30 protein-coding genes (2 of these 30 only partly in view) are annotated in these 57,671 nt (G+C 55.1%); 16 read left to right on the top strand and 14 right to left on the bottom strand.

The window, feature by feature from the left end:
* Window positions 1-10,002, bottom strand: partial view of a hypothetical protein gene (locus tag SH573x_RS23705; RefSeq protein ID WP_479350381.1) — the 5' portion only. The gene continues 2,838 nt to the left of window position 1, outside the view; 10,002 of the gene's 12,840 nt are visible here — the first part of the coding sequence; the start codon lies at window positions 10,000-10,002; its stop codon lies off the left edge, out of view.
* A gap of 245 nt (window positions 10,003-10,247) precedes the next feature.
* On the opposite strand from SH573x_RS23705, the gene SH573x_RS23700 reads away from it, so the two are divergent.
* From SH573x_RS23700 to SH573x_RS23690, 3 genes are all read left to right on the top strand, one after another.
* On the top strand, window positions 10,248-11,471 hold the full coding sequence (locus tag SH573x_RS23700) for a hypothetical protein (RefSeq protein WP_479350379.1): 1,224 nt from the start codon (window positions 10,248-10,250) through the stop codon (window positions 11,469-11,471).
* 17 nt (window positions 11,472-11,488) lie between these two features.
* The gene (locus tag SH573x_RS23695; RefSeq protein WP_479350378.1) at window positions 11,489-12,202 is read left to right on the top strand and encodes a hypothetical protein; all 714 of its coding nucleotides are present in this window, start codon (window positions 11,489-11,491) and stop codon (window positions 12,200-12,202) included.
* Between the two features lie 173 nt (window positions 12,203-12,375).
* Window positions 12,376-13,938, top strand: coding sequence for a transposase (locus SH573x_RS23690; protein ID WP_479349076.1), 1,563 nt, complete (start codon window positions 12,376-12,378; stop codon window positions 13,936-13,938).
* A gap of 301 nt (window positions 13,939-14,239) precedes the next feature.
* On the opposite strand, the gene SH573x_RS23685 is transcribed toward SH573x_RS23690, so the two are convergent.
* From SH573x_RS23685 to SH573x_RS23665, 5 genes are all read right to left on the bottom strand, one after another.
* Window positions 14,240-15,352, bottom strand: coding sequence for a Gfo/Idh/MocA family oxidoreductase (locus SH573x_RS23685; RefSeq protein WP_479350377.1), 1,113 nt, complete (start codon window positions 15,350-15,352; stop codon window positions 14,240-14,242).
* Window positions 15,349-16,155 (bottom strand): acyl-ACP--UDP-N-acetylglucosamine O-acyltransferase, encoded by an 807-nt coding sequence (lpxA, locus tag SH573x_RS23680; RefSeq protein WP_479350376.1) that lies wholly within the window; start codon window positions 16,153-16,155, stop codon window positions 15,349-15,351. Before lpxA ends, SH573x_RS23685 begins: the two co-directional genes overlap by 4 nt.
* A gap of 34 nt (window positions 16,156-16,189) precedes the next feature.
* Window positions 16,190-17,092 (bottom strand): UDP-3-O-acyl-N-acetylglucosamine deacetylase, encoded by a 903-nt coding sequence (gene lpxC, locus SH573x_RS23675; RefSeq protein WP_479350374.1) that lies wholly within the window; start codon window positions 17,090-17,092, stop codon window positions 16,190-16,192.
* A 171-nt stretch (window positions 17,093-17,263) separates the two neighbouring features.
* Complete coding sequence (locus tag SH573x_RS23670; protein WP_479350372.1) at window positions 17,264-17,953, bottom strand: OmpH/Skp family outer membrane protein; 690 nt, start codon at window positions 17,951-17,953, stop codon at window positions 17,264-17,266.
* Window positions 17,954-18,660: 707 nt separating this feature from the next.
* Window positions 18,661-19,968 carry an ammonium transporter gene (locus SH573x_RS23665; protein ID WP_479350371.1) on the bottom strand — a complete coding sequence of 436 codons (1,308 nt, stop codon included), beginning with the start codon at window positions 19,966-19,968 and terminating at the stop codon, window positions 18,661-18,663.
* Between the two features lie 464 nt (window positions 19,969-20,432).
* On the opposite strand from SH573x_RS23665, the gene SH573x_RS23660 reads away from it, so the two are divergent.
* Window positions 20,433-23,093 carry a secretin N-terminal domain-containing protein gene (locus SH573x_RS23660; RefSeq protein WP_479350370.1) on the top strand — a complete coding sequence of 887 codons (2,661 nt, stop codon included), beginning with the start codon at window positions 20,433-20,435 and terminating at the stop codon, window positions 23,091-23,093.
* A 1-nt stretch (window position 23,094) separates the two neighbouring features.
* Here the strand turns inward: SH573x_RS23660 and SH573x_RS23655 are convergent, their stop codons facing one another.
* Together SH573x_RS23655 and SH573x_RS23650 are read right to left on the bottom strand one after the other, a co-directional pair.
* Entirely contained in the window at window positions 23,095-23,943 is an 849-nt protein-coding gene (locus SH573x_RS23655; protein ID WP_479350369.1) for an excisionase family DNA-binding protein, read from the bottom strand.
* A gap of 445 nt (window positions 23,944-24,388) precedes the next feature.
* The gene (locus tag SH573x_RS23650; protein ID WP_479350368.1) at window positions 24,389-25,789 is read right to left on the bottom strand and encodes an arylsulfatase; all 1,401 of its coding nucleotides are present in this window, start codon (window positions 25,787-25,789) and stop codon (window positions 24,389-24,391) included.
* 393 nt (window positions 25,790-26,182) lie between these two features.
* Here SH573x_RS23650 and SH573x_RS23645 point away from each other — a divergent pair, with 393 nt between their 5' ends.
* On the top strand, window positions 26,183-28,696 hold the full coding sequence (locus SH573x_RS23645) for a DNA gyrase subunit B (RefSeq protein ID WP_479356797.1): 2,514 nt from the start codon (window positions 26,183-26,185) through the stop codon (window positions 28,694-28,696).
* Window positions 28,697-29,218: 522 nt separating this feature from the next.
* Here SH573x_RS23645 and SH573x_RS23640 read toward each other — a convergent pair.
* The 3 genes from SH573x_RS23640 to SH573x_RS23630 form a co-directional block, all read right to left on the bottom strand.
* Window positions 29,219-30,190: a tetratricopeptide repeat protein gene (locus tag SH573x_RS23640; protein ID WP_479350367.1), complete on the bottom strand. Its 972-nt coding sequence runs from the start codon at window positions 30,188-30,190 to the stop codon at window positions 29,219-29,221.
* A gap of 216 nt (window positions 30,191-30,406) precedes the next feature.
* Entirely contained in the window at window positions 30,407-30,946 is a 540-nt protein-coding gene (locus SH573x_RS23635) for a hypothetical protein (RefSeq protein WP_479350366.1), read from the bottom strand.
* A 588-nt stretch (window positions 30,947-31,534) separates the two neighbouring features.
* A complete protein-coding gene (locus tag SH573x_RS23630) occupies window positions 31,535-32,719 on the bottom strand; it encodes a hypothetical protein (RefSeq protein WP_479350365.1) in 1,185 nt (394 codons plus the stop codon).
* A gap of 1,036 nt (window positions 32,720-33,755) precedes the next feature.
* Here SH573x_RS23630 and SH573x_RS23625 point away from each other — a divergent pair.
* Window positions 33,756-37,061, top strand: coding sequence for an LPS-assembly protein LptD (locus SH573x_RS23625; RefSeq protein ID WP_479350364.1), 3,306 nt, complete (start codon window positions 33,756-33,758; stop codon window positions 37,059-37,061).
* A 36-nt stretch (window positions 37,062-37,097) separates the two neighbouring features.
* Here SH573x_RS23625 and SH573x_RS23620 read toward each other — a convergent pair whose 3' ends face one another.
* Both SH573x_RS23620 and SH573x_RS23615 read right to left on the bottom strand, forming a co-directional pair.
* Window positions 37,098-38,174, bottom strand: coding sequence for a class I SAM-dependent methyltransferase (locus SH573x_RS23620; protein WP_479350363.1), 1,077 nt, complete (start codon window positions 38,172-38,174; stop codon window positions 37,098-37,100).
* A gap of 13 nt (window positions 38,175-38,187) precedes the next feature.
* Window positions 38,188-38,844 (bottom strand): TlpA family protein disulfide reductase, encoded by a 657-nt coding sequence (locus SH573x_RS23615; protein WP_479350362.1) that lies wholly within the window; start codon window positions 38,842-38,844, stop codon window positions 38,188-38,190.
* Window positions 38,845-38,952: 108 nt separating this feature from the next.
* On the opposite strand from SH573x_RS23615, the gene SH573x_RS23610 reads away from it, so the two are divergent.
* The 6 genes from SH573x_RS23610 (at window position 38,953) to SH573x_RS23585 (ending at window position 49,533) form a co-directional block, all read left to right on the top strand.
* The gene (locus SH573x_RS23610) at window positions 38,953-40,866 is read left to right on the top strand and encodes a prenyltransferase/squalene oxidase repeat-containing protein (protein ID WP_479350361.1); all 1,914 of its coding nucleotides are present in this window, start codon (window positions 38,953-38,955) and stop codon (window positions 40,864-40,866) included.
* A gap of 36 nt (window positions 40,867-40,902) precedes the next feature.
* Window positions 40,903-42,792 (top strand): DUF116 domain-containing protein, encoded by a 1,890-nt coding sequence (locus SH573x_RS23605; protein ID WP_479350360.1) that lies wholly within the window; start codon window positions 40,903-40,905, stop codon window positions 42,790-42,792.
* A gap of 69 nt (window positions 42,793-42,861) precedes the next feature.
* On the top strand, window positions 42,862-43,425 hold the full coding sequence (locus SH573x_RS23600; RefSeq protein WP_479350358.1) for a hypothetical protein: 564 nt from the start codon (window positions 42,862-42,864) through the stop codon (window positions 43,423-43,425).
* Window positions 43,426-43,434: 9 nt separating this feature from the next.
* On the top strand, window positions 43,435-44,406 hold the full coding sequence (locus SH573x_RS23595; protein WP_479350357.1) for a 2-hydroxyacid dehydrogenase: 972 nt from the start codon (window positions 43,435-43,437) through the stop codon (window positions 44,404-44,406).
* Window positions 44,407-44,437: 31 nt separating this feature from the next.
* A complete protein-coding gene (locus tag SH573x_RS23590) occupies window positions 44,438-47,437 on the top strand; it encodes a PVC-type heme-binding CxxCH protein (protein WP_479350355.1) in 3,000 nt (999 codons plus the stop codon).
* A gap of 533 nt (window positions 47,438-47,970) precedes the next feature.
* Entirely contained in the window at window positions 47,971-49,533 is a 1,563-nt protein-coding gene (locus SH573x_RS23585) for a transposase (RefSeq protein ID WP_479348734.1), read from the top strand.
* Between the two features lie 219 nt (window positions 49,534-49,752).
* Here the strand turns inward: SH573x_RS23585 and SH573x_RS23580 are convergent, their stop codons facing one another.
* The gene (locus tag SH573x_RS23580; RefSeq protein WP_479350353.1) at window positions 49,753-50,880 is read right to left on the bottom strand and encodes a 3-keto-disaccharide hydrolase; all 1,128 of its coding nucleotides are present in this window, start codon (window positions 50,878-50,880) and stop codon (window positions 49,753-49,755) included.
* A 159-nt stretch (window positions 50,881-51,039) separates the two neighbouring features.
* Here SH573x_RS23580 and SH573x_RS23575 point away from each other — a divergent pair, with 159 nt between their 5' ends.
* From SH573x_RS23575 to SH573x_RS23560, 4 genes are all read left to right on the top strand, one after another.
* Window positions 51,040-54,057: a PSD1 and planctomycete cytochrome C domain-containing protein gene (locus SH573x_RS23575; protein WP_479350352.1), complete on the top strand. Its 3,018-nt coding sequence runs from the start codon at window positions 51,040-51,042 to the stop codon at window positions 54,055-54,057.
* Window positions 54,058-54,727: 670 nt separating this feature from the next.
* Window positions 54,728-55,606, top strand: a complete 879-nt coding sequence (locus SH573x_RS23570; RefSeq protein ID WP_479350350.1) for a UDP-N-acetylmuramate dehydrogenase — start codon at window positions 54,728-54,730, stop codon at window positions 55,604-55,606.
* A 122-nt stretch (window positions 55,607-55,728) separates the two neighbouring features.
* Entirely contained in the window at window positions 55,729-56,901 is a 1,173-nt protein-coding gene (locus SH573x_RS23565) for a cell division protein FtsQ/DivIB (protein WP_479350349.1), read from the top strand.
* A protein-coding gene (locus tag SH573x_RS23560) for an NAD(P)-dependent oxidoreductase (protein WP_479350348.1) crosses the window boundary here: on the top strand, window positions 56,898-57,671 show its 5' portion. 81 nt of this gene lie beyond the right edge of the window; the window shows 774 of its 855 coding nt (coding positions 1-774); its start codon is at window positions 56,898-56,900; the stop codon falls past the right edge of the window. Before SH573x_RS23565 ends, SH573x_RS23560 begins: the two co-directional genes overlap by 4 nt.

The following is a 57,671-nucleotide window of genomic DNA, read 5'->3' as shown; positions in this document are numbered from 1 at the left end:
TAGTTCCCAACGCGACTGCGTAGCGTTAAACGTCAGGGATTGGCTATTGCTGGCCCACTGCCCGACGCGATTGAAACCTTCGCCCCCGTCTAAAATGTCGTTATCACTCGTCGAGACCAGAGTATCGGGCCCTCCCCACAAGATATCTTCTTTGTCCTGACCATTGATGGTGTCATTGCCCGTGCCACCAATGAGCGTGTCATCATCTCCAATTAGAATCGTGCGTGGCACACTGAGTGTATTGTCGCCTGAGAGTGTGTCGGTGCCAGCATGACCATTGATCTCGTCGCGGCCATCCCAAATGATTTGAACGGGAATATTTCCAAAATGCTTGCCTGATACGTTCTGCACCTGGCCACCAGTACCCGCGGTCAATGTGGCGATGTGACCCATCTTCGGCACCAACGTCATGCCACTGATGCTCTCAATGATGCCAGTCCCAAGCGACTGGACGCTACCATTAAGTGCAATGCGATACACGGCTGGGCTGGGATCGCCTGTGGTCGGACTACCAGCGCCGAGCAGGAAACTATTGCCGTCATAATACATCCCAGCTACGCGCCCAAACTCTGACTGAGATTGAAGCACAATTTCGCCGATCGACGCACCCGTGGTAGTATTGAGCAATTCCAGTAACGTGCGGTCACCTTCGATAAATGCGTAGACTCCGCCTGGTCCAAAGGCCAATGCAGAAGCATCGGGTGCACCGAACTCAGTCTGCGACTCGAAGGATCCACCCAGATCGGTGACCACGCCGCTGCGCGCATCGATATGTACCAGGTACGAACCAATCAAGCTGCTGGCACTCAGCGTACGGTTGGTGACTCCCAACAGTCGACCCGTTGTCGGTTCGACCGCAATATCTCCTTCGCTCAGCCGTTCGTCCAATCGCACACGGTAAGTTGCCTGCGCGGTGATCGGATCTATTTCAAACAGGTGACTATTACCGCTGGAAGAATTTCCAACTGCTAACAGAACGGCTTCTTGCGGATGATAGGCCAGGCCAATCCACTGCGTGATAGCTGTCTGGCCCGTAGGCAAAACTATCTTGCGCGAGTGTACGGTCTTTCCCGCCAGTGGATCTACTTCGGTAAGAAAGCCGTTTTGGGTGATGGCCAGCGGTCGCGACGCGGGTGCGGTCTCATCCCAACCGGCTGGCAATTCTTCACGAATTGTGTAGGTTCCAGGGTCTAGGCGAAATGCGTATTCGCCAGCCACATTGGTAACTGTCCATGGTTCGTCACTCTCACGTTGGGCGTTACCGTTCAAGTCCACGTATACGATCTGGTCTCGTATGCGAGGCTCGCCAGTGTTGAGCACTCCATTTTGATTGGTATCGTTGAATCGAATGCCAGAGATGACACCGGTGCCATTGGTGTCGGCCAAATCGAAACCAGAATAGATAATCGGCTGAGGCAGTTCAGGCTGGTCGGCTCGCGGCAACTTATCTTTGGTACCTGCCTTATTGCCGCTCTGATTCTCGATGCGGAAGTCGAGTCCGTTGTAAGTTGTCTCACTCGGGACTGAAATTAGATGCCCACTCCGTTTGGATGTAATGCGAACGTTGTCGATGCCCCAGGTCTTGCCGGCTTCTAGTTCCATGCCAGCAAAAGCAATCGTCAGGTTCGGCCCAAAGTGCTCAAAGCTCCACTGAATGTCATACGTGCTTCCCGGGTTGTAGCCTGAGTTGCCTATGGAGCCAGTCAGTCCCGGCGAGTTGGGCACGGGATAGCTTTGCCTGAAGAATGAGGAACCATTGCTTGCAAAATTTGAGAAGGTGTAATTGAGGCTTGACCCTCCCGTGACCGTAGCTGTGAATCGATCGTATTCGGGAATGTCACCTGCACCATTGCCCGTCCAATTGCCAATCACCAGCAAACGAAACCCAACCAACAATTCTTCATGGTCAGGCAGATCATCCAAGACCAGCCTGGTAGTCTCATTGCCAAACTGACCGTGGAAAGTGTTTCCCAGCGGAGATAAGGTCGTGCGCCCGGGCGATGGTTGCCACTCGGGGCCGATATTTCCGCCTGCGAAGTTGACAGGCCCATAAGCCACCTCCGGCGCCGGCAGGAGCTGAGTGGTCGAGGTTGCCAGTCGCACATAATAATCTCCATTGGGTCCAGAGGCCAATATAGTGTATGAGCCATCAGGCCGCGTCAGCACACTATCTTCGAAAGTGCCGTCGTAGTTGCCATTGGGCGAACCGCTGGGTGACAACGGGTATTGGTCCAAATAAACTCGGCGATCGCCAACGCCTTCGCCTGCGTCGCGCTGGTTGTTGCCATTCAAATCGGCCCAAACTGTGCCTTGGATAACGGTCTGGCGAAAGACACCAAACATTCCACCGTCAACCGCTTGTTCGTTGGACACAGTTACATACAGAATTGGATCCAGGCTGGGGCCGACCTGTGGAGTGGTCACGCGATATGCTTCGAGCACCGTGGGGTCGAAGCTGGGCAGGATCAATTCTGCTCGATAAGTGCCGGGTTGAAGATTTGTTAGTTGGACAACGCCGCGCTCGGTCGCCGGATCGATCTGGCCATCACCACTTAAATCGACATCGGTCGTTTCATATTCACCGAGGACAACTCCGCGATCATCCGTGATGCGCAGCGGCCAACCATTTACAAAGGCTTCGGAGGAACTCTTGAGCGCGTTTTGGTTGCGATCTAAGAAGACCCGGAAGACGGCTGAGCCAGCTAGAGGCGGTGGAGGCTCGTCAGGTTCGGGACTCGTACAACTCTCCAGGCTGTATCCACCGTCCATGACTGGATACTTGGTATCGAAATTGACAGCCAGAATTCCGGCGACGCCGTTATAGCCCTGGTTGCTCGTGCCGCCATGGATCGTATCGTTGGCTGCCGAGCCGCAGATGAAGTCGTTGTCGGGGCCACCTTCGATGTAATCAGCGACTGTGCCTTCCACCGTTGGTGTCAGTAAATGAGCGATGATGACATCGTTTCCCCACCCGCCCAACAACAAATCGGCGCCATCACCTCCCATCACAAAGTCGTTACCCAATCCCCCTTGGATATCGTCGTCGCCAGCTCCACCATCGATGTAATCATGACCATCTCCACCGTTGATGGTGTCCGACAGGTCGTTGCCTTCGATGCGGTCATTACCACTTTCACCCAGTAGGTAGTCATTGCCTGGCCCACCCCACAGTTTGTCTTCATGGTTACCACCATAGATATCATCACCACCATCGACTGCCCAGCCAGTTGGCGGAGCAACATTCAGTTCGTATCCGCCCCAAAGTTGGTCATTACCATCATGACCATAGAGTTGATCGAAACCGCCTTCACCGAACAGTCGATCATCACCATCTTGACCAAACATCTGGTCATCGCCATCGTCGCCGTACAAGAAGTCGTCACCCGAACCTCCTTCGATATAATCACCACCCTTGCCAGCTCGAATGGTATCTCCGCCCGGGCCGCCAAAGATGTTATCGGAACGCTGGCCTCCGTGCAGGATGTCAACTCCTTCGCCACCAAAGGCAACTACGGGGATAGGAAAGTCGCGATAACTTGTTTCGACGCCGTTGTCACCAACTTTCAACTTCAGCGTATCATTGCCCTTGCCCCCATCAAAGAGAATGGTTTTGACACCTCCATAGGTGGCCGACATGCCCATGCCTTCGACCTTGACCACTTCGTTGGCCAGCCATGTTAGTGTAAAACTCTCCGACGTATCGCTACTGCTACCGCGCGTGCGAAACTCAGCGTACGCACCTGCATGTACAATCAGTGTGCCTGCCGGCGCGATGCCGGTCGGCGCGCCAGCTCCATAGAATTGGGCTATGTGATTGGGTAAGACGTTCGATTGCTCTCGTTCATCAAGCTGACTAACGCCGTCGGAAACGTGGGCGGGGACTTGAGCCGGACAAGAATACCGATTGTCGGTCTTGAACAAAACTTCATCCACGATATCTACACTGCCTTCGAAGAAGAGCAGTTCGTAGACCAATGATAACTTGGCACTCAACTCTCCAGAAAGGTCAAAGACACAATCGATACCCTGCGAGAACAACTGAGCTAGTTCATCGACGTACAATTTGCCGTTGGCATCGGGATCGCGCCAATTGGCCAGGATACTACCAATCAGCTCGCCTTTAATGCCTGCCGAAGCTATACCGATATCCAGCAGAGCGGCTACAGAAACACCCAATGAGAATTTCAGCTCATCGATATCCACATCTTCGCTCAAATCATGGATGTAGAAACCATCCAGCAGATTGCCGGTCTGCAGACCGCGTGAGTCAAAGCCTACTGCCAATTCAACGCTAAACGCCGCATTCAAACCAAGTTCGACGCTGATCGGTGGAGTGGGCACGATTGGAAAGGACTGCGACCATGGAAACTCCAAGTTCAGTTTAGGAACTTCCCAAGTCACCAGTTCGACTGTCTGACCAAACAACGCCTTCAGTAAACTGGCGGGATCATCGATGAAATGCAATGTCAGCCCTACCCCGTCGGTGGCACCGCGAGAGACTTCGTCTGCCGGCCGCCGCAGTTGGGCCAGTACGCTTGTGAGCGGTCCTGCGTCTACCGCCGGCAGTGTCTCGTTCCAGATTGAGTTCCAGCCGGGAGCGGCATCCAATACCGTGATGTTACCCAATTCAATGGTGCCGTCGCCACTAATGACACTCGACAAGCGACCGCTCAAGGATCGCGCCGCCTTCAAGAAGGTCAAGAACCGGTTGGTGTCAGTGGCTACTGACCGTGGAACCTCCGCCAAGGCCAAGTCGAGTAGTGTGATAGGCGGCTGCCCAGCCATAACCGCCAGGTCTGAGACGGCTGGCACTTCGCTATAGAGTAAGTCGAGCACGGGATCGATAGGTCGCAGCACACTGTCGATCTTGTTGGCTGCCTGACCAATGAACGAAGTCAAGAAGTGACCAAGCTCGAGTTGAATATTGTTTAACTCTAGCCGAGGATCGCTCGCCTGCAGTTCGTCGTTGGTAAAACTGAATCCCCAGTTGGCAACCAGATCAGCAGTGACTTGTGGCAAGCTTAATGCAGAAGCCGCTAAGTCAAGATTCAGATTTACGTTGCCACCTCCTTGAAACTCAGGCTCGAGCTGATCGAGCGCCAAGAAGCTGCCGCTGCCGAGGTCCAGTGAAAAGCTGGCATCCATGCCAGTCAGCTGATCTGGATTGTCACGATCATCGGTCGCGGTTACGGACAAGGCAAACAGGTCCAACTCCAAATGCGACGGTTCTCCACCTGGCGTGTCCAGGCCTGCAGTAAATGAGAATGCTAATTCATCGCCAGGATGGGAGGCGCCAGGCAGAGCTGGTATGGTTTCGGGTTTGGGGATTACATAGAAGCCGCGCGTATGATTGACTCCTACACCCAAGAAAGCTTCGACGCTCACCTCCAACTTTACGCCGCCTTGGCCATCGGCCGACAGGGGCAGTCCGAGCGACTTGGTATCGAAATCAAAGGTCTCTTCGACGATCTTGTCGAACCCGATATAAGCTTGAATCTCAAATCGATCGGCCTCCAGCGTAACTTGAATATCATCAATGGTCGGAGTACCTGTAGAACCAGGGGCTCTCCGCAACTGGATCAAACTAGTCGTATTGATCACGCTGAAGATTGCCTGGCGAATCGCTAGTCGAGCCTCTTCGCGACTTTGTAACGATATCTCGCTAAGCGTATCTTTGATGGTTTGAAGTACGCCCGTGCGCAACTGTTCGATCAGGCCTCCCAAATCTTCGAGACCTTCGCCCACGAATGGTACGCTATCCAGTTCGTCTTGGAGAACCGACTGTAGCTGGCCCAGGAAGAGGTCGATACCCGCGACGATGGTGCTGAGATCAAAATCGATATCGCCGAACAGGTTGAGCAGCTTTTCAGTTTGAACTTCGATACTCGGAGGCGTCGACGAGAACAGGTTGGCTATCGAGTGATTAAACGCAACGGCCTTATCGACCAGTTCACCCAGCAGCGAGACGTCGATCGACGCATCCAGATTGCCGACAGCGCCGGTCACTTCGATGCCGCTGGCCAGCAACTCTGCCAGGCTGACGCTTCCGAATGCACCTGGTGTGGCCGAAAAATTCAGTCCGATCTGAGCACGATCATCGGTGGTGTTACCGTGCAAGGCGACATTCAGTTCGCCAGCAGCCAAGGGGGCACTGCCCAAACCAAGCTCGGCAGGGATCGAACCTGTGGCTTTGGCACTGAGGTTCAGCCCGGTAGCCAGCAGATTGTCGTTGCCCTCTGTCGCCTGGACGATCACACGCGTTTCTGGTGCGCCGGTCAAGTCGGTCGGGAAAACAACAGCTACGCCAAATTGCGCGATAGCATCAGCCTCAAAAGCGATATGGCCATCCAGTTGGAATCGTACCGGGCCAAACACCTCTAAATCAACGGCCGGATCGAGATTGAAACTTACACCGTCAGTTAGTTTTATACCTAGGACCACCGCCAATTGATCACCAGTTGTGCTGGCATCAAAGTCCTCAATGACATCCAGCTTGAATTCAACGCCGTCAATCGTCGGCAATTGCTCGCGCAGTAAATCTGCCAACTGGCTCGCCAACTGATTGATGCTGGGCAGCGCTTGGGTGAGAGAGTCCAGTGCATCTTGGAGTTCTTGCGAGAGGTCATCGAGGCCTTCGCCAGATCCACCACTACTACCATCGGGCAGTCCGGCGGCTTTGATCGCTTCGCGCTCGATCATAGCCACGCTGGCAATGAGCTTGCTTTTTTGTGTAGCTAACTCGGATGCAGCGATGGTCTTTAGTTTGGCCAGCTGGATATTGGTTTCGCCCACCGCGGCTTGTAACTGGCCCTTAGCTTCATTGGGTAGCGGCAGATTGGCAACGGCCGTGCGCACTGCTTGCAGCGATTCTTCTAGGCGGGAAACGTTGACACTCTCTAGCAGAGGTTCCAGTTTAGCGCCGAGGGATTGCACGAAATCGATGGCTTCACCGAAGCTAGTTCCAAGTAGTGGCAGTTCTTGATTGAGGACAGTGGACGCCAGGGAAGTTGGATTGATCCACGCCGCAGCCACATCGCTAATAGCCTTAACGACGGCATGCGAAGTCAGCTGACGCAACTTGGCTAACGCCTGCCGACTAGTTGAAGTGTCTGCATCGGTGGTTTGAACATCCAACTTGAGCGCAGGCAGCGTCGAACTGGTGTCCAGCTTCAAATCGACTTTGGCCAACTTGCCCGTAAACTGGCCACTGGCTCCGCCTTCGTCCAGCAGTTGACCTTTGACGGCGAGCGTTCCTGAGGTGGTGTGTGAGGCTCCAGAAGGTTTGAGCAAATCAATCGTGATGGGCTCGAACAAATCTGCCGACTCGTTCTCCATAAACTCCTTTAGCGAGATGCGATTGTCATTGCTTGAACCTACACCCGGATCGACAAGTTTGATTGGCAGGGTGTATCCCCACTGAATAGGCAGAGGTTCGTTATTCGCCCCAACGTCAGTTTCCGCATGCAGCCCCACATCGCCGCTGGCCATACCGATGGCCAGCGGATCGACAGGATCCGAGGAGCGTGCGCCAGCTTTCAGATCCAGACTCACATCAAACTGCGATTCGTTATTCTTAGTTGAGATATAGAGTCGATCGCGCAAGTCGAGCCGATCCAGACTTTGGCCGGTCAGTACGTAGTTGGAGGATGAAACTGCGTGTGCTTGCCCTTCGATGCCCAAGACGGTTGCCGCTGCGCTGAGCACTCCGCCGAAGGGTGTGCCTTTATCGCTGTACGATTCGCCAACTCGCGCCGCAGATACACTGAACGGCGCTCCAGCACGCAGAATGATCTGACCATTGCTCAGCGATGCGAAACTGCCGCCGGGAACTTGGCTGTTGATCAAATTAATAACATCGCTTACCTTCATGTCGCGAGTTAGATTGCTATCGAGATTGACGTAAAACCGCGTAGGATTCTCGGTGGGACCGAAGGCTACGATTAGGTCCGGATAAGCGGAACGGTTGACTGCTGTTGGCAAACCTAACGCGGGTTGATCGGTGCTGCGCATGGTGAAGTTGCGTTGATTTATCGCCTTCAGTCCCAGCACGGAGTTGGCTCGCGAATCTGCGCGCAATTCAAGATAGCTGATTGCGCGATCGACCGACCGCACATGCAACTTGCCGTCGATGAGAACTGCTTCGACTAAGGCATCTTTGCCTTGTGCCTCCAAGTTGGCATTGATATCCAGGACCAGGTCCTCAGCAAAGATATTATCGCCAGTCGCAGCTGCATTGAGAGAGATCGGAATGGATACCAGGTTGGCGGGATTGTCCGAATGCCGATAGGCGACGATAAAGCTGATGCTCGTTGTCGGCTTGGGATTGGCGATTGGGTTTTGTGCAGCCACACCGACTAACCTGCGCAGACCACGACCATTGTCGAGCAGATGGACAGGCGATTCGAGAGTCGTGGGGCTGGAATCATGGTCGCTGAGATTGATGCCGACCGTTAACTTACCGAATAGTTCGGCGCTGGATTGCACTTCGGACTGTGTGGCAAACTCGACAATACCCAAGTTGCCTAGATCCAAGCTGCGACTGAGGTTCAAGGGCACTATCGCAGACTGCACCACCGGATTTAGGTTGCCATTGGAAAACTTGATGGGAAATGAAATCGATTTAGGAATGGTCGATCCAGGTAACGGAGCTTCCATGAGAATGTCGGCAGGCAAAACATCGATCTTGGCCAAGACTGCCTTGATGGCGTCCTGAATGGGTAGTGTTGTTAGCGACGTATCCGCAGATCGCAGTGAAGATCGACCTGACAGACCGAGCACGGAGTAAGCTGGTAATCCTGTGTCGTTCACACCAAAACTACTTGAGTATCCCAGTTGGGCTAAATGGCTTCCAGACATTGCAAACTGTAGCACCGAGCTATCGGCTGCCATGATGGCTACGCGCTGGCTGCCCGATAGGTTGGAGACGGTGGCCTGAAGATAGTTGGCCAAGGTGCGCTGAGCACGCTCTTCAGGCGAGTTTTGATTTTCAAATGGCGGAGGCAGATCAACTCTCACCTGGCTCAGCGAGCGATTCAAGTCGTCCACTAGATCTTGGATGGTAGCGTTGTCATTGGTCTTGAGCTGCTGAGTGAGCGGAGCTTCACGCGGTAGGTTCAGCGTATACTCGGGGAGTGTCACGGTAATGGGATTGCCGGCGGCGTCCAGCAATCGCAGTCGCATGGCATTGATCGTGAAGGTTAAATCGGTTGTCGGTTGACCAAAGGGTACGCTGGGATTGGCCGCAACGACGCGGGCAGTGGTTAGTATCAGTCGAGAGATTTTGGCTTCGGGTTTGGCGCGCAGTTGTAGAGCTGGCCCCGATTCGCCCGCGACTCCAGATTCCAGCTGCCACTCGAGTTGATTCTGCAAACCTGCGACAACCAGTGAGGATTGCAAGCCGGCCTGCCAGCGCTCGGCATTTGTACCCGTACTACCCTTGGTGGCTCGCAGTTCGATCGGCAATCGGTCATCCAGTTGCACTACGTAATCGATCGGCGCAGGCGTGTCAGCAAACGTCGGCGTGGTGGCAGGCAGTCCATCGGCCCAGAGAATGACAGGTGATTCAAAAGCGCCCTGACTCAGTTGGCGCAGGGCGTCTCCCAAATCGATTGACGAACTCACATCCCCTTTGACCAGCGACTGATCCGCCAACTTTGGCTCTGGGGCGACCTTGGCCAGGTGCTCTTCAATCTTGGTACCGAGCGTAGAGATTTGGGACAAGCCTTCATATAGCCGGCTCAGGGCAGCCGTCGTATCCGTGCCTTCGCCTTCGGCCATCAATCGAATTTGCTCAACGTCTTTCCCCAGGTTCTGCGGTTGGGCGTCGCTGGTTAGCATCTGCATGCCCATATCCCCAGCGAGTAGATGTCGAGCTTCTAAAGTCTCTAAAAAGAAACGCCGCCAACTGGCGCGAGCTCGGCGTTCGCTGCGACGTTGACCAGTGCGTTGACCAGTGCGGCATCTAATCGAAACTCTCGAGGCAGAAGAGTGTTTGCTGACCATGGGATCGACCCTCGCGCAAATTTGGCTTGGCTGACTAGAAACGCAGAATGCCCTTCAGTAGTCCTGCGCCCTGGGACGCTTCAGGACTCGGTGTAAGTGGTTCCAGGCGGAAAGGCGTTCGCAGTTATTGACGCAGCTGCAAAAACTTCTTGTCACTGGTGTCCTGGCACGCAAACCATTGCAGGATTAGGCAGTAGGAAGTTGCAGCAATGGATTGCCCAGTCTGAAACGTCGAGCCACACATCATGCGCCCAACTTCGCCACATCGCGTTCTATTTTTCGCGATCCTATTTGGCTGGACGTTATGGATGGGTCGAGTCGAAGCCCAACCGATTAGTCCGATGCTGTTGCCGACAAATTTCACTTATCAGTTTTCTTCGCTGGACAGTGATGGCTTCTTTGATGATCCCGCCAAGGTTGACTACTGGACGATAACGGCGAGTCCTGGCCAACGATTGTTTCTGGAAGTTGACCGCCAGGAGGCGCATTTTGATCCTTACGTATGGATATTCGCCGGTACCATCTCGGATCAATCGCATTTCGTTGGAGGCGATACGCCGGGTATTGATGCACTCGATCCAGGCTTCGTCACAATTCAAGACGATGGAGTTGGACCATTTGGCTTCTACCAGACACAAGATCCGCGTTTGGATATCGTGCTGACCGGTTCCGCTACGACCTACACGATAATTGTTGCCAGCTTTATCAGTGGCATTGAAGTAGGTGGCCAATACGAACCGGGAGATGGCGGTGATGGACAATACGGGTACCGACTGCGGGCAAGTGTGACGACGCCCACGCCCACCGCCATTGTGGGTCGACATGTTTTCTATAACAACAGTGCGTTTGACGGCAACAACGTGGCCACAAGTACCGCAGACGATGCGGCCGTTGCGCCAGACAAGGCAGCCTACAGACCTGGAGCTGGAGCGGCCAGGCTCGAGAACTACACAAGTTACGCGCGTGGCCTCAACGGAGTCATGATTGATATTGTCAATCTGCCAGGTACACCGACCGCTGCGGACTTCGAATTTCGCGTCGGCAACTCGAACTTGCTCGCCAACTGGAACGCGGTACCCGAGTTCCTGGTGGCCTCGGTCAGCGTACGACGTGGAGCTGGGCCAGCGGGATCCGATCGCGTTACGATCATCTTTGCCGATAATGCGATTCGCAATCAATGGTTGCAGGTGCATATCTTAGCCACTGAGGAAACCGGCTTGGCAGTCGATGATTTTCACTATTGGGGCAACGCAGTGGGCGAAACTGGCAACCTGGCTGGCGATACTCGCGTCAATGGTTCGGATGTGTCCGGTGTTCAAGCCAACTTCACGACCTTCACCAATTTGGCCAATATCCTCTCGCGTCACGACATCAATCGAGATACGCGCGTCAACGGCTCTGACATTGGTATCGTTCAAGTCAGCTTTACCAATTTCAGTACAGCTCTGGTCAGTTTAAATCTTCCCTGAATCACAAGGTGCGCATCGTGCTGAAGTATTGCCTGACCTGTTTGATGTTATGCGGCTACGGCAATGCGCTCCGCGCCGACATGATTCTGGAAGTGGAGAGCCGCGCGCTACAGCCCGATACTGCCTTTCAATCGGTCGAAGTTTATCTCCGCGCGACAAGCGATACACCTTTGATCAACGGTATGAACTTGCGAGTCATTCTGGGGGATGGCAGCGGTACGCAAGGCGTCTTTTCAGGCAACCTTGGTTCGCTGGACGGGGTGCGGTTGAACGGGGCAGATTACTTTTGGGACTCTGGATCCACCGGCAGTTCCATAGGAGGTCAGGCACCTATCGATGGTTTTCCAGCCTTTGCCGAAGTATCGATCAACTTCAATAACAGCGGTGTCAATCAAGTCACACGGCAAATTCTGGCAGGCAATCGAGCCCGCATCGCCAGCTTGCTGATCGACACATCCGGAGTAGCCCCAGGAACTTACACGATCGACTTTACCGATCTGCCTGGTACAGGGCTGGGAGTGACAGAGCTGATCGGGCCCGGCGGATCTCAGATCGTCTTCAATTCGATTCTGAATGGTTCGTACATCGTGGGCGTACCAGAACCCAGCAGCATCGGGCTTGTCTCGGTGTTGAGTTTAGCAGCGTTGGGGCGATGGCGGCGTCACCTCTCCAAGCGCAGCTTGGGGAGGTCGAATCGAGCGCAGCAAGATTCGGGAGGGGCGAGTGCATAGGGTCATTAGTACCGCCGAAGTCTTGCCTAGCGCGGAGCCCCCTCCCGCAGACATCGGCTGAACGCCTCGTCTGCGACCTCCCCCAGCGAAGGAGAGTGCTGATTTAATTCCAATTTGCTCTGGCATGGGTATTATGGTTGAAGAGGCCGACGTTCCAACTCGGTGCAATCATTATGCTAACGAACCATCGCGATTTTTTGTTTGAGATTCGTGCGTCGGATCTGGCGATCTATAAGCGTGTGCTGCCGCTCAAGTCGCCCCTTTTAGATGCGTTGGAGATAGTCCCCTGGGAAAGTTTCCGGCCTGAGCTGGAGAAGTATTATTGTCGTGAGGGAGGTAGGCCCACCCTGCCAGTAATCCTCCTCCTGAAGGTGTTGTACCTGCAATATCTCTATCATCTATCAGACAGCAAAGTCCTAGAAAGAGCCAGTTCGGATTTATTGTTCCGCTGGTTTCTGCAAGTGCCGATTACTTGTAAGTTGCCGGACGGAAGTACTTTGAGTCGCTTTCGGGGTCGCATCGGAGAAGAGGGGATGCAGAAAGTTTTCGACCGACTGATCAGCTTCGCGCGCAGCAAGGGCCTTGTCAGCGATCGGTTGCGACTTAAAGATGCCACACACGTCTATGCCAATATTGCTGTGCCCACCACGTTGAAACTGCTGGCGCAGCTGCGAGAAAAGATGCTCGCTGCTATCGAGCCCATTGATGCTGAGGTCGCTCAAGGATTCCGTATCCGAACCGATCGAAGCCGCGTCGAAACCGAGAAAGAATCCGAGGAGATTCGCCTTGATGCTCGTCTGGATTTAGTCGGCGACATCCTGACGTGGATGCTCGAGCAGCCCGATCCATCCCAAGAGAGTGATTGCCAAGAGTCTTGGAAACGATTCATCGAAGTACGTGCGCTCGCTCAAAAGATCGTGAGCGATTGCTTGAACCCAGGTCAGGGTGATCGCACGCTGAGCGTGGTTGATAGCGATGCCCGCCGCGGAATGCATGGCGAGTTTTACGACGGCTATTTGGTCGATGTGTTGATGGACGCCGATAGCCAGCTGATCACTCAACTTGAGGTGCTTCCGGCAAACGGTGCTGAGGCCCAAGACGCGGTTCATCTGATTGAACGCGAACAGCAAGCTCATGGCAACAAGATCGAACAGCTATCCCTTGACGGCGCGGGATTTAACGGGCCAATGCTGCGCGCGTTGGAAGGCCCTGGCGGGATGGAAGTTGATGTGATCACACCGCCGCGTGACTTCGGCAACGATGAAGGCTTTGCTTCGACGGCGTTTGCATTGACCTCAGACGGCGAGCATGTGACATGTCCAGCTGGCCACACATCCAATAAAGGATTTCAAGATGCCACGAAGCCTAACCGCACGACGTTCGACTTTCCGGCTAAGAAATGTTGGGGCTGTCCGTTGCTCGCGCAGTGCAACCCCAAGATGAAAGAGACCAGCCGTCGAGGTCGACGAGTGAATAAGAATGAGTATGAAGAAGAATACAAACGTGCTCGTCAGAAGTCCAAGACAGAGCAATACCAACAAGTCCGGCGTGAGCATCCGGCCATCGAACGGAAGTTAGGGGAAGTGGCTCGGCACGGGCGCGGTCGTTGTGCAAGATACTGCGGTCTGGCAAAAGTGAAGATCCAACAACTGATGACATGCTTCACAGTGAACGTCAAACGACTGGCAAAACTGCTTGCCGTGGAGCGCTGCGCACCGACTGTCGCAATCGGGTGAAAAAAGCCGTTCAAATCGCCGCTTTGGGCAGTCTGGGCTAAATTTCGCCTCGAGACGAACCAGGATTCGTAAATAACAACCTCCCCAGCGCGTTGAGTCAGCAAAAAAACAACCGCCCCACATCAATAAGAGACTACGCTTTGCTATTATCGCATCGCTCTCCGAAGCTGGTGGAGGTGACGGTCACCTCTCCAAGCTTTGGCTTGGAGAGGTCGAATCGAGCGCTAGCGAGATTCGGGAGGGATGCATGACTACAATTTTTCCAATCTCTGGCGAGATCGGCTACGGAATACCGCTGGTGTTAACCGGCTTTGCGCGTGGTACCCGGTAGAGGTTTGCCGTGATGCATTGGCAAAATCTTTGGCTGGGGTGAAGCCAATGGGCCGATCTGCCAGGGGCGGCTGTTTTGGCCGTCCCATTTATGACCAGCAATCGAGTCGAGAATTTGTGAAGCCAATTTGAGAGCCGCGGTGCCGTCTTCGCCGCTGACGATAGGCGAAGCGTGTGTGCGAATGCTCAAGAGGAAATCGTTGTGTTCATCCAAGATGGCATTGCGAGGTTCAGCCGGCAAGGTCTCAACTTGAAAGAGCGAACCAAAGATGGTTGACTTGGCGGCTGTGCGTTCTTCGGCTGAGAGTTGATCGAGTTGCACTTCGCGATCGAGCACTTCTTCGGAGGCTTTAACTACTCGAACTTCGTTCTTGGAAAAGTCTAGCTCAGCCATCGACGAAGTTGTATAGATCGACATGCGGCGGGCCATGTCTAAACTAACGCGCGAAGCTTTGAAGTTGGCGATACATCCATTCTCGAAGGTCACGCGGGCTTCAGCCAAATCTTCGTGACTACCGAGCACGGCCAGGCCACAGGCGGAGACCGAGTGCACAGGTGAACGTACCAAGCTGAGCACCAGGTCGATATCGTGGATCATCAAATCATGCACGACGCCGATATCGGTGCTGCGGCCACTATAGGCCCCAGCTCGCACACAGTCGATGTATTTGGGAGCTCCCAAATGCGATTGAACGGTAGTCCAGCAAGGATTGAAACGCTCAACATGTCCCACTTGCAACACGCGATCGTGGCGTTGGGCGATGTGAACCAGGCGATCGGCTTGCTCCGCGGTGGAAGCTAGCGGTTTTTCGACCAGCACATGTACGCCGGCTCGCAGAAGTGTGCTGGCGACATCGTAGTGATAAACCGTGGGCGTCGCGATAATGGCGGCATCCATCTGACCGATGAGCGTTTGATGGTCTTCGAAGGTGGGCAGTTCAAGTTCGCTGGCCACATGGGCTCGCGCAGTAGCGACTGGTTCGACGACACCTACAACTTCCAGTTGTTCGTTGCTCTTGGCCAGTCGTGCATGGATTTTGCCCAAGTGGCCTGCCCCGATGATCGCTACTTTTAGCTTGGTCACGCTGCTTTTCTCCTATCGCGTCCCCGACCATGGCGACCGAGTTGCGAATTTTCAATGAATTCGAAGAGCACTTGCAGTTCGGGCATGAGCGTACCACCGGCGGCCAGGATCTCGCGGGCGTGCTCCATGCCGACGCGCGAGCGATAGAGCAAACGATAAGCTTCCATCAAGGCCTTGATGGCTTCGGGCGAAAAATTCTTGCGTTTGAGTGCGACGACGTTAACTGTGCGTGGTCGAGCGGGAAAGCCTTCCACCAACATGTACGGTGGCACATCGTGCAGCACGCGGCTGAGTCCGCTAACAAAGCTGTAGCAACCGATCGAGGCAAAGTGGTGCACGGCGGCACCACCGCTGAGCGTGGCATCGTGTTCGACATGTACGTGGCCACCCAACATGACATTGTTGGCCATGATCACGCGGTCGCCAACTTTGCAGTCGTGAGCCACGTGCGAGCAGGTCATAAAGTAACAATCGTTACCAACGGCGGTGATGCCATCTTCCTTTTCGGTAGCGCGATTGATGGTCACCGATTCGCGGAGCACGTTGTTGTCGCCGATGATGACTTGGGTGGGCGTGCCCTTGTAAGACAGATCTTGAGGCTCGGCACCAATGACGACGTTGGGGAACAGGTGGTTGTTACGACCGATTCGCGTATTGCCATTGATGGTAACGTTGTTTTCCAGGCGTGTACCGCGCCCAATCTGCACGCCAGCTCCAATCACACAATGGTGACCGATGCGGACTTCGTCATCCAGTTCAGCTCTGGGATCAACGACGGCCGTATGTGCTATGATCGTGGACATCGATGCAACTTTCCAACTCTAGTACAAAAGGGCGTTAAGCGATTCGTCGCTTAAGTTCAGTTGAATAATCGGTATGTGGTTGTGCGCGCTGGAGAAACATGTGCCTGAGCGTTGAAGCCAGGCGGCCATTGAGTTGATGGCCGCTGCGATGGGCCACGACGTGACCTTCCAGATCGACGCCGGCTAGCGCCAAGTCTCCGAGCAAATCGAGAGCTTTGTGTCGAGGACACTCATCTTCAAATCGCAATTGGTTATCGATAGGTCCCTGGTCACCAAAGACCAGCAGGTCGCGAGTAGTGACGTGCTGTGCCAGGCCTTTGCTTTGCAATTGCTGGGCTTCAGCCGCAGTCAAAAACGTGCGAGCTTCAGCCAGTTGGCTGACGAAAGTGAATTCGCTGACCGGGCAACTAAAGGTGCCGGAGCCAATCGAACTGTTGGGACCATAGTCCAGTTGGTATTCGATGCTCAGTCCATCTATATCCGATGGATAAGCCGCAACCCACTGGCTGTCGGTGCCGATGCGAATGGGTTCGGTGATGCGCAAAGTTTCGCGCGGCATGTTTTGTAGGGTGCGACCAGCTGCTTCTAGAGCCAGCGAATAACCGTGACTGCTACCATCCAGGCCGGGCATTTCACAGCTAGTGCAGTGGATTTCGACGTTGTCGATCTTCAATCCCGACAAGGCGGCCAACACATGTTCGACCATGTCGACCACGGCGGAACCGTTAGCCAGTCGCGTACGCAAGGCCATGTCGACGCGATGATCTGCGATCGCTTGGACCTTGGGACACTGGGGCAAGTCGGTGCGAACGAATTGAACGCCTGAGCCCACTGGCGCAGGGAAGAAGGTCAGCGTAATAGGCTGGCTCGACCAATAACCTCGACCAGTTACCTGGCAAGGTCGGCTGAGCGTATGCTGAAATCGGGTTGCCCGCATGACCATTCTGCTGCTTCGATTCGTCGAGTGTTGGATTTTTTGCCGATGAGGGGCCAAAGCGGCAAAGGCTTTGTTGTTGTTCGGACGAAGTTGGCTTGTGAACGCCAAGAGTCAACTTGCGGCCCTCGAGTATTCGTGGGCCACAAATTAAGTGAATGCTACAACGGCAGACTATTTCAGTCGTGGTTGATTGCCGTTTGGAACAGCGGCAGCTCTGGTCGGTGCAGCAGCTCCCGTCGCAGCCTGGCCGGATTGGGCCTTAAGGCGATCTAGCACCCAGTTGGTAATGTCTACGCTGGGGTGTTCAACGTGATAGAACACTTCCTGCATCATAGCCGTTTCGATCGACTGCGGCTTCTTGGGATCAGGTTTCTCGCGATTGACCTTCAAGACCACCAGTGTTCCAGCCCATTGGCAATAGACTTGCAGTTCAGCGGTCACTTGACGGTGAACTTCAAAGAAGATCTGGGCTCGCTTGTCGTCGAACTCTTTGTTCTTACGAACGACGCGCAGGCGGAAGTCGGTATCGCGTGAAGCGATTTCAGCTTCCTTCTTGGCATAGTCGGCCGTGCCTTCGGTGAAGTTCTCGCGCAGCTCTTCCATCATCTTGAGAATGTCTTGACGCTCTTTCTCAAACGCCTGGCCCACCGTTTCCGACTCCGACTTGATCGCTTCGATCTGCGTCTTCATCGTGGGGTGGTTGTTGAGAATGTGTCCCAAGTCGATCACGGCAACCGGGACGGTTGCACGTTGTTGGGCAGCAGGTGCTGCTGCGCCGCCGGCTGCTTGTTGAGCTTGAGCAGCGGACGCCACCAGCGACAAACCGGCTACCAGGGCGAAACAGAATGTTCCAATGCGCACGTTCAGCACTCCTTGCTTACGTATAGCGTTAGCGACAAATGGGAAATGACCTTCGATCCTTCGGAACATTCCCCAAACTATTCAAATTGTGGCTATCTCCGGCCAGGCAACTCGTGCCACCCAGCCCAGTCCAATAGCCGGGGCATTGTGACGGGATTAGCCGTGTACGTAAATAGAGAATTCCTAGGCAAATACGCCTGTTTTTAGTTTTTTTTCCAATCGTTTAACCCGTAGCCGCAGGCGAGGAGAACCCTCTAACCAAGCCATGCGTTTACCTGAACGACTGTCTGCTCAACGGAGTAACTTACGGCTGCCATCTTCACTCCTTCGGTTGCCTCGCCTAGAAATCGTTTAACCCGTAGCCGCAGGCGAGGAGAACCCTCTAATCAAACCTTGCGTTTACCTGAACGACTGTTTGTTTAACGGAGTGACTTACGGCTGCCATCTCAACCTCTTCGGTCCCCTAGCCTACAAATCGTTTAACCCGTAGCCGCAGGCGAGGAGAACCCTCTAACCAAGCCATGCGTTTACCTGAACGACTGTTTGTTTAACGGAGTGACTTACGGCTGCCATCTCAACCTCTTCGGTTGCCTAGCCTTCGGCTACGGGTTAAACGATGTAGCCTCCAACTACTCCTACTCCTACTCCTACTCCTACTCCTACTCCTACTCCTACTCCTACTCCTACTCCTACTCCTACTCCTACTCCTACAAAAAAATGTAGCCTTCTTCACCATACAGCGTTACGTCGAGGCCTTGTCGTTCCATGGTCGAGTTGACGCGCAGGCCGATGAGCATATCGATGACTTTGAAGATGATGATGCTCATCACGATGACATAGGTCGAAGCAATCAGTAAGGCAACTAGCTGGGCCACAATCAACATCCAATTACCATCGATGGCTCCGACAGCGGCGCCGGCAGACAAGTTGTTTACCGAGCGAGTGGCGAAGATCCCGGTCAGCAGCGCGCCGGTAATGCCTCCGATACCATGCACGCCGAAGGCATCCAAGGCATCGTCGTAATTCAAGAGCCACTTCAAGCGATAACATGCCAGAAAGCAACAAAACCCTGCGATGGCTCCCATGGCAATCGCGGACATCGGGCCAACATAGCCTGCCGCTGGCGTAATGCATACCAGTCCCGATACTGCTCCACTACATACGCCTAGAACCGAGGGCTTAGTTCTCTGCCACCATTCACAAACTGCCCACACAATTGCGCCGGCAGCGGCGCTGAAGTGCGTGGTCATGATGGCCGAAGTTGCAATGCCATTGATCTCTAAAGCGCTGCCTGCATTGAAGCCACACCAACCTATCCACATGAGCGATGTGCCCAGGGCCGTATAGGTTAGATTGTGTGGCGGCATCGGTTCTTGACGATAGCCCAAACGCGGCCCAATCATAATGGCGGCGACTAGTGCGGTCAGGCCACCACTGACATGGACCACCATGCCGCCAGCGAAATCCAAACTGCCTCCCAACAGACCGCTTTGCCAAGTCAAGAAGCCACCGCCCCAAACCCAATGGGCTAGTGGACAATACACCAGCAGCCCCCACAGGAGCGCAAACCACAGGAGCGAACTGAACTTCATTCTCTCGGCAAAAGCACCGCAGACGATGATCGGCGCAATGATGAAGAACATGCTCTGATAGAGCATGTGAGTCATCCGAGGGAGGTGTTCGTTAAACATCGGCGTCAGGGCCGTGGCCTGCTGCGCGTCCCAACTGCGGGCAACACCACGCATCATCACAAACTCGAAATTCCCCACCAAGCTTCCACCCTTGCCGAAGCTCAGCGAGTAACCCACCACCGCCCAAACCAGGCTCATGAAGGCAATCAGAAAAATACACTGCATCATCATGCTCAGCACATTTTTCTTGCGAACCAGCCCCCCATAATAAAGGGCCAAGCCAGGTGAAGCCATTAGCAGCATTAGCAAACTGGCCAATAACACCCAAGCGTTATGTGGCGCCACCGATGCAGTAGCCAAGTAATCATCGGAAGCCGGGGGCATAGAGTGTCGCGCCTTACATTCTAAGCGGTGAGATTTTAGCGTTGTGGTTTTTAAAATCTCATGTCGAACTCAAGCATACCGGCAACCCCCACATCAAGCAACGTAGGCCCCTGATTCCTTGACGCTGGTGGGCGCTGCTAGTACACTTCGGGTTGTGTGGTTGGTCCTGCCTGCGTTTACTTTGCCAACCATAGAGACTTGAACTGATTCGCCGCGGCCGATGGGTGGCGGCGCGAATCACCACGCAAACCCGCCTTTCCTACCTACAAAGCCTTGGTCATTGGAGTGACCTGATTCGCCCGATAGCTTCTCGATCGTTGATTCCAGTAAAAACTATTGATCATCGGCGGTCGACTGCAACCAGTTATCACTGGACCCAACTCATTTTGTGCGTCGACGCCAGCGGTGTATTCACAGCTGACGGTCGAGGGCGAAATCGTTGAGTCTCCTCTGAGGAACCTGCCATGTCGTTGATACGTCGAACCGTTTGTCTGAGCCTCATCGTTGCTTGCACCAGTTTCCCCTCCAGCCCTCGGGCTCAAGAGCCACCAGTTCAGCAACCCGCGATCACGCCAGCCAACACCGTCGCTGAGCCAAGTGCCGCTGAGCCAAGTGCCGCTGAACCAAGTGCCGCTGAGCCAAGTGCCGCTGAGCCAAGTGCCGCTGAGCCAAGTGCCGCTGAACCAAGTGCAGCTGAACCCCAAGCCGTAGAAGCAAGCGCCGCTGACGCGGTCATGGTGGCTGCCGATAATCAAAAACGGGTGACGCTAAACTTTCGCGATGAAGATTGGTTACCAGCTCTGCATTGGTTGGCCAAGGAATTGAAGCTGAACCTGGACTATCAACAGCTGCCCGAAGGCAAATTGAGTTTGTTCAGTTCCAATGACTACGAATTGGCCGAAGCGGAAGATCTGATCAACATGCAGTTGCTCGGTCGCGGCTTTACGTTGCTCAAACGCGGTGAAGTTTTGCGCCTGGTGCCGATGAAAGAGATCGACATCACGCTGGTACCTCGAGTCAACACCGAAGATTTAGAAGGTCTCTCCAAACACCAAGTAGTCCGCTTGTCTATTCCTCTGGAATGGATGCTGGCTGATAAAGCGGCAACTGAATTCAAACCGCTACTTAGTCCTTATGGACAAATGTTTCCGCTGGCTAGTAGCAATCGCTTGGAAGTGATCGATGCGGTCGTCAATCTGCGCGAGTTAACTCGATTGATAACGCGAGCCGAATCGGAAGATGGTCGTCGCGTACGCGTGCTCGAGTTCCGCTTGAAGTATCGTAAAGCGGCCGAGATCGCGATTCAAGTTCGACAACTGATCGGCTTGCCTCCTGATGGCACGCCTGCCGCATCGACTCAAACGCAACTCGAGATCGAACAGGCTCGCTTCAAAGCCGAAGCGGTCAAGCAACTGGGCACCAATGCCCGCGACTTGTTGGGTGAAAAGAAACAAGACACGTTTATCGTCGTCAATGAGAAAGAAAACAGCATCGTCGTCAATGCGCCGCCCGACAAGTTGGAGATGGTCAAGCAAACGGTTGAGACGCTGGACAAGCCGCTACCGGAAACCGATTCATCTTGGCAAACGGTCAGTCGCGTCAAGGTTCATCCGGTCAACGGTTTTGATCCCGATGCGATCAGCAAGCTATTGTTGGCTCTGCAAGAGCGCGGCAACCTGGCCAAAGAAACTCGCATTCAACACGAGTCGGCCTATAACCGCATCATCGCCTTCGCAACTCCGGAAGATCAGCTCACCATTGCGCAATTGATCGAGAGCTATCGCGCCGAGAAACGCTCGGCTTCGGTGATTCCGCTCAGCAGTGTTTCGCCGCAATACGCGGTAAAAGCCATTCAGTTGATCTTGAAGAACCCTGAACGACCCAGCACCGCGCCTGGCGTGGCCAGCGACGGCAAGTTTCAAATCGAAGCGGATGCCGAGAACAATCGGCTGCTGCTGTGGGCTACTTCCGAAGAGTTGAAAGAAGTCCGCGAGTTTCTGATCAGCTTGGGCGAGACCTTTGAGAATAGTCCGACGGCGACCTCGCAAATGCACGTCGTCAATGTCAGTCCCGGTGATGTGGCTGAAGTTACCCAGCGCATGCGCGACCTGTGGCGTGAAGTCAGCGATTCACCACTAGTGATCGAACGCAAACCTGCACTCTTGCCGGCCGCGCCTACCGAGTCGTCGGCACCGGTCCCTTTACCGGTCCCAGCACCGGTTGTTCCGCCCGCGCCTGCCGTTAGTCAAGCCAACAGCAACTCAGCCATTCGCCTGGTCTCGAGCACCGGTGGTCAAGCCGATGCACCGAGTCGACTGGGTGAAGTCGTAGCTGCTTCTGAAGCTACACCCGCCCACGAGGAAGGCAGCAATCTGCCGCCGGTTCGCATTATCGAAGGCAAGAAGGGCGACCTGGTCATCGTGTCGCGCGATCCAGATGCTGCCGTCGCCGCCAAGAAGTTGCTCGAGCAATTAGTGCCTGACCCAGGTGATGTGCGCGTGATTCAATTGAAGCACGCGCAAGCCATGTCCGTGCGCCGGCAATTGGAGTCGATGCTCAGTACAACGGCCGCGGCCACGCCAGTTTCCAAATTGGCTTCCCCACCACCCTCGGTGGTTATTGACGTCGATTCGCGAACCAATCGACTGATTATCCAGCACTGCACGTCTCATCAATTGGAGCTGATCAACAAGTATGTGCCCGTGCTCGATCAACCAACCGACGAAGACAATCGCATGACGCGGCAACAAAAGGTATATCGCGTCAAGCATCGTCGCGCCACCGAAATTGTCGAAGTGGTCAAGGAAGTTTACCGCGACCTGTTGAGCATCAATGATCGCGTGTTCTCGGGCAGCAGTTCCTACCGACCCAGTGGCTACAACCAGAACCTGGCGGCCACGGCCAGCAACCCCGAGTATCAAGGCTTGATGTCCGTCGGTACTGATTCCGAGGCCAATTTGCTAGTCATCTCAGCTCCGGCGTATCTGATTGAAGAAGTGATCAAGTTGGCTGAGTCGGTGGATACGCCATCCGATGGTCCCGCGATGGCCGTCATCCCGGCCGCGGGCGATACCAGCGATGTCAAACTGCGCGAAGCCCTCTCGAAGATCCTGAAGAAGCGGTAGATCAAGCCGCTGCTTGGCGCTCAATCAAGCTCTGAGCGAAGTGGCTCAGATGCAACATGCAGTCGCCGAAGAAGTCGAAGGACAACTGACGGCGCAGATCCACCGACAGCGCGCCGCCGCCGATGGCCAGTTTGGTGCGCTCGTTCAGTTGCGTCACTAATTGTCGGTTGTCGTTTATCAGTCCAACGGGTTCACTGTGGTGGGTGTAGCAGACCCAAACCAACTCGACTTGGCTGAGATTGGCGGCGCCAGCCAGCTCGCTACCGGACAAGCCCGATCCCAGTGATTCTGCGTTCCAGCCTTGCTCGCGCAAAGTTACTTCGACAAACAGGCTGGCCAGGTCAGCAGGATCATGGAGACCAGTGGCTCCCAGAGCCCGCTGAGTCGATTCGCGCGGTTCCAACTCTGCAGATAATCGGCACAGGAGTCCGCGCAGTCGCTGGCAAGCGCGGAGGACCAAGTGATTTTCAATTTGCTGCGTTTGATGCATCCAGCCCAGGCGCACTAGCGCGGGCCCAAAGACATCGTCGCACAATTCAGCTACGCAGCTCTTGCGACGCAGTTTCTGAATGGCTACATACAAATCGTGACGGTTGTCGCTGAGCAACCAGCGACAACATTGTGCGTAGTCGAGACCAGGTGTCACATCGCGTTTGCCAGTTGGCTCGGTGGTAACCGCTCGCCCCGCTTCGCTCTGCCAGGCTTGTATCGACCTGAGCGAAATTCGACGATGGCCCCCTGGCGTGCGCACAGCCTGCAACACGCCATCATCGCACAGTCGTTTGATGGTCGACTGGCTGACGTTGAGGCTCTCGGCCGCTTGCTTACATGACAAGTAAACCGCAGACATGGCAGATTGCTAGCATGAAAGTCGATCGGGGCAGGGCGATACATCTCGGTATCGGAAGGGAATCGAGTCTTGCTGTTGGCGCGAGTGCGCCAAATACCTTGTGGGAGGGGAGTGATCTCGTAGCCAATCTCGCCAGAGATTGGATGCATCATGGGAGTTTTGGGTAGCCGATCTCGCCAGAGATTGGATGCGTCAGCAGGTGGAGATGGAGGAATCACTGATGGACATGTTGGCAAGTTCATTTTTACAACGCAGAGAGGCGGACAATCGCAGAGAAGGCATTGAAAGCTGCCTACAACCTGCGAAGTCTCATCCTCAGCGTTTACTCTGCGGACTCTGCGGGCTCTGCGTTTGAAAACGGTCTGGGAACCGAACCAACGTCGATGTCGACCGATTGGGTTGGTGGGTGCTCAGCGGCTGGGGACAGCCGCTGCTACGTGGGGATTCAGCGTTCAGCGGGCCAGTTGGACGAATCCGTGCGGGCGGATTTCAGATAAGTGTCCAGCTTGGCCACGATTTCGGGATGCGTGGCGGCCAAGTCTGTCTGCTCGGCAGCATCGCTCTGTAGATCATAGAGCTTTAAATCAGCGTCCAACGACTTTTGGCGGATACCTTTCCAGCGGCCCTGATACAGTGCGGCCTGATGGAAGCCGCTCTCATGAAATTCCCAGTACAGAAATTCATGCTCTTGGGCACTTTGGCCACGCAGTACCGGGGCAAAGCTGAGGCTATCGCAGTTCTCTGGGAGCTTGGTCGCGGCCAGTTCGCAGGCGGTCGCCATCCAGTCCCCGAAGTAGCCAACATGATCGCTCTGGCCTCCTGCCTGAATGACGCCGGGCCAGCGTGCAATCATCGGTACACGAATGCCCCCGTCGGTCAAGCTGCGTTTGATGCCACTGTAGGGACCAGATGGCTCAAAGCGTTTAAGATTGTGACGCGCTTCGTTGTGCGGACCGTTGTCACTGGTGAAGATCACGAGCGTGTGGCTATCCAGATCAAGCCGTTTAAGTTCGGCTAGCAGTCGGCCTACGTAGCTGTCCATGCGCGAGACCATGGCGGCTTGTCCCTTGTCCTGCGGAGGCCAATCCTGATTGGCATAAGAGCCCAGGTCGGGCACTTCGGTACCATCACCCAGTTCGCGTGTGCGTTCATTGTTGGCATGTGGAATGACCATGCTCCAGTACAAAAAGAACGGTCGATCGCGGTTCGCCGCTACAAATCGCAAGGCTTCTTCCGCGAACAAGTCATCGGCGTAAACTTTCGCTTCGGTGGCGTAACCTCCACCGCCTTGACCGACGGGTGTTACCGTGTTGGGCAATGGTTCGCGCTGTTCGTTGCGCCACAAGAAGTCGGGGTAATGATTGTGAGCGTGCGATTGATTCAAGAATCCATAAAACTCATCAAAGCCTTGTTTGCGTGGCAAGCCTGAATCGGCGGCCCCGACGTCTCCCAATCCCCACTTGCCGACCAGGGCTGTGCGATAGCCGGCTGACTGCAGCACTTTGGCGACGGTGGTATCGCTATCCAGTAGAGCTTGGGCTTGCGGGTTTTTGGCCCCCGCGTTGCCGCGCACGCGCGTGTGACCGTGATGTTGTCCGGTCATCAATACGCTGCGCGAAGGAGCACAGACCGTGGCGCCGGCGTAGAAGTGCGTAAAGCGCAAGCCCTCGCGAGCCATGCTGTCCAAGTTGGGCGTCGCGATTACTTTTTGTCCGTAACAGCCCAGTTCGCCGTAGCCCAAATCGTCCGCCATAATCCAAATCAGATTCGGCCGCTCTTGGGCCGACAGAGAGAGGGAGCAAAAGAGGAAGAATAGTTTACATGTAAAGTAAATTTGTGTTTGCATGGGATTTTGTGCCTTGCAGTTTAGGCCTTGGGAAAAGCGGGACTCGGGCGAGTTATTGGCCCCTCAATCAGAGACTGCCGGACTTGGAAATGCTCCGTGCCTCGGCACGTTCGATAGTTCGGTTTTTGGTGACTTATGGAAGGGGTACACGCAAGGCTGTCAAGGGCATGTTGGGGGTGGAAAATCATTGTACACCACGCGTTTTGGTGGTAAGTCAGGCGGCCTACCACCCGTCGTCGAATCGCCATAAATTTGCTACAATCAGTGGCACAACACAGGGTTATCAGTGCCTCAAACCTCCAAAGACAGAATCAAACCCGGATGAGTGCCGACAAACCGTCAGAAAAGCCTTCGGATGACAGCCAAAATGCATCATCAGACGATGCCCTCGAAATGTCTTTGGATCGCTCGGACTATTCGCCCGAAGACTTAAAACACCTAAGCGACCTGGAGCATGTCCGGGCTCGTCCGGCCATGTATATCGGCGACACCGATATCAAGGGTCTGCATCACCTGGTGTACGAAGTCGTCGATAATTCGATGGACGAAGCCATGGCGGGCCACGCCAAATACGTCTCCGTGGTCGTCAATACCGACGGTTCGGTGACGGTCGAAGACGATGGTCGTGGTATTCCGCCTGCGCGGCACACGCAGTTGTCGGAGCAGTTTGGCCGCGAAATGAGCACGCTCGAAGGCGTTATGACCGTGCTGAAGTTCGGTGGCAAGTTTGAAAAGAAAGCTTATCAAACCTCCAGCGGTCTGCACGGCGTGGGTGTGACGGTCGTAAACTTCCTGTCGCAGTGGTGTGAAGTGGCCGTTGAGCGCGATGGCTTTGTCTGGACTCAAGCCTACGAGCGCGGGGTGGCCACTGGCGGAGTTCAAAAAGGTGCGCCCTCGAAACGCCACGGCACACGCACGGTCTTCAAACCCGACTCGGCCATCTTCCCGCATACCAAATTCAGTTACGATACGCTCAACAAGCGTATGCAGGAACTCGCGTTCCTCAATAGCGGTGTGCGCATCAAGTTCTTTGATCAGCGTATCAACGAGGGCGATGAGTTCTACTACGAACGTGGCATCATCGAATTCGTCGAGCATCTCAATCGAGCCAGCGTTGCGGTCCATCCAGACGTGATCATGATCGATGGTCACGCGACCGACATGCAAGGTGACAGCGTCGGTTACAAGATTGCGCTGCAGTACTCGGAAGAGTACACCGAGAACTTGCAATCGTACGTCAATAACGTCCACACGATCGAAGGCGGCACGCATGTGTCCGGTTTTCGTACCGCGCTGACCCGCACGTTGAACAACTATGGCAAGAAAGAAAACGTGTTCAAAGACCTCGCCCCCACCGGCGATGACTTTCGCGAAGGTCTAACTGCAGTAATCAGCGTGCGCGTGCCCCATCCGCAGTTCGGTGGTCAAACCAAGACCAAGCTGGGCAACCCCGAGGTCGAAGGCATGATCAACACCGCCGTTGGCGATGCCCTGCAGAAATACTTTGAAGAGAACCCACGCAATGCGCGGTTGGTCCTCAAGAAGGCTATGCTGGCTGCCGAAGCTCGCGAAGCGGCGCGTAAAGCCAAGGACCTCTTGCGCAAACGCAAAGATGTCTTAGGCGGCGGTGGCTTGCCGGGCAAATTGCGCGATTGCATCAGTAGCAAGATGGAAGAATGCGAACTGTACCTGGTGGAAGGTGATTCGGCAGGTGGTAGCGCCGAAGGTGGTCGCTTCCGCGACTTCCAAGCTATCCTGCCGCTGCGCGGTAAGATCATCAACGCTTACAAGAGTCGCGAAGACAAAGTGCTGGGCAATGAAGAAGTCCAGAGCATGATCCAAGCGATTGGCAGCGGAATCGGAGCTGATCAAGACATCGCCAAACGTCGCTACAACAAAGTCATTATCATGACTGACGCCGACGTCGATGGTTCGCACATTCGAACCTTGCTGTTGTGCTTCTTCTATCGACAAATGTACCAGCTGGTCGCCGGCGGTCACGTCTACCTGGCTCAGCCACCGCTGTTCCGCGTGCTGCGAGGCAAGAAGGATCGCTACTACGTGCAGAGCGAAGATGAAATGAAGACCCAGCTGCTCGAAAAAGGGCTGAGCGATAGCTGGTTGGAAACCGAAGACAGCCGGCGAATCGAAGGCGATGCCATGCGAGCCTTGTGCAAGACGCTGGCCGGGATGGAAGACGCGCTGATCGCTCTAGAACGACGCGGCATCAGCCTCAAAACTCATGCTGCACGCATGGAAGATGGCAAGATGCCCATCTTTCGCTTGTCGGTCGGTGCCGATACTCACTGGTTCACCACTCGCGAAACTTTGACCGAGTACCTCAGTTCCAACAACCTGGCCATCGATAGTCGCGGCGACGATCCCAAGACTAAAGCCAAGAGTGAGGGCAATGGTACGCCCGACGATACCGCCGGCGCGGCCACTCCAGGCGAAAGCCCGGTCGTTCAAGAAACCGTACACGTTCACCTGGACGAATTGCACGAAGTTAAAACGATCAACTCGGGCCTCAAAGAGCTCGAGGGTCACGGCTTCAGCATGCGCGATCTTTATCCTCAAGAACGAACCGGGGCTACGGAATCCAAATTCCACTTGCATCGCGAAGAGAACAAGAAGGGCATCGAAGACCTACGCGCACTGCTGTCGGCTGTGCGCGAAGCGGGCGAAAAGGGATTGCAGGTCACACGCTTTAAAGGTCTGGGCGAAATGAACCCCGAGGAACTGCGCGAGACGACGCTCGACAAAGCCAATCGCACATTAGTGCAAGTGACTTTGACCGACGCGGCCACCGCCGATGAAATGTTCCGCGTGCTGATGGGCGAAAAGGTGGAACCTCGTCGCGCCTTTATCGAAAAACACGCCCTGGATGTCCGCAATCTGGATGTTTAAGCATCAAAGAATCGCAATCGCGCCGTGGCTCACGCCAAGGCGCCAAGGCACCAAGGCGCAAAGGAGTTGACGCAAGTATCTTTGCGCCTCGGCGCCTTTGCGTGAGATATGCAGCAATGCATGCTTGCGGTCGATTCGATGCCACAATCTTTCAAAAGTCTGCCTCACGCCAAGGCGCCAAGGCGCAAAGAAGATGACGCAAGTATCTTTGCGCCTTGGCGCCTTTGCGTGAGATATGCGGTCTAGTCCGATCCCCAAAACAGGACGGAGTTGCAATTGAGTTTTTCGATTGCAGCTGTCATGCGCACAGTTATGCAGCAATGCATGCTTGCGGTCGATTCGATGCCACAATCTTTCAAAAGTCTGCCTCACGCCAAGGCGCCAAGGCGCAAAGAAGATGACGCAAGTATCTTTGCGCCTTGGCGCCTTTGCGTGAGATACGCGGTCCAGTCCGATCCCCAAAACAGTTCTATTCTCAACTACAAGCGTAGAAGAGCAGCATGTCGGTTCTGCCAGCGGGAGCTACGGAGTTGCAGTGGCCATCGGCGGCGTTGTTACCCAGGAAGGTTGCTGCGAGGTAGGCATCGCGCCGGGCATACTCGGCATGCTGGGCGGCATCTGAGTGCTGGCCGTATTGGCCGATACAGGGCCGGTGGGTGCACCTTGCAATGACTGATAGATGTTGCTGGCTGTCTGATAAGCATTGTTGACGCCGGCGATCGATTGACCTCCGCCCAACCGATCGTATAGATCCCGAGCTTGTTTCAGATTGGGATCAATCGTCAAGGCACTTTGCAGCTGTTGTTGGGCTGCGGGGTAATTCTGCTTGGTGAAGTGCAAGTAAGCTACGTTATAGTGCGCGACAGCTGGTGGTAAAACTTGCTTGAGCTGATTGACTGCTTCATCAGCTTGACCGTTCTGTACGAGCACGGTCGCCAGGTTGTTGCGGTAACGAACTTCTTTGCCATCGAGACTGATGGCTTTGGTCAAGCTATCGCGAGCCGCGGCTGCATTGCCTGCCTTGGAGTAGGCCAGGCCCAAATCGTTGTGAACTGAAGCATCGCCGGGATTGGCTGCAACAGCTTTTTGGAAGTGAGCGATGGCTTGCTGAGTGTCGTTGCGTCCATCATAAAATCGCGCCATGGCGACCAGGGCGGCGCTATTGTTGGGTTCAACTTCGAGAGCCTTTTTGTAGCTCTCCAGCGCCTTTTCTGGTTGGCCTTGCCCTTCGGCCAAACGTCCCTGCATTACATATAGCTCAGGCGTTAGTTTGTTAGGCAGACTCGCCAGACTGGTGGGATCGTCCTTATCGCCTGGCACCACGCCATCGCCGGGGGTGAAGGCACCGACGACCGTGGCCTTGGTCTTGTTCCAACCGCTGCTGACGGTGGTTCCCATTGTCTTAAATGCGCCACCCACACCTTTGGCAGCAGTGGTGCCGGCGCCGTACATGCTGCCGCCAGTGGATGACCACCAGCCTTTGCTAGCAGACATCGACGAGCAACCTGTGCTGGTAATCGAAACGCTAAGGGCTACACAGGTGGCAACCAAACGAAGCGCGAAGCGGCGGCGTGCGTGAGCATTACTTCGGCGGCGAATCACAAGACTCACTCCAGCAAAGACAATGAAACTGTCGGTCAGCGTTGACCGGTTATCATGATCGTTATCGGAGTGCTGACTAGGGAAACTTTAACGCGCTTGCCGATCCACCTACATCAAAAGGAACGGTACGTCGCTCTGGCCATCGGTGTCGCGACGTTCCCACTCGCGGCGAATTTCGCGTAGACCGTACGCACACATTTCGAAGTGTACACTTAGACGATTGAGCAATTCGCTGGACACATGTCGACCTTCGGCCGCGATATCGCTGGCGATACGATAAGCCCGCTTGCCTTGAGCGCAATAGCTGATGAACTGATCGCACTTGTCGCTGGACTTCAAGTCCCGCAACGCCTCGGGATAGACGCCCGTCCAGAAGAGCGTGTAATCGCCAATATGCCGATGGACTTCGCGTTTGGCTTCGCCCAAGCGTTTTTCCGCTTCGACGATCATGCTAACAACTTCCGTAGCTCGGCGGCCATCGAGTTGTCGCACACGATGCAAATTATCCAGTCGAGTAAAGCGAACGAGAAGATCGCTGACGTAGTCGACCAACTGAGTGTCCACGACGCCTAGCTGCGAGTGAAAAACGTACTCACTCAAGCCAGTGAAGAAACGTTCTAGCGTATCGGATGCACCATCTCCAGTCATAGGCAACCTCCTCTTAGATTGGTGATTACCCTTACCCTCTATTTGACATTAATTGTCCAGCCGCTGCGTTGTCAAGAGCAGCCCTGCCCAAGAAATGCGTTTGGTCAGGAAACGTACTCCTACTCCTACTCCTACTCCTACTCCTACTCGTACTCGCAGGCATTTCGAGTAGGAGTAGGAGTACGAGTACGAACCACAGCAAGCACTGATTTCGGAGTAAACCACCCTTGCCTGTCGAGATCGTACAGCTTTTAACTATCGAAATTCAAAGGACTTCGGGTGGCACTGGCAATGCGCAGCATAGCCAGTGCATGGAACGAAGTGGTGCAGTTGGCGAGCCCTGTTTCTGGTCCAATGGCAGCGAAGTTTTGGATACAGCCTGCCAGGGTGCAGCCTGTGACGGGTTCGTTCGTTGGCCAATGAGCCAAGTCAGGTTGCTTTGAAACTTCGGTTTCATTAGCTCAGGTCAACTGCAGCCGGAATATCAAACGCTTCGTTTTGAGCACTGGCTATGCTGCGCATTGCCAGTGCCACCCAAAACCCTAAACACAATGCGATTGCTCGACTTAAAAGCTGGACGATCAATGTCTAAATAGGGTATCGCCATCGCGCTGGCGAGCTATTTCTCTGATGTGGTGGTTTGATGGTTGAATGCATCGATAAATTCAGCGGGGGGGCTGATGGTGGTTGGGGGATCCCGTGAACGATGCAATCCAGGGGCGCGACTTTGGTGCCGATCAGTCGCTGCATCGAGTTGGCGATTGCGCCGGCCAGTTGCCAATGCATCAAATTTGATCCCTGGGCCGTGGGACCGCGGGAAAGTTGCACGCGCCACGCAGCAACTTGCGCGGTCAGCCAGGCGTCGGTGCGAGCAAAGGCCGGCAGTTGTGGAGCTGTGCGCAGCCACAGCCAACGATCCACGTCTGTGCGATAGACCATTTCACTGGGTTCGATCAGCGATTGCAGACGCTGGTCGGCGGCCATTAACTGAGCCGACGATTCGCCTGGCCGTCGACCTACTAGAAACAAGTGGATCTTGCGCTCGCTGGATCGAGTCTCCACGTCAGTCAACTGCTGATCCAACCAGGCTTTGACGAGTGCGCGCGGTTCATCGATCGGTAGGGCGATGCGCATGCAGGAGCCACCGCCGGGCAGTTGGCTAACCGAGATCATCCCACCCAGGCTCATCACTTGTCTGCGAACTCGATCCAACCGCATTTCGGAAGAGGTAAACATCGAGGTCGAATTCAGCGCAGCCTGGCTGGCGAGGTTGCACAGCCAGCGTTCATGCTCCATAACGACAATCAGACTGCAGGTCGGCCCGGAGGATTGACTGCTGACTCGCAGGCTGATCGGCCGCCACGAATTGCGCACGAAATGGGGAACGCTGGCGATTTGGCCAGTGACTGAATCGACCGCCTCCGTCATCAAACGGGATAGTCCATCTAGTGGCAAGTACAGCCTGGGCAGACTCCGCTCCCACCCGATCCACTCCAGCCTCAATCCTCGGCTGGTGGCCAGCGCATCGAGTTTGGGCTGGGCAACTCTGCGCCACTGCGCCGGGTAGAAACGCTTGCGAATGGCCAGCGGCGCATGCTTTGACTTATCGCTGGTGAGTGTGGAGCTCGAACTGCCAGCGATCAGTGGCACTGGTGGCCCGAAGTGAGCTGCATCGAGTTTAAAGATATCGCTGGCTATGCCTGGCTGGGAGCGCACAGGCACTTGAGCGTTGCTCTTGTGAGTGACCATCGAAGTTGAATCAGTCGATGACATGCAGGCAGCTTAATCTGATATCCAGGAGAATCCCATCGGGCACCGGTCTCGTATCGTCGCTTTGGTTCGATCGCGCTCGATGCTGGATGTTGAACTGGCGAAACTTTGACGCATCGGGTGTCGGAGTTTAGCGATAAGTCTGGTTAATCAGGGCACCTGCCCTTTGCGCATCGAGAGAATCACCGCCCGTCGCCTATAACGCGTGGTTAGTTGGTCGGAAGTTACTTTGGTTAGCGGCTTCTGTTATTTAAACGCGGAGACGCAGAGGATCGCAGAGAAGACAGCGTTTTCTCTGCGGACTCTGCGCTCGCTGCGCTTCAAAAAGGGATCTGGCCGCACGTCGCCTATAACGCGTGGTAAGTTGGTCGGAAGTTACTTTGATTAGCGGCTTCTGTTATTCAAACGCGGAGACGCAGAGGATCGCAGGGAAGACAGCGGTTTCTCTGCGGACTCTGCGCTCACTGCGTTTCAAAAAGGGATCTGCCCGCCCGTCGCGTATAACGCGTGGTTCGTTGGTCGGAAGTTACTTTGGTTAGCGGCTTCTGTTATTCAAACGCGGAGACGCAGAGGATCGCAGAGAAGACAGCGTTTTCTCTGCGGACTCTGCGCTCTCTGCGTTTCAAAAAGGGATCTGCCCGCCCGTCGCGTATAACGCGTGGTTGGTTGGTCGGAAGTTACTTTGATTAGCGGCTTCTGTTATTTAAACGCGGAGACGCAGAGGATCGCAGAGAAGTCAGCGGTTTCTCTGCGGACTCTGCGCTCTCTGCGTTTCAAAAAGGGATCTGGCCGCACGTCGCTTACAACGCGTGGTTCATTGGTCGGAAGTTACTTTGGTTAGCGGCTTCTGTTGTTCAAACGCGGAGACGCAGAGGATCGCAGAGAAGTCAGCGATTTCTCTGCGGACGACTTCCGCTACGGTACAAAGTCAGGTGTTTATTCGCCTTGAGGTGGCTGCGGTGACGCGCTATAATCCGCCACCATTTGTGTCTTTACACAGCCCATGGATTAGTTTTTCCCTACGAAAAGAACGATTTTGGTGAGCGGCACGGAAGCCTCCAGCACCAATCCTGGCCCAATTTTGCAGGCTTGCAATTTTCTCAAATTGCCAAGCCTCTGGGGCTTTGCGCACTTTTGGTGGGCTTGGTTGTGTTTGATTGCAATTGCCCACTCCGCCGAGATTACCCTGCCCGCGGTCTCGCCCCACCATGCGGTGCATGTCCAAGCGGAAACTTTAGCCCGTCAGTTCCGCGGTTCTTACGAGGTCATTGCCTTTCGCGGTAAGTGTCAATTGCGTCAAGGAGCCCTGGAGGCCAACTGTGACGATCTGATTTTGTGGATCGAACGCACACCACCAACTGACCCTAAACAACCGCGCAAGTACATATGCACGATGGAAGGCAACGTGCATATGGTGTGGGAAGGCAACAAACTGCTGGACGATACGATCTGGATGGGACATCTATTCAGTTACCAGAGCGTGCAAGCCGATGTGCGTCGCGAAGAGGCTCGGCCAGACATTCCTCGATTAGACTGGAGTCGCGATCCGACCAATTCAGTGCGACCAGCGCAGTTCTCTGCTTCAACGGCCGCACCACCTTTGTTGCCCTCAGGCGATGGAAGTGGGATCACGATTCAGCCCGGCAATGTGCTGCCAGCACCCAACCCAGGCAACCGGCCCAGCGCCGCGCCTGCGGCTGTGCAACCCTTGCCAGGCAGCGTGCAGTGGCCAGCTGAAAACGGTACCAGCGGTACATCGATGTTGCCTTCCGGTGGACTGGTCATACCCAATGATGGTTCAGTGCCCTATTCCGCCACGGGCCTGCCGCCAGCCAGCGAGATAATCCAGCCTTACGCTGCGGCACAAATATCAGCACCTGATCCACTCGGTGCCAAGCTGTTGTCGATTAGTCCCCGCAGCGCCAGTCGGCCACCACAAATTCGCTACCAGTCGCGTCCCGAAAGTAACGACACAGTCGCCACTATTCGCGATGGCGTCATGCTGACGATCTCCGGTGTGCAAGTTCGCGACAGCAACGGCACGGTAACCGACTTTGGTACCGTCACGATTGAGACCGACAACGCTGTGATGTGGATTCGCGGCAATGGCAATGCCGAACCTTCGCTGCTGGGTGGTCTGGAATCGTTTGCCGATCGACCGATCGAGCTCTACTTGGAAGACAATATCGTAGTTCGGCAAGGTCAACGCGTGATCTATGCGGAGCGAATGTACTACAACGTCTCGAGCGAGTACGGCATGGTCCTGTCGGCAGAAGTGCTGACGCCGGTGCCGCAATATCAAGGCTTGCTGCGTTTGAAAGCCGACGTGATCGAGCAACGTGATCGCCAAAACTTCTCAGCTTATGGCGCTGCCATCACTAGCAGTCGGTTAGGTGTGCCGCGTTACTGGCTGCAAGCCGACCGCGTCAGTTTTCAAGATACTCGCGCCGAGGGCGATATCGATAATAGTCGCTACCCGGCCCGCGGCCAGCCCACCGGTTTACAAGCCACCAGTCGCAATAACTTCGTTTACCTGGCCGGCCTACCAGTCAGTTACTGGCCCATCTTCACGACGGACCTGAACAAACCCAGTTTCTACGTCACCAGTGTCAAATTCAAAAACGACCAGATCTTTGGAACTCAAGTCTTCACGGAACTGGATGCGTATCAACTGTTGGGAATCAATGGACCAGATGGTACGGACCTGACACTGTCGGCTGACTATCTTTCCGAACGTGGTTTGGCCGGTGGTGCGCGCTTCACTTTGGATCGGCCCAGTTTTCTACTGGCAGGACCGACCTCAGGCTATGCTGATGCCTGGTTCATCAATGAACAAGGGCTCGACACTTTGGGTAACGATCGCGTCAACCTGACGCCCGAAGCCGATGTGCGCGGGCGCGGTGTCGGTCGGTTCCGCAGTTTCCTGACGCCGAATATCGAACTCTGGTCCGAGTTAGGCTACATCAGCGACCGCAACTTTCTGGAACAATACTTCGAAAACGAATGGGATCAACAAAAGGACTACACGACTTCGCTGCGGCTGCGCAGCTACAACGGCAATCGCATGTTCGATATCGTGGGCCAACCTCGCGTCAATGACTTCTTCACGGAGACAGAGGCCCTGCCCAAGATCGATCATTATTGGTTAGGACAGGATCTGGGCGAGTGGCTCTCGTGGAGTGAGCATACCACCGTGGGCTATGTGCATCAGCGCGTGGCGTCCACGCCAACCGATCCCGTCGATGCAGCCACATTTCAGTTGTTGCCTTGGGAAACCGACAGCGAGGGCGTGCGGGCTATCACCCGTCAAGAACTCAGCGCTCCGTTTAATTTCGGTGTGTGGAAGCTCACGCCATTTGTATCAGGCGAAGCTGGTTTCTGGGGCGAAGATGTAACCGGAGAAAATTTGACACGCCTGACTGGTCAAGGCGGCGTGCGAACATCGCTGCCTATGTGGCGCACCTATCCATCCTTCAACAGCAGCTTGTTTGACATCAACGGCCTGGCACACAAGGTTAGCTTTGAAAATGAACTGTTCTATGCGGACTCCAGTCAAGATCTCGATCGTCTGCCGCTGTACGATCCACTAGATGATAACGCTCAAGAGCATTTTCGCCGGCGCATGATCTTTAACACGTTCGGCGGTGCGCGACCCGAGCGCTTCGAAGAACGCAACTTTGCCTTGCGACAAGGCATGCAACGTTACGTCACGGCCAGCAGTTCAGAAATCGTTGACGACATGATGCAAGTGCGCAGCAGTGTGAATCAACGTTGGCAAACCAAACGTGGTTACCCGGGACGCGAACGCATCGTCGATCTCGTATCGTTTGATGTAGATTGGATTTATTATCCTAAAGCTGAGCGCGATAACTTCGGCGAAGACGTAGGCGCTATCAACTATGATTTCCGCTATCACGTCGGCGATCGTTTGACGCTGCTTTCGGACGGTTACTTTGATGTCTTTTCGCAAGGCCTGAAGGCAGTATCGGCTGGGGCCATGATCTCGCGTCCAGGTCGCGGCCAGGCGTATTTGGGGATTCTATCGTTGGAAGGTCCCATCAGCGCCAACGTGCTGAACGGTTACTTGAATTACCGCATGAGCGAAAAGTGGATTGCGGCAGGTGGAGCGGCGTGGGACTTCAGCGACACGGGGAGCATAGGTCAGACATTTACACTGACGCGTATTGGCGAATCGGCTTTGGTTCAACTAGGGGTCAACGTCGACAGTGGCCGCGACAACGTCAGCTTCAATTTCAACATCGAACCGCGGTTCTTGCCCAGCGGTCGGATTGGAGTCGCTGGCGGGCAGCTAGTCACCCCAGCCGGATTGTTCGGAGTCGAGTGATTCTTAAATCGGCAATCTAAATCACAAATCGTAAATCTAGGCCTTCCGTCCACAAGCCACGAAATACTTGCCGCTCTCGAACAGCTCTACGTCGACAAACGATTGCGGCATGCGTTCGTTGTACCAGCGTGGTTGTTTACTAACAAACAGGGCTGCGCCGCCAGCCCGCAGAGCTCGACTGGCCGTGCGCAGCATGCGTTCGGTTATCTCAAAGTTGCTGTAATAGGGTGGATTGCACAGCACCAGGTCCAGCGTTCCATCGACATCCAACAATCCATCCCAGTTGAGCCGGGTCTCGACAGTTGTGACGCCATTTATCTGGGCAGTGGCCTCGACGCAGGCGATTGCGCGGGCGTTGGAATCGACTGCCAAAGCCTGTACGTTTTCAGCTCGCAGGGCCGCGGCGATGGCGATCGCTCCGCTGCCACATCCCAGATCCATAACGCGTTGGCCCGGTTCGATATCTACGCTGAGCAGTAACTGTCGTGCGCCGGGATCGAGTTGTCGATGCGCAAAGACGCCTGGGCGCGTGATCAATTTGATAAGTTGGTCTTCATCGCGAAAGACAACTTCTGCTTGAAAGTTGCGCGGTCGTCGCAAAGCTGACGTCTTGCGAGCTACATACAATCGCCCATGTTCGGCATCGATGCAGGTGACTTTGTCGAACATTGCGTCGAGCTGTTGGTGCAACCACGTATCTTTGACGTTATCGACCGAGGCGGCCAACGTGCCACCCATGACCAAACGCTGATGCGCTTGCTGTAGCAAGTCACGAGTCAATTCTGCTTCACCACGTTTCGAGATGGCCAACGCAGCCAATTCAACGTCGCGCGTGGGCAGATCGGCCGAGCACGTGACCTGGACCTGCTGAGGCAGTGCACCTTTGGCTTGGGTCGCTTGATACAGATCGATATACCAGGCGTCGATTTGCGCGGTCGATTGCATGGCCAAGAGTCGATCGGCCGTTTGCGCGCGACCGGCTGATACAAGCAAGGCGCGCTCGAATTGCAACTCCGGCAGATGATTGATCAGGATTTGATCGCTGACCAGCGGCGACTGAAACTCTTCTTCTGGCTGGTCGGAATCGGTCGGCGGGATAGATTTCTTTTTCAAGGAAGTATTTCTGTTATCGACTTTCGATCAGTTGCTCGACCAGTGGTACCACATCACCGGCGTAGGATAGCCCATCATCACCAGCGGAATCGACGGTGACCTTCTTGGCCAGCTTGCTTTGGCGATCATAAACCAGAATCGCGGGTAATGCTTCGATCTCGAATTTGCTGAATACAGTTTCATCGGATTCACTGCAAACTAAATTCATCAAGTTCGCAGGATCGGCCGCCACAGAGACCAAAAACTCTTTGGCTCTAGGGATACAGTCCTTGGGCGGTTTATTCGGCAGGCCGATATAGTCGACATTCAACGAGATACAGACCAAATCTTCAGGCCAGCGCTTGGCCAACTCAACCAGGTGCGGAAACTCTTTCATGCAAGGTACGCATGAAGTACTCCACACGTCCAGCACCACCACTCGACCGGTATAAGATTGAACAGCGCTTTCCACTTTCGCCAGGTCAGCCAAACTGATTTCCACCTCATTGATCAGGTTGTTGGAACTGCCAGGCTTGTCAGCCGCTGAATTGTTGCTGGCAGCCAAATCAGTAGCCGTAGACGCCGGGGCGTTGGCATTGTTGGCTGCGGGATTATTGGCAGGAGCCGAAGTCGAATCCGTACATCCGGATAGGCTAACCAGTAGTAAAGCGATTGCCAGAAACCGTCGCATGGGGGACGTAGCTCCGCTGGGTAGGTTAAGTTGATAGTAGCAAGGGTTGCCGCACCATTGTACCATAGCAGTTCACGCTACGTAATTTGGCAAACCTTGAGCACCCCCATGAATTCAAGCCTCCTGCGCAATCAAGCTATCGACGGTCCAGTCGAAGAGGGGCTGACTTGCGAGCGTGTGAACAAGGCCTGGCAACTGGCGCACAGGCAGTTAGGCCAAGAACGCACCGCTGCTGGTCATTGGGTCGGGCAGCTATCAACTTCTGCACTCTCGACCGCTACTGCGATCAGCGCACTGGCCTTGGTGCGCAAAGCCAACGCCCAAGTTTATCAGGCTCGACGTCTGGAGATCGATCACGCAATTGAGGTGGCCTGTAAGTGGCTAGTAGCTCAGCAAAATGAGGATGGTGGGTTTGGCGATACCGATCTGAGTCATTCGAACATTGCGACCACGCTGCTGGTTTTAGCCGCCTGGCAGATCGCCCAGTATGGTCAGCACGCGCATCGCGAAATCGATTTAGCTTGGAAGTATTGTGAGCGCATCGGCAAGTGGGATGCGCTCAAGCGGCGATATGGACAGGATAAGACATTTGTCGCGCCGATTTTGACCAACTGCGCTTTGGCCGGCATCGTGCCCTGGGATGACGTGCCGACGCTGCCCTTCGAAGCTGCCTGGTTGCCGCAACGTTGGTATCGACTCGCGCGCATGCCCGTGGTCAGTTATGCTGTGCCGGCCCTGGTGGCTATCGGCCAAGCCAAGCACTATCATCGTCCGCTGAAGGGACCATGGGGTATAGTGCGTAACCGTGCGATCGCGCCCACATTGCAAGTCTTGCAGCGCATGCAGCCGAGCAGTGGTGGATATTTGGAGGCTGTGCCGCTGACAAGTTTTGTGTTGATGTGCCTGGCCGATATGCAACTGGGCGATCATCCGGTGGCGGTTAGCGCGGTCGACTTCTTACTTGCTTCTCGCTTGAACGATGGCAGCTTGCCGATTGATACCAACCTGGCCACCTGGACGACCAGCCTCTCGATCTGGGCGCTTAGTTATGGCGAGCCAGCGGATGATCAAGCAGTTACGCCGACGACCATGCGTTGGCTGCTAAGTTGTCAGCACTGGTCGGATCATCCTTTCACCGGCGCCAGTCCTGGCGGTTGGGGATGGTCGAATCTGAGCGGCGCGGTGCCCGATGCGGATGACACGCCAGCAGCGCTATTAGCCCTCAGTCGATGGATCGCCAAGGGCGAGCATCGCACGCCTCTGATGATGCAGCAGATTGAACATGCGGCCAGGCAGGGGCTGGAGTGGTTGATGAAACTTCAAAATGGAGACGGCGGTTGGCCGACGTTTTGTCGAGGCTGGGGCAAGCTGCCCTTTGATCGCAGCGGGGCGGATCTGACGGCCCATGCCCTGCGAGCTCTGCATGCCTGGCAGCGCTTGGCGGCTGCGGAGGTTATCCGTTTGCCAGAGTCGATCTTGTGCCGAATTCCGAGTGCTTGTACCGCCGGATTTCAATTCTTACAAAAAAAACAGAATGCCGATGGCAGTTGGTTTCCGCTGTGGTTTGGCAATCAGGATCGGGCTGACGAAGAAAATCCAGTTTACGGAACGGCCAAGGTGCTGATGGCGGTGGCTGATTTCGAGTGTCAGGATGCGTGGGCTATGCGTGGTCGCCAATGGCTCGTCGACACTCAGAATTCCGACGGCGGTTGGGGCGGGGGGATTAGTGTCCCATATCGAGCGGGCCGAGGCACTTTCGATCAGCCGGGCAGCAGCGTGGAGGAAACTGGATTAGCGCTGGAGGCTCTCCTGGCTGGAGGTGCTATCCAGAGCCAACTGAAACCAACTATAATGCGAGGCCTGGAATGGTTGGTGGCTGCAGTTGAAGCTGGGCACCTGACCACGAGCTGGCCGATAGGATTTTATTTTGCCAAACTTTGGTACCACGAACGGCTTTATCCGCTCGTGGCGGCAACTGCTACACTGGGCGCTGCGGTCGAAGCGATGCAGACGTCAACATAATTCAAAATCGTAAGAGCCCTTTGAAGGGAGTTCACGTTGTCGACAGTTACACCTAGCGGCACGACGGAGTCGTCCGAAACCAACGGCACCGTTCCGCCGCCGGCCAAAGGGCGTCGCAAGACCAGTCATTTGAAGGTCGTGCCCGAGACTCCGGAATTGCGCGAGCAGTTGCGACAGCAGTGCGCCGAAGTTGCCAGTCGGCTCGACAAAAGTCATCCATTAACCAAGGACGAGATGGAGGCCGTCGCCCGACAACTGCTGGAGCGTCAAGGCCTACCCGAAGGGTACCTCGGCTGGATCATGGTCGTGCTGTCGAGCGAATTCTGGCGCGAGCAGATTGGATCGATACCGCCTAGTCGTCGGTTGTTCTTGCTGCCGCATTGCCTCAAGCATGCTGAAGGTTGCCCGGCAGACTACGACGAGTTCGGCATGAATTGCAAGAAGTGCGGGGCGTGCAGCATCGCTGACTTCCGAACTATCGCTGAAGATATGGGTTACAAGGTATTGGTGGCCGAAGGCTCGCCGGTAGTCTTGAAGATTATTGTCAGTGGTTACGTCGATGCCATTGTGGGTGTCGCCTGCTTGAACGTGCTCGAGAAAGCGATCGACAAGATTCTGCTAGCCGGTATTCCGTGCATGGCAGTGCCGCTGTTGTCGAGTGACTGTCGCAATACGAGTGTGGATGAATCGTGGGTCATGGACATGATCCAAAACGTCACCGCCAACCGCGATAGCACTGCCACTCAAACTCGCAGCTATGTGCACTTGCTGCGCGCCGCCAACGATTTGTTTCAGGCTGAGCACTTCGATCGCCTGGCGATTCGTCAGCGGGGCAGCGTTCCGATTGCAGACCCCGACGGTAACGGTGTAATTGCGGACCCGCTGGGTGGAAATGATCCGATCGCCGCTACCGAAGCCTTGGCATACGACTTTGTGCGTCGCGGTGGTAAATACAGTCGACCATTTATTACCTTGGCTGCATATGATGCGATGACCGGTGGTCATGGCACCACCAGTCATGGCGCCGAAACAGCCAGTCAATTTTCCGATGCGGTGCGTCGAGCAGCGATGAGCATCGAGATGTTTCACAAGGCTAGCTTGGTCCACGACGACATCGAAGACGACGATGGCTACCGTTATGGTCACCCAACCATGCACCGGCGTTTTGGATTGCCAACGGCGATTAACGTGGGTGACTACATGATTGGACTGGGTTATCGCCTGGTTAGTCGCGAAGCCGTCACGCTAGGTGCGGACTGCGCGGCGGATATTTTGGATGGACTGGCTAGCGCTCATATTCGACTGGCCGAAGGTCAAGGAGCTGAATTGCTGTGGCGTGATGCTCGCGATCGTCGACTTTCGCCGCTGGATGCGCTCAAGATCTACGCGCTCAAGACTGCGCCGGCTTTCGAAGCGGCACTCTACACAGGTGTGCGTCTGGCCGGTGATGCATCGGCGTATGTGGAACCGATTCGCCAATTCGCGCGCAACTTGGGCGTAGCCTTTCAAATTTTGAACGACTTGAACGATTGGCAAGGTGACCAGCACAACAAATTGGAAGCTGGTGGTGATGTGCTGGGCGGCCGCCCCACAGTTCTGTGGGCTTTGGCACTAGCTAGCTTAAATGCCAACGATCAACAGGAGTTGTTGCGACTGGTCAGCCCCGAGTGTGACCTGGTGGCCGCAGAACGCATTCGGCGGATCGAAAGATTGTATCGTCAAGCCAAAGCCTTTGATCAAGCGCATCGTTTGGTCGACAAGCACCAGCAGCGGGCGCTCGAAGTGGTTCGAGATATCAAGCCTGAAGCTCTGCAGCGTTTGATGATTTACCTGGTTGATACCGTTTTGGAACGCAACGCCGAAGCGCCCGCGGCCGTCGTGTCGCTGGCTCAGATAGCATCCCTGCCCCTGACTTCGCGCAGCTGATCCGAGCCAGCGCGTGCCTACCTTCAACGCCCACCGTCCCTGTTTCACTACCCTTCGGAGCCTGATCGCGTGAGTGGTTTACCTCCCTCCACGGCCGATCTAGAGACGCTCGTCGGTTTGTTTTATGGCCAAGCTGATCAGCTGGCCACGTTCACTGCCAGGCATCATAGCCAGCTGCCAGTGAACTACCGGCGCTTGTTGGCCCACACTGGGCACATGACCGTTACGGTTGAAGATCGCCATCATTCGCCGGTGGATGTAGAAGTACTGGACGTACTGCAGGATGCGACCCATTACTCGCGCAAGATTTTGCTCAGACGACAGAGCGATCGACAAGTAGTGCAGTTCGGCATCGTGCGTTTGGCGCTGGAGACACTCGAACAAGCGGCTCGTGATGAGATCATCAGTCAGCGCACGCCACTTGGTCGTGTGCTAATCGAACACGGCATCATGCGGGCTGTGCAATTGCTGGGATTATGGCAAGTTGAATGTGGTCCCGATCTGGCTGCTCACTTTGGAGTGGAAGTGGGGCACTTGACCTATGGTCGCACCGCGCTCATTTACTGCAATAGCGAACCAGCTGTCGAGCTGCTGGAGATTGTGGCTCCTGAAGATCTATTTCTAGAATCCTGAGTGCGGACGATGACTACTCGGCCTAAAGTGTATGTAACGCGCCAGATACCGCAGGTTGGCCTGGACCTATTGCGCGAACATGCAGAGGTCACGGTTCATCCTGGTCAAATGCCACCTACACACGATGAAATTATTCGTGAAGTCCAGGGCTGTAGTGGGCTGCTGTCGCTATTGAGCGATCGAGTTAACGATGCCGTTTTCGATGCGGCTGGCCCCAACTTGCGCGTGGTTAGCAACTTTGCTGTGGGCTACAACAACATCGATGTTGAAGCCGCTAAACGGCGCGGGATTGCGGTAGGCAACACCCCCGATGTACTGACTGATGCTACCGCAGATATTGCGGTGGCCCTGATCCTGGCCGCGGCCCGGCAATTGCGCCCAGCCTGGGAGAGCGTGACGGGTGCCCAGTGGAAAACGTGGGAGCCCATGGGTTGGATGGGTGTTGAATTGCGTGGTCAGACACTGGGCATCGTGGGTATGGGCCGAATCGGCCATGCGGTCGCCAAACGCCTCGTCCATGGTTGGGATATGAAGTTGATCTACACTTCGCGGTCCAATAAACCAGAGGTGGACAGTTCACTAGGTGGTCGTCGAGTAGAACTGCCTGAATTGATGGCGACCAGCGATGTAATCAGCGTGCATGTAGCCCTCAGCGACGCGACCCGTGAAATCATCAATGCCCAGGCGTTGCAGCATGTCAAACCAACGGCCGTGCTGGTCAACACGGCTCGCGGTGAAGTGATTGATCAAGAAGCGCTTTATGAAGCTCTCAAAGCCAACAAACTCTTCGCAGCTGGCTTGGATGTGTGTACTCCCGAGCCCCTCGCGAGCGATCATCACTTGCTGAAACTTCCTAATTGCCTCGTGCTGCCCCATATTGGCAGCGCTACCTTTACGGCTCGCGATGCTATGGCCGAGCGAGCTGCTCGCAACCTGGTTGCAGGTCTGCACGGCCGACCCCTGCCCTATCCTGTGGGTTAACAATATCAACCGCTTGCCCTGAGAGATGGTTATGAAACGGAATCTGCTGCGCATCATGTTGGCTGGTGGCGTGATGATTTATGCAAGCTCATCCATGTTGGCTCAAGATCCGGCGGCTGAGGCGGACTATGCCGCGGAACTGCCGCGCATTGCCCCGCTATCGACTGACGAGGCCTTGAAGAGCTTTCAAGTGCAACCCGGGTTTCATGTTGAACTGGTTGCCGCTGAACCGCTGGTAAAAGATCCAGTTGCCTTCGCCTTTAACGCAGATGGTTTCCTGTTTGTGGCCGAGATGTGCGACTACAGCGAGCAAGAGACCGAACGCCTGGGTAGCATCGCGCGCTTGGAAGATGTTGACCACGACGGTCGCATGGATAAACGCACTACCTTTGCCGAAGGTCTCTCTTGGCCCACTGCGATCTGGCCATGGAAAAGCGGCGTGCTGGTCGCTGAACCGCCATACCTTATTTGGCTTGGTGATGACAACGGCGATGGTATCAGTGATCAACGTCAGGTGTGGTATTCCGGTTTTGGTCGCAGCAACGTTCAAGGTCTGGTCAACTCACTGCGCTGGGCCGTCGACGGCACGCTTCAGGGCGCGACCAGCAGTAGCGGTGCAGAACTAATCGGTGGCACAGAGACGGCTGATGCAGGAGCCAAGATTGCCCTCAGTGGTCGCGACTTCACGTTTGATCCGGTTGCCAAAAGTCTACGGCCAGCCAGTGGCGGCGGACAACATGGTATGGCCTTCAACCGCTGGGGCGACAAGTTCGTTACCAGCAACAGTGATCACTTGCAACAAATCATCGATCTGGATTCGTGGCTCAGTCGACATCCCGGTAGCGTGCCCGTACCGGCTCTGCGCCGCAGTATTGCTGAAGATGGACCACAAGCAGAAGTCTATCGCGCTAGTCCTGTAGAACCGTGGCGCATTGTGCGTACGCGACTGCGAGTAAGCGGAGCCGTGCCCGGTATTGTCGAAGGCGGTGGGCGCGCTGCGGGTTACTTTACGGGCGCGACAGCCACGTGGATCATGGACCAGGACGTTGGATACGGTCAAGCCGATTACGATACAGCCATCGTTTGCGACGTTGGCAGCAACCTGGTCCATCGTAAACGCTTGATCGATAAAGGATTGTTTTGGAGCGGTCAACGCATTGATTCAGAGAGTGAACTATTGCGATCTTCCGATATATGGTTTCGACCCGTGCAGTTGGGCGATGGTCCCGATGGTGCCCTGTACATAGCTGACATGTATCGCGAAGTGATCGAGCATCCCAAAAGTTTGCCACCTGTTATCAAAAAACACTTGGATTTGACGAGCGGTCGTGACCGCGGACGCATCTGGCGACTGGTTCCGGACAAGAGCTCGGTCGTGACCGCCTATCAAGAGGCTCCCATGCCGGGCCAATTTGCGACTGGGCAATTGCCCGCTCTGCTGAATAGTCCCGTTGCCTGGCAACGGCGCACGGCCAGTCAACTGCTTGTCGAGCGCCAGGACAAAAGCGTCCAAGAACAATTGGCAAAGTTGTCCAGCGCAGCCGAGCGACCAGAAGGACGTATCTTAGCATTGCATGTGCTCAATCGTTTAGGCATTTTAAAAATCGCAGTCCTGCAACAGGCGCTGAACGATTCACATCCGCGAGTGGTGCAGCATGCCATTGAACTCTGCGGAAGTGCAGGTCATGCATCCGAGTTGGTAGATGCACTCTTCGCGGTGCCCATAGACGATCCTCATGTTCAATTGTCTTTGGTGCAAGTGGTCGACCAACTGCCCGCTGGCCGTCGGCCACCTTTGTTGATCAAGATCTTAAACGTTACCCGCGAACCCCTAGTCCGCGCAACTGCGCTACTGGCAGCTGGCCAAGAGAGCCCCGAGTTGTTTGCCGCAGGACTCGATCCGCAAGTGGCTAGTGAATTGATGCGCTTAGTTATTCCTGCGTGGAGCAACGCTCTCAGCCTTGACGCAAATGGCGTAGAGAGTTCGACATTGCGATCACGATTGAAGACCTTGGTCACAGCGAACTTATCTACATCCAGCGCCAGTCGCGACGTCTGGTTGAATGCCTTGGTTGGCTTACCCAATCGCAATCAAGCCGAAGTTTTGGTAAGTCTATTGGATGAGCCAGCCAGTAACGCATTGCTCGACTACGTACGTAGCCAGGTCAAACAAACCGCTGCTGGCGAGGGTGTTGGATATTTGAGTTGGTCACGTTTGCTGCCGACTGCCGAGGCAGTTGCGCTGGCTGAGCAGCTAGTGGACCCTAGCCGCTCTGAAGTTCAACAACTGGAGATGGTCGAGTCACTGTTGTGGAACAATTCAGCCGAGGCGATCAAGTTGGTGGTGCCGCAGTTGCCTCGCATGACACCTGATTTAAAGCGGCAGGTCTTGGTGGCAGTGATGCGTTACTCGCAAGTGTTACCCCAAGTGGCCGAGGCTATCGAATCGAAGGCGGTCAGTCGCGCAGAAATCGCTCCAGAAGTGCGTCAGCAGTTATTTGCCTTGCCCAACAAACAACTGGCCGAACGCTTCAAGAACTTGTTGACTGCCGCCTCTGCCGACCGCGCAGCCGTCATCGACAAGTATCGTGGGCAGTTATCGTCTGTGTCTCAGAGGAGCGACGAACAGATCGCGGCCGGGCGCATGGTGTTTCAGAAGGTCTGTGCTCAGTGCCATCGCTTGCAAGATGCCGGCAATGACGTTGGGCCACCGCTCAAGCAGTTAGGTGATAAGAGTCCCGAACAGTTGCTCGACATCATTCTGGATCCCAACCGCGAGGTCGATCCTAAGTACTTGGGCTATACCGTATTGATGAGCGACAGTCGAGTCTTGACGGGCATTATCCGCGAAGCTTCAGCTGGCCAAATTGTTCTGGCCGAAACTGGCGGGAAACTGCATACGATCCCGCGCTCTGAACTGGCAGAGATGAAAACAACCGGCCTGTCGCTTATGCCCAACGGCTTGGAGGAACAGATCAATCCCGAGCAAATGGCACAGTTGATCGCCTACTTGAAGCATGCAGGACACTAGTCACCTCTGCAAGGCTTCGCCTTGGGGAGGTCGAATCGAGGCTTTGCGAGATTCGGGAGGGGCGAGTCCTTTAGCGCGAGAGTCATTCGTAGTGCAGTGCCCCCTCCCGCGGACGACGGCTGAACGCCGCGTCCGCGACCTCCCCCGCTCCGCGGGAGAGGTGACAGTCACCTCTGCAAGGCTTCGCCTTGGGGAGGTCGAATCGAGGCTTTGCGAGATTCGGGAGGGGCGAGTCCTTTAGCGCGCGAGTCATTCGTAGTGCAGTGCCCCCTCCCGCGGACGACGGCTGAACGCCGCGTCCGCGACCTCCCCCGCTCCGCGGGAGAGGTGACAGTCACCTCTGCAAGGCTTCGCCTTGGGGAGGTCGAATCGAGACTTTGCGAGATTCGGGAGGGGCGAGTCCTTTAACGCGAGAGTCAAACGTAGTGCAGTGCCCCCTCCCGCAGCGAAGGAGAGTGCTGATTTAATTCCAATTTGCTCTGGCATGGGTATTATGGTTGAAGAGGCCGACGTTCCAACTCGGTGCAATCATTATGCTAACGAACCATCGCGATTTTTTGTTTGAGATTCGTGCGTCGGATCTGGCGATCTATAAGCGTGTGCTGCCGCTCAAGTCGCCCCTTTTAGATGCGTTGGAGATAGTCCCCTGGGAAAGTTTCCGGCCTGAGCTGGAGAAGTATTATTGTCGTGAGGGAGGTAGGCCCACCCTGCCAGTAATCCTCCTCCTGAAGGTGTTGTACCTGCAATATCTCTATCATCTATCAGACAGCAAAGTCCTAGAAAGAGCCAGTTCGGATTTATTGTTCCGCTGGTTTCTGCAAGTGCCGATTACTTGTAAGTTGCCGGACGGAAGTACTTTGAGTCGCTTTCGGGGTCGCATCGGAGAAGAGGGGATGCAGAAAGTTTTCGACCGACTGATCAGCTTCGCGCGCAGCAAGGGCCTTGTCAGCGATCGGTTGCGACTTAAAGATGCCACACACGTCTATGCCAATATTGCTGTGCCCACCACGTTGAAACTGCTGGCGCAGCTGCGAGAAAAGATGCTCGCTGCTATCGAGCCCATTGATGCTGAGGTCGCTCAAGGATTCCGTATCCGAGCCGATCGAAGCCGCGTCGAAACCGAGAAAGAATCCGAGGAGATTCGCCTTGATGCTCGTCTGGATTTAGTCGGCGACATCCTGACGTGGATGCTCGAGCAGCCCGATCCATCCCAAGAGAGTGATTGCCAAGAGTCTTGGAAACGATTCATCGAAGTACGTGCGCTCGCTCAAAAGATCGTGAGCGATTGCTTGAACCCAGGTCAGGGTGATCGCACGCTGAGCGTGGTTGATAGCGATGCCCGCCGCGGAATGCATGGCGAGTTTTACGACGGCTATTTGGTCGATGTGTTGATGGACGCCGATAGCCAGCTGATCACTCAACTTGAGGTGCTTCCGGCAAACGGTGCTGAGGCCCAAGACGCGGTTCATCTGATTGAACGCGAACAGCAAGCTCATGGCAACAAGATCGAACAGCTATCCCTTGACGGCGCGGGATTTAACGGGCCAATGCTGCGCGCGTTGGAAGGCCCTGGCGGGATGGAAGTTGATGTGATCACACCGCCGCGTGACTTCGGCAACGATGAAGGCTTTGCTTCGACGGCGTTTGCATTGACCTCAGACGGCGAGCATGTGACATGTCCAGCTGGCCACACATCCAATAAAGGATTTCAAGATGCCACGAAGCCTAACCGCACGACGTTCGACTTTCCGGCTAAGAAATGTTGGGGCTGTCCGTTGCTCGCGCAGTGCAACCCCAAGATGAAAGAGACCAGCCGTCGAGGTCGACGAGTGAATAAGAATGAGTATGAAGAAGAATACAAACGTGCTCGTCAGAAGTCCAAGACAGAGCAATACCAACAAGTCCGGCGTGAGCATCCGGCCATCGAACGGAAGTTAGGGGAAGTGGCTCGGCACGGGCGCGGTCGTTGTGCAAGATACTGCGGTCTGGCAAAAGTGAAGATCCAACAACTGATGACATGCTTCACAGTGAACGTCAAACGACTGGCAAAACTGCTTGCCGTGGAGCGCTGCGCACCGACTGTCGCAATCGGGTGAAAAAAGCCGTTCAAATCGCCGCTTTGGGCAGTCTGGGCTAAATTTCGCCTCGAGACGAACCAGGATTCGTAAATAACAACCTCCCCAGCGCGTTGAGTCAGCAAAAAAACAACCGCCCCACATCAATAAGAGACTACGCTTTGCTATTATCGCATCGCTCTCCGAAGCTGGGAGAGGTGACGCGTCCAAAGTCTGGCGACTTCGGCTACAGAGGTGATGTTAACGCACGTAGATGTTGGCTAACTCAATGGCACCGTCGGGTTCGATCGACAACTTGTTGGACTTGTCTACATCGGGCAAGGGAAACTCTTGGCCGTTCAAGATCAAGCGTTGGCTGTCCAGTTTAACTTCGATGCGATTCCATTGCCCGGTCTTATTCATCGCACTTGAGAAGCTATTCGTCTTGGCGGGTGCAAACACGATTGGCTTGTTGTTTGATAACTCGACGGTCAGCATCTGGCTTTTATCGGTAAAGCGGAAATCGATTACGGCCCCGGGGCTCGGTTTATCGATCGCGTATTCGATGCGGGCCTGGGTTGGTGTGGTGCTGCCGTCGTATTGCAGTGTCCAGTCATTGGAATGCCAGGCTGATTTGCCGGCATCTGAAACTTGCCAGCCGCTCAGGTCTAGTCCGGTGTAAATGGAGCGGTATCCGCGATGGCTGATGGCGATATCTTTGGCCTCCACGGGCGTATCGGGAAACTCTTTGATCGACAGATTTCTATAGTGAACGACACCGCCTTCGGACTCCAAGCAGATGTAACCTTTGCGTGGACTGGCGTCTTTGCCTCGAGTAACAACTTTGCCGTTAACGGCCAGTGAAATCGCGCCGTCCTGACACACAATCTTGTAGTGATTCCACTCGGGACTGGGTTTGGAGCGCTGTTCGATAGGAAACGCGCGACTGCCGCGACGACCGTTTTCGGGAGTCATCGTGGCGCCGTGAATTGGAAAGATATCGCCGTGAGTGGTATGGCTTTCGGAGTTGCCATATGCGTTCTCCAGAACTTGGACTTCAATGCCGCGATGGAAAGGCACGCCTGGAGCAGTGATGTCATCCGCCCAAATAAAAATCCCGGCATTGCCACCTGGCACCAAATGGCGCCACTCAACTTCCATTTCAAAATTCTGGAACATGCGTTCGGTGCGAATTTCACCAATCGGTTTGCCACTGCATACCAGCATGCCATCGACAACTTTCCAAGTCTCTGGCGGCGTATTGGTCAACACCCAACCACTTAGATCGCGACCATTAAAGAGTGGCCGAGCCTCTTGCGCTTCAGAGGTGCCGATATGTACAACTGCCAAGAGTGCAAGGATGAGCCCAACGGAAATAGTGCGCGGCATATCATTCTCCAGATCGTCTCCTTTCGCTCCGCGAAAGGAGCGAACTTCATGGTGATGGTCCAGCATACCACAAACCAAGATTCGACATGCCATCCAGCTTAGCGTAAGATGGAGACTTCCTTCCTTCCCGTACCTCCCCACCTTTTAATCGTCCCTCCCATGCAGCGCTGCACACTCCTTGCACTGCTCTGTCTCTTGGTCTGCCCATCGGAGGTGGGCCATGCCGATGACGGCCAGTTGCGCTACTTTCATGAGAAAGTGTTGCCCATTCTTCAGCAGCATTGTTACCAGTGCCATTCGCATCAGTCGGGCAAGATTGAAAGCGGATTGGCTCTGGACTATCGAGCAGGTTGGGAAAAAGGCGGCGATCGCGGTGCAGCTCTGGTGCCGACGGAGCCACAGCACAGTTTGATCGTTCAGGTCATTTCGGGTGCAGAGGAAGATCTGCAGATGCCACCGACCGAACGCCTGTCAGCTGCGGATATTGAGGTGATCGAGCAGTGGATCCGTGATGGAGCCTTCGACGATCGCACGGTTCAGCCGCCTGGCGGCGGCGATACCTGGTGGTCCTTGAAGCCACTCGACTATCCAGCCTCGCCAACTGCGATTGTTGGATCTACTACCGGCAATGCCATCGATGCCTTCTTGCTGTCAGATCGTAGCCCGCATCAAGCTGATCTTGTGCCTGCGCAAGCTGATCGGCGAACGTTGATGCGACGTTTGTATGTCGATTTGTTTGGTTACTTGCCAACGATGGACGAGGTTCGCGAGTTTCAACTCGATGAGAGGCCAGACGCCTACGAACGCTTGGTGGATCGCTTGTTATCCAGTCCGGCCTACGGCGAACGCTGGGCGCGACACTGGCTCGACACGGTGCATTTCGCCGAGTCCCATGGATTTGAGCACGATGTCGCGCGACCCAATGCGTGGGTCTATCGCGATTATGTGATTAACAGTGTGAATACCGATGTGCCCTGGTCGCAGTTTATTCGCGAGCAATTGGCAGCGGATTACTTTTTTCCAGACCAGCCTCAGTTAACCGCTGCGCTCGGATTTCTGGGTGCAGGTACGTTTGATATTAGTTCGTTGACGACTGCGCCGATGAACTTTGCCTATCTGGATCGCGATGACATGCTCACGCAAACGATCGGTGCATTTTCCAGTTTGACGGTGCAGTGTGCTCGATGTCATGCACACAAATTCGATCCGATTTCACAAGAGGATTACTTCGCACTGCAAGCCGTGTTCGCGGGTGTGGTTAAGGGTGATGTGCCCTTTGATCAATCGCCTAGTGTGGCGAACTCGCGCAAAACATGGTTGGCGCTGTTGCAGGCTACGCAAGAAAAAAATGCCGAAGTCTTGTTGGACCGACGTTGGTCGGGAAACGTTCGCATGTGGGAGCAGGCTCGGCAGGTTGATACCGCCCTGTGGTTTGACGCGCAACCTGTAAAGGTAGACGCGACCGCAGGTGCTCTTTGGCTGACACAAGAAGATGCCTCAATTCTGCTGCAAGCCCCTTATCCAGATGTCACCACTACGACCGCTGAGCTGCGCGTGGGCAACGTGGCCGAACGAATCACCGCGCTACGCATCGAAGTCTTGCCCGATGTATCACTGCCAGCCGGCGGGCCCGGCACGGCCATCAACGGCAACTTTCACTTGAACGAAGTCAAGTGCGAAGTTATTTCTGCTACAGGTGAGCGTGAGGCGACCACTGCCTTGCCTATCGAGCGAGCGAGCGCTGATTTTGAACAGGATGGTTGGACAGCCGCGCATGCAGTTGACAAACAGGCCAATACGGCTTGGGGTATCCATCCGCAAGAAGGCAAGCGGCACAGTTTGGTGCTAAAGTTGGCTGAGCCCTTGAAGATCGAGCATGGGTGTACGTTGCGCGTGGTCGTCGAGCAACAGCACGGCCGCGCGCATGTCATAGGTCGTATGCGGTTTTCGGTTACCGATCACGCTGATCCGCTGAGCGCAGAATTGCCAGAAGCAGTGGTGGCAGCTCTGCAGAAACCGCCGGCATTGCGAACAGGTGCCGACCTTGTAGAACTGGCCGCAGTTGCTTTGCGCAGAGTGGCTGAAGAAGAACTGCAGAAGCTGCCTGCGCCATCGGTCGTGTACGCCGCGGCGACCAGTGTACCAGCCGGCAACGGAACTGCCGCCCTTGTGCGCGACCAGCCACACATTATTCAAGTACTGCTGCGAGGTGATATTGAAAAGCCCGGACGCGAAGTTGCGCCGGGAGCTCTGGCAGCGGTGCCCACTTTGCAGGCTCGATTCACGCTGGAACCAACAGCCACCGAGTCCGCTCGACGCGCAGCCTTAGCCCAGTGGTTGGCCGATCCGCAAAACTGTTTAACTTGGCGCAGCATTGCCAATCGAGTTTGGCAATACCACTTCGGACTAGGGCTGTGTGACACACCCAATGACTTAGGACGCATGGGCGGTTCGGTCGCTCATCCAGAGTTATTGGAGTGGCTGGCTTGTCAGATGCGCGATCATCAGTCGCTCAAAAAGTTGCATCGACAAATCGTGTGCAGTGCGGCCTACCGGTTATCGCTTACCCAGCGCGACGCCGCGGATCGTGGCGACGACGTACATGCGTTGGCCCGCGAGCTACGTGGCGGAGCGCTGCAGCGTTTGGATGCAGAAGTCTTTCGCGATTCTGTGCTGCGAGTCGTGGGTGCACTTGATTGGCAACGCGGCGGTCCCAGTATCCAGCACTTCTCGACCAGTCCCGGTCAGCAACTGACTCCACAGCTCAACTATCAGAGCTACGATTGGAGTTCGCCCGGAGCCAGTCGTCGATCCATTTACCGCTTTGTATGGCGCGGTATCGCTGATCCGTTTATGGAGACGCTCGATTTCCCTGACCTGGGTTTGCTGGCCCCTAAGCGTTCGGAATCGCTGTCGGCCTTGCAAGCGCTGACCACTTACAACCACGCATTCGTGCTGACTAACGCGCGAAGGTTGGCCAGCCGAGTTAGTGACGAGTGCGCTCAAGTGAGCCGTGATCGCACGGAAAGCGAAATCACACGCATGTTCGAACTCGTCCATCAGCGAGCTCCCAGCCCTGCGGAGCTAGAAGCGTGTTTGCCGTTGGTCCGCGACCACGGCCTGCCCGCCCTGGCCCGTATCCTCTTGAACTCCAACGAGTTCTTGTACCTGGATTAGTCGCTATGTATAGCAGCTGTCCTCAGCTGCTCAGAACCCTCTAACCAACGTATCTTCCGACCAGATGACTAAATGTAGAGCAGCTGTCCTCAGCTGCTCAGCACCCTCTAACCACCGTATCTTCCGACCGAATGACTAGATGTAGAGCAGCTGTCCTCAGCTGCTCAGCACCCTCTAACCACCGTATCTTCCGACCAGATGACTAGATGTAGAGCAGCTGTCCTCAGCTGCTCAGCACCCTCTAACCACAGTATCATCCGAACGAACGACTAGCGTTATGACTGAGCGGCCCTGGAGAGCCGCTCTACGAATAGCACCCTCTAACCAACGTATCTTCCGACCAGATGACTAGCGTTATGACTGAGCGGCCCTGGAGAGCCGCTCTACGTGGGACCTGCGTTACAGGTGAGCGACTTGCCGGGTGCTGAGCGGCTGGGGACAGCCGCTCTACGAGTAGCACCCTCTAATCACCGTATCATCCGAACGAACGACTAGCGTTATGACTGAGCGGCCCTGGAGAGCCGCTCTACGTGATACCAGCGTTACAGGTGAGCGACTTGCCGGGTGCTGAGCGGCTGGGGACAGCCGCTCTACGGGTGCTTGTCAGTGGTTGGGGGTGTGGGAGACAATAACGGCCAATTGTTCACTTGGATCTTCTGAATGGTACGGCATGAAAACTCTGGCTGATTTTTCACATCTGATTCGCGAAAACGAACCGCTGGCTCCTTACACCTGGTTGCAGGTCGGCGGGCCGGCTCGATATTTTGCAGAACCGACAACCGTGGCCGAACTGCAAGCTCTGGTCGCGGCGGCCTATCACCAACAAGTTCCCGTGCGCGTTCTGGGTGGTGGCTCCAATCTGCTGGTCCAGGAAGCGGGTTGCGATGCCTTGGTCCTGCACCTGGCTGCCCCCGACTTCAGTTCGATCACGATCAAAAGCCCGCAGGTAATCGTCGGGGGCGGTGCAAAATTGAACCACGTTATTTCGCGCGTCGTTGGCGAAGGACTGGCAGGTCTGGAGCACTTGGTCGGAATTCCAGGCACGATAGGTGGGGCCATTGCTAGCAATGCGGGGGTGGATAACGGTGATATCGGTTCGCGTGTGACGCGGGTGACCACTCTCGATTTCCATGGACAAATTGGACAACGTAAGCCACCCGATTTTCAATTTTCCTACCGTCGCAGCGACCTGGACGATACGATCGTTATCGAAGTCGAACTGGAACTGGAACCCGGAAACGTGGCTGAACTGACGCGTCGGATGCAAAACAGTTGGATTGTCAAACGCGCCGCCCAACCACCCACCGACCAGCGCTCGGCCATTGCCTTCGTCGATCCCTCGGGAATTACTGCGGCGGAATTGATCGAACAAGCGGGGCTGCGCGGGGCTGCCGAAGGTGAAGTCTCCATTAGTAGTCAGTTCCCCGGCTACCTGGTCGTCTCAGGCAATGCAAAAAGTAGCCAAGTGCTAGCATTGTTGGATCGAGTTCGCAAAGCCGTACTGCTTCGTACTGGAATACAGTTGCAGTCGCATCTAAGAATTTGGTAGGCTCCCGGCAGCATTTTGGAACAGTGGTTGCAACTGAGCCATGCACTACGAAAACCTTGACGGTTTCCGCTACAGGTTATTGGCTGTGCAACGAACGGATTTTTTATACAGGGAGAGGAGCGATGGGGCAGGACAACGCCAACGAACAACCCCCACCACCTCCAACTGTGTGGCAGAAGCTGGCCGAGCGTGTGCGCAATACGCCCGGTAGTGGGCTCGCCTTCGCGGTAATCCCGCTACTGATCTTGGGTTACTTAGGTTGGTACTACTACGGAGCGGATCATCTCGATCGCACCTTTTATTCGCTGAAGCTCGAGAACATCGAGCTGACGCCGCAACCACCTTGGATTCGCGACGACCTGAAAGCCAAGATCTTTCACAGCAATCAGCTATCGAAGGTCTCGTTATTGGAACCTCAAGCTACCGCGACGATTGCCCATGCATTTGATGCGCATATGTGGATCAAGAGCACCAACCATGTGCGCAAGTTGAGTGGTGGCAAGGTGATGGTCGATGTTACTTATCGCAGGCCGGCGGCGATGGTCTATTGTGGCGAAGTGAACTTTCCTGGCAACGTTACCAAAGCGGGTGCGTTTCCAGTGGATGAAGAAGGCGTCGTGCTCGACGGCGATGAATTTTCGCAGAAGGAGATTCATAACTTCTTCATGATCTTTGCCGAGGGCGTCACTCCCGCGGGCAACTCGTTTGGCGACCCACGCATCAGCGAAGCCCTGACCCTGTGCAAGTTGCTGGAAAATCTGCGCGAGCCGTTGCGTTTGGCCGTTATTCACGTCGAGCCGGAATCGATCGATTTGCAGTTAGGCGGATTCAATTCCTGGGTCCTCAATATCGTCACCAAAGAGAAGCGTGAGATCGCTTGGGGACATGCGCCCGGCAAAGAAACACGTGATGAGATGTTGGTTGAAGAGAAGATCGCAGCCATGACAGCCTGGCTGAAGATTCCTGCTGAAGAATCGCCAATTAAAGTACTCGATCTGCGTCAACGTCGCGGGTTGGGGCAACGTTTGACGTCGACTCCCGGGGTGACTTCGGCAAATGCATCCTTGCCGACTTTTCCACGTCCAGGAGGATCCAGCTCCATTCGTCCAACCCTTTCGCAGGCAGAAATTCCAGCGACGGTGCCCCGCCCGTTGCCGCCAGAAAATACTCTCAATCAATTAGTGCCCGACCGATTGCTGCCCTCGGTGGACCAGGCTTCGACACCGGTTGATATGTCGTTGCAAGAACTAGTGCCACACGGGCAGGCACCAACTGGTTGGCCCAACGATCCATGACGCAGTCACCTATCGGTTTGATCGGTTTGGGCCTGATGGGCATCGAGATCGCTCATCGCTTGATGAGTGCTGGCCGGCAAGTCTTAGGTTATGACAACGATATTCAGCGTCGATCACTGGCTGAAACACTCGGCGTAGAAATCGCCGAATCGCCTCAAGTGGTTTGGCAACGTTGCCAACATATTGTTTTGAGTTTGCCCAACGATAGTGTTGTGGCTGAAGTGGTAGGTGAGGCCGAGTTAGTTGGCGGTCAGGTGGTCATCGATACCACCACCGGCAGTCCCGAGTCGACGGAGTTGCTGGCTGAACGCTTGCAGGTACACAACATTGAAGTCATTGATGCCACGATCTCCGGTAGCAGCGCGCAGCTGCGTGGAGGTACTGCGGTCATCATCGCGGGAGCGACGGACGGCGGGTGGCGTGAGGCCTTGCCCATTCTTTCAGCGTTAGCACCCAACTGCTTTCATGTGGGTCCGCCCGGTGCCGGCGCACGCATGAAACTGGTTACTAACCTGGTACTCGGATTGAATCGAGCAGCGTTGGCCGAAGGCTTGGCTTATGCTGCTGCTCAAGGACTGGATCTGACGCTAACTTTAAAACTGCTCAAGGCCACTCCGGCCTACTCACGCATGATGGACACTAAAGGCGAAAAGATGATTGAGCGGGACTTTGCGCCCCAAGCCAAACTTTCGCAGCACTTGAAGGATGTCAATCTGATTATCGAATCGGCACACCAACATCAATTGCAACTGCCGCTCAGCGAAGCTCAT

Source organism: Rania fehmarnensis (assembly GCF_056494185.1).
Note: the sequence above shows the minus strand (reverse complement) of the source record. Positions and strands in the feature narration are given on the sequence as shown.

Bases quoted from the DNA above. Each gene is read 5' to 3' on its own strand.
- SH573x_RS23595 (WP_479350357.1), top strand. From the start codon at position 43,435: ATGACTACTCGGCCTAAAGTGTATGTAACGCGCCAGATACCGCAGGTT.
- SH573x_RS23635 (WP_479350366.1), bottom strand. From the start codon at position 30,946: ATGACTGGAGATGGTGCATCCGATACGCTAGAACGTTTCTTCACTGGC.
- lpxC (WP_479350374.1), bottom strand. From the start codon at position 17,092: ATGCGGGCAACCCGATTTCAGCATACGCTCAGCCGACCTTGCCAGGTA.
- SH573x_RS23650 (WP_479350368.1), bottom strand. From the start codon at position 25,789: ATGCAAACACAAATTTACTTTACATGTAAACTATTCTTCCTCTTTTGC.
- SH573x_RS23640 (WP_479350367.1), bottom strand. From the start codon at position 30,190: ATGTCTGCTAGCAAAGGCTGGTGGTCATCCACTGGCGGCAGCATGTAC.
- SH573x_RS23655 (WP_479350369.1), bottom strand. From the start codon at position 23,943: ATGTCTGCGGTTTACTTGTCATGTAAGCAAGCGGCCGAGAGCCTCAAC.
- SH573x_RS23610 (WP_479350361.1), top strand. From the start codon at position 38,953: ATGAATTCAAGCCTCCTGCGCAATCAAGCTATCGACGGTCCAGTCGAA.
- SH573x_RS23575 (WP_479350352.1), top strand. From the start codon at position 51,040: ATGCAGCGCTGCACACTCCTTGCACTGCTCTGTCTCTTGGTCTGCCCA.
- SH573x_RS23580 (WP_479350353.1), bottom strand. From the start codon at position 50,880: ATGCCGCGCACTATTTCCGTTGGGCTCATCCTTGCACTCTTGGCAGTT.
- lpxA (WP_479350376.1), bottom strand. From the start codon at position 16,155: ATGTCCACGATCATAGCACATACGGCCGTCGTTGATCCCAGAGCTGAA.
- SH573x_RS23645 (WP_479356797.1), top strand. From the start codon at position 26,183: ATGTCTTTGGATCGCTCGGACTATTCGCCCGAAGACTTAAAACACCTA.
- SH573x_RS23590 (WP_479350355.1), top strand. From the start codon at position 44,438: ATGAAACGGAATCTGCTGCGCATCATGTTGGCTGGTGGCGTGATGATT.
- SH573x_RS23690 (WP_479349076.1), top strand. From the start codon at position 12,376: ATGCTAACGAACCATCGCGATTTTTTGTTTGAGATTCGTGCGTCGGAT.
- SH573x_RS23565 (WP_479350349.1), top strand. From the start codon at position 55,729: ATGGGGCAGGACAACGCCAACGAACAACCCCCACCACCTCCAACTGTG.
- SH573x_RS23630 (WP_479350365.1), bottom strand. From the start codon at position 32,719: ATGTCATCGACTGATTCAACTTCGATGGTCACTCACAAGAGCAACGCT.
- SH573x_RS23585 (WP_479348734.1), top strand. From the start codon at position 47,971: ATGCTAACGAACCATCGCGATTTTTTGTTTGAGATTCGTGCGTCGGAT.
- SH573x_RS23570 (WP_479350350.1), top strand. From the start codon at position 54,728: ATGAAAACTCTGGCTGATTTTTCACATCTGATTCGCGAAAACGAACCG.
- SH573x_RS23665 (WP_479350371.1), bottom strand. From the start codon at position 19,968: ATGCCCCCGGCTTCCGATGATTACTTGGCTACTGCATCGGTGGCGCCA.
- SH573x_RS23700 (WP_479350379.1), top strand. From the start codon at position 10,248: ATGCGCCCAACTTCGCCACATCGCGTTCTATTTTTCGCGATCCTATTT.
- SH573x_RS23615 (WP_479350362.1), bottom strand. From the start codon at position 38,844: ATGCGACGGTTTCTGGCAATCGCTTTACTACTGGTTAGCCTATCCGGA.
- SH573x_RS23660 (WP_479350370.1), top strand. From the start codon at position 20,433: ATGTCGTTGATACGTCGAACCGTTTGTCTGAGCCTCATCGTTGCTTGC.